50 protein-coding genes, 3 other RNA genes and 3 pseudogenes (2 of these 56 only partly in view) are annotated in these 56,716 nt (G+C 64.5%); 26 read left to right on the forward strand and 30 right to left on the reverse strand.

All coding sequences use genetic code 11. The features are described 5' to 3' along the window. Together NX05_RS11310 and NX05_RS11315 are read left to right on the forward strand one after the other, a co-directional pair. Positions 1-70: the 3' end of a SufE family protein gene (locus NX05_RS11310; protein ID WP_010382278.1), read on the forward strand. The gene continues 368 nt to the left of window position 1, outside the view; 70 of the gene's 438 nt are visible here — the last part of the coding sequence; its start codon lies beyond the left edge, outside the window; its stop codon occupies positions 68-70. After that, on the forward strand, positions 67-1,317 hold the full coding sequence (locus tag NX05_RS11315; RefSeq protein ID WP_039434687.1) for an MFS transporter: 1,251 nt from the start codon (positions 67-69) through the stop codon (positions 1,315-1,317). Before NX05_RS11310 ends, NX05_RS11315 begins: the two co-directional genes overlap by 4 nt. 337 nt (positions 1,318-1,654) lie before the next feature. Here NX05_RS11315 and dksA read toward each other — a convergent pair whose 3' ends face one another. Further along, the gene (gene dksA / locus NX05_RS25355) at positions 1,655-2,017 is read right to left on the reverse strand and encodes an RNA polymerase-binding protein DksA (RefSeq protein ID WP_223293187.1); all 363 of its coding nucleotides are present in this window, start codon (positions 2,015-2,017) and stop codon (positions 1,655-1,657) included. Positions 2,018-2,132: 115 nt separating this feature from the next. Between dksA and NX05_RS25360 the strand changes: the two genes are divergently transcribed. The 6 genes and pseudogenes from NX05_RS25360 to NX05_RS11350 form a co-directional block, all read left to right on the forward strand. Then, complete coding sequence (locus NX05_RS25360; RefSeq protein WP_230597736.1) at positions 2,133-2,762, forward strand: hypothetical protein; 630 nt, start codon at positions 2,133-2,135, stop codon at positions 2,760-2,762. Then, entirely contained in the window at positions 2,762-3,061 is a 300-nt protein-coding gene (gene yidD, locus NX05_RS11330) for a membrane protein insertion efficiency factor YidD (protein WP_010372813.1), read from the forward strand. The genes NX05_RS25360 and yidD overlap by 1 nt, the downstream gene beginning before the upstream one ends. Then, complete coding sequence (locus NX05_RS11335) at positions 3,058-4,407, forward strand: dihydroorotase (RefSeq protein ID WP_010382288.1); 1,350 nt, start codon at positions 3,058-3,060, stop codon at positions 4,405-4,407. Before yidD ends, NX05_RS11335 begins: the two co-directional genes overlap by 4 nt. Then, positions 4,407-5,246, forward strand: coding sequence for a M23 family metallopeptidase (locus NX05_RS11340; protein WP_017116203.1), 840 nt, complete (start codon positions 4,407-4,409; stop codon positions 5,244-5,246). The genes NX05_RS11335 and NX05_RS11340 overlap by 1 nt, the downstream gene beginning before the upstream one ends. A gap of 624 nt (positions 5,247-5,870) precedes the next feature. After that, a pseudogene (eat, locus tag NX05_RS11345) lies at positions 5,871-6,917 on the forward strand (ethanolamine permease); the annotation flags it as partial. After that, positions 6,914-7,181, forward strand: a pseudogene (locus NX05_RS11350) (ethanolamine ammonia-lyase light chain EutC); the annotation flags it as partial. The pseudogenes eat and NX05_RS11350, both read left to right, overlap by 4 nt. Positions 7,182-7,235: 54 nt before the next feature. On the opposite strand, the gene NX05_RS11355 reads toward NX05_RS11350, so the two are convergent. Next, the gene (locus NX05_RS11355) at positions 7,236-7,526 is read right to left on the reverse strand and encodes a hypothetical protein (RefSeq protein ID WP_039434673.1); all 291 of its coding nucleotides are present in this window, start codon (positions 7,524-7,526) and stop codon (positions 7,236-7,238) included. 352 nt (positions 7,527-7,878) lie between these two features. Next, positions 7,879-8,382: a pyridoxamine 5'-phosphate oxidase family protein gene (locus NX05_RS11360; protein ID WP_026112462.1), complete on the reverse strand. Its 504-nt coding sequence runs from the start codon at positions 8,380-8,382 to the stop codon at positions 7,879-7,881. 352 nt (positions 8,383-8,734) lie between these two features. Between NX05_RS11360 and NX05_RS11365 the strand changes: the two are divergent. Then, positions 8,735-9,694: pseudogene (locus tag NX05_RS11365) on the forward strand (pectinesterase family protein). A 344-nt stretch (positions 9,695-10,038) separates the two neighbouring features. Here the strand turns inward: NX05_RS11365 and NX05_RS11370 are convergent. From NX05_RS11370 to efp, 7 genes are all read right to left on the reverse strand, one after another. After that, on the reverse strand, positions 10,039-10,728 hold the full coding sequence (locus tag NX05_RS11370) for an isoprenoid biosynthesis enzyme family protein (RefSeq protein ID WP_039434671.1): 690 nt from the start codon (positions 10,726-10,728) through the stop codon (positions 10,039-10,041). A gap of 28 nt (positions 10,729-10,756) precedes the next feature. Continuing rightward, positions 10,757-11,449 carry a phosphoglycolate phosphatase gene (locus NX05_RS11375; protein WP_039434668.1) on the reverse strand — a complete coding sequence of 231 codons (693 nt, stop codon included), beginning with the start codon at positions 11,447-11,449 and terminating at the stop codon, positions 10,757-10,759. 85 nt (positions 11,450-11,534) lie between these two features. Next, the gene (ubiG, locus tag NX05_RS11380) at positions 11,535-12,254 is read right to left on the reverse strand and encodes a bifunctional 2-polyprenyl-6-hydroxyphenol methylase/3-demethylubiquinol 3-O-methyltransferase UbiG (protein WP_010372777.1); all 720 of its coding nucleotides are present in this window, start codon (positions 12,252-12,254) and stop codon (positions 11,535-11,537) included. Positions 12,255-12,284: 30 nt separating this feature from the next. Then, positions 12,285-13,622: a TRZ/ATZ family hydrolase gene (locus tag NX05_RS11385; RefSeq protein ID WP_039434982.1), complete on the reverse strand. Its 1,338-nt coding sequence runs from the start codon at positions 13,620-13,622 to the stop codon at positions 12,285-12,287. Further along, the gene (locus NX05_RS11390) at positions 13,619-14,422 is read right to left on the reverse strand and encodes a PA3715 family protein (protein WP_455722189.1); all 804 of its coding nucleotides are present in this window, start codon (positions 14,420-14,422) and stop codon (positions 13,619-13,621) included. The genes NX05_RS11385 and NX05_RS11390 overlap by 4 nt, the downstream gene beginning before the upstream one ends. A gap of 12 nt (positions 14,423-14,434) precedes the next feature. Then, a non-coding RNA gene (locus NX05_RS22420) (sX9 sRNA) lies at positions 14,435-14,510 on the reverse strand. A gap of 126 nt (positions 14,511-14,636) precedes the next feature. After that, positions 14,637-15,203 carry an elongation factor P gene (efp, locus tag NX05_RS11395; protein ID WP_010372769.1) on the reverse strand — a complete coding sequence of 189 codons (567 nt, stop codon included), beginning with the start codon at positions 15,201-15,203 and terminating at the stop codon, positions 14,637-14,639. 101 nt (positions 15,204-15,304) lie between these two features. Between efp and epmB the strand changes: the two genes are divergently transcribed. Beyond that, positions 15,305-16,333 carry an EF-P beta-lysylation protein EpmB gene (epmB, locus tag NX05_RS11400; RefSeq protein ID WP_039434664.1) on the forward strand — a complete coding sequence of 343 codons (1,029 nt, stop codon included), beginning with the start codon at positions 15,305-15,307 and terminating at the stop codon, positions 16,331-16,333. 228 nt (positions 16,334-16,561) lie between these two features. On the opposite strand, the gene NX05_RS11405 is transcribed toward epmB, so the two are convergent. From NX05_RS11405 to NX05_RS11415, 3 genes are read right to left on the reverse strand one after another with little or no spacing between them, the layout of a single operon-like run. Next, on the reverse strand, positions 16,562-18,679 hold the full coding sequence (locus NX05_RS11405) for a putative bifunctional diguanylate cyclase/phosphodiesterase (protein ID WP_039434661.1): 2,118 nt from the start codon (positions 18,677-18,679) through the stop codon (positions 16,562-16,564). After that, positions 18,676-19,605 (reverse strand): phosphate/phosphite/phosphonate ABC transporter substrate-binding protein, encoded by a 930-nt coding sequence (locus tag NX05_RS11410; RefSeq protein ID WP_039434659.1) that lies wholly within the window; start codon positions 19,603-19,605, stop codon positions 18,676-18,678. Before NX05_RS11410 ends, NX05_RS11405 begins: the two co-directional genes overlap by 4 nt. Positions 19,606-19,656: 51 nt before the next feature. Next, positions 19,657-20,421, reverse strand: a complete 765-nt coding sequence (locus tag NX05_RS11415) for an RNA methyltransferase (RefSeq protein ID WP_010372752.1) — start codon at positions 20,419-20,421, stop codon at positions 19,657-19,659. A 117-nt stretch (positions 20,422-20,538) separates the two neighbouring features. Between NX05_RS11415 and NX05_RS11420 the strand changes: the two genes are divergently transcribed. Then, a complete protein-coding gene (locus NX05_RS11420) occupies positions 20,539-21,372 on the forward strand; it encodes an inositol monophosphatase family protein (RefSeq protein WP_010372749.1) in 834 nt (277 codons plus the stop codon). Between the two features lie 156 nt (positions 21,373-21,528). On the opposite strand, the gene NX05_RS11425 is transcribed toward NX05_RS11420, so the two are convergent. Further along, positions 21,529-22,140, reverse strand: coding sequence for a superoxide dismutase (locus NX05_RS11425; protein WP_039434654.1), 612 nt, complete (start codon positions 22,138-22,140; stop codon positions 21,529-21,531). A 254-nt stretch (positions 22,141-22,394) separates the two neighbouring features. Between NX05_RS11425 and NX05_RS11430 the strand changes: the two genes are divergently transcribed. Next, positions 22,395-22,835, forward strand: coding sequence for a guanyl-specific ribonuclease (locus tag NX05_RS11430; RefSeq protein ID WP_039434652.1), 441 nt, complete (start codon positions 22,395-22,397; stop codon positions 22,833-22,835). Continuing rightward, a complete protein-coding gene (locus NX05_RS11435) occupies positions 22,832-23,257 on the forward strand; it encodes a barstar family protein (protein WP_039434649.1) in 426 nt (141 codons plus the stop codon). Before NX05_RS11430 ends, NX05_RS11435 begins: the two co-directional genes overlap by 4 nt. 446 nt (positions 23,258-23,703) lie before the next feature. Here NX05_RS11435 and NX05_RS11440 read toward each other — a convergent pair whose 3' ends face one another. Then, positions 23,704-25,596 carry an ATP-binding cassette domain-containing protein gene (locus tag NX05_RS11440; protein WP_039434647.1) on the reverse strand — a complete coding sequence of 631 codons (1,893 nt, stop codon included), beginning with the start codon at positions 25,594-25,596 and terminating at the stop codon, positions 23,704-23,706. Between the two features lie 116 nt (positions 25,597-25,712). On the opposite strand from NX05_RS11440, the gene dbpA reads away from it, so the two are divergent. Continuing rightward, positions 25,713-27,089: an ATP-dependent RNA helicase DbpA gene (gene dbpA / locus NX05_RS11445; RefSeq protein WP_039434645.1), complete on the forward strand. Its 1,377-nt coding sequence runs from the start codon at positions 25,713-25,715 to the stop codon at positions 27,087-27,089. Between the two features lie 102 nt (positions 27,090-27,191). Here dbpA and NX05_RS11450 read toward each other — a convergent pair whose 3' ends face one another. Together NX05_RS11450 and NX05_RS11455 are read right to left on the reverse strand one after the other, a co-directional pair. Next, positions 27,192-27,752, reverse strand: coding sequence for an adenine phosphoribosyltransferase (locus NX05_RS11450; protein ID WP_010372726.1), 561 nt, complete (start codon positions 27,750-27,752; stop codon positions 27,192-27,194). 94 nt (positions 27,753-27,846) lie between these two features. Then, the gene (locus NX05_RS11455; RefSeq protein WP_039434641.1) at positions 27,847-29,403 is read right to left on the reverse strand and encodes a protein adenylyltransferase SelO; all 1,557 of its coding nucleotides are present in this window, start codon (positions 29,401-29,403) and stop codon (positions 27,847-27,849) included. Between the two features lie 271 nt (positions 29,404-29,674). On the opposite strand from NX05_RS11455, the gene NX05_RS11460 reads away from it, so the two are divergent. Beyond that, positions 29,675-30,550 (forward strand): alpha/beta hydrolase, encoded by an 876-nt coding sequence (locus NX05_RS11460; RefSeq protein ID WP_039434638.1) that lies wholly within the window; start codon positions 29,675-29,677, stop codon positions 30,548-30,550. A gap of 210 nt (positions 30,551-30,760) precedes the next feature. Here NX05_RS11460 and NX05_RS11465 read toward each other — a convergent pair whose 3' ends face one another. Continuing rightward, positions 30,761-31,459 carry a glutathione S-transferase gene (locus tag NX05_RS11465; RefSeq protein WP_039434635.1) on the reverse strand — a complete coding sequence of 233 codons (699 nt, stop codon included), beginning with the start codon at positions 31,457-31,459 and terminating at the stop codon, positions 30,761-30,763. A 170-nt stretch (positions 31,460-31,629) separates the two neighbouring features. After that, on the reverse strand, positions 31,630-31,839 hold the full coding sequence (locus NX05_RS11470; RefSeq protein ID WP_009597534.1) for a cold-shock protein: 210 nt from the start codon (positions 31,837-31,839) through the stop codon (positions 31,630-31,632). 269 nt (positions 31,840-32,108) lie between these two features. Here NX05_RS11470 and NX05_RS11475 point away from each other — a divergent pair, with 269 nt between their 5' ends. From NX05_RS11475 to NX05_RS11490, 4 genes are all read left to right on the forward strand, one after another. Then, positions 32,109-32,351: a hypothetical protein gene (locus tag NX05_RS11475; RefSeq protein ID WP_039434630.1), complete on the forward strand. Its 243-nt coding sequence runs from the start codon at positions 32,109-32,111 to the stop codon at positions 32,349-32,351. A 70-nt stretch (positions 32,352-32,421) separates the two neighbouring features. Further along, the gene (locus NX05_RS11480; protein WP_039434627.1) at positions 32,422-32,970 is read left to right on the forward strand and encodes a YaeQ family protein; all 549 of its coding nucleotides are present in this window, start codon (positions 32,422-32,424) and stop codon (positions 32,968-32,970) included. Beyond that, a complete protein-coding gene (locus NX05_RS11485) occupies positions 32,967-34,148 on the forward strand; it encodes a BaiN/RdsA family NAD(P)/FAD-dependent oxidoreductase (RefSeq protein WP_039434625.1) in 1,182 nt (393 codons plus the stop codon). The genes NX05_RS11480 and NX05_RS11485 overlap by 4 nt, the downstream gene beginning before the upstream one ends. Before the next feature lie 224 nt (positions 34,149-34,372). Continuing rightward, the gene (locus tag NX05_RS11490) at positions 34,373-36,442 is read left to right on the forward strand and encodes an EAL domain-containing response regulator (protein WP_039434623.1); all 2,070 of its coding nucleotides are present in this window, start codon (positions 34,373-34,375) and stop codon (positions 36,440-36,442) included. A gap of 53 nt (positions 36,443-36,495) precedes the next feature. Here the strand turns inward: NX05_RS11490 and htpX are convergent, their stop codons facing one another. Further along, the gene (gene htpX / locus NX05_RS11495) at positions 36,496-37,374 is read right to left on the reverse strand and encodes a protease HtpX (protein WP_010372697.1); all 879 of its coding nucleotides are present in this window, start codon (positions 37,372-37,374) and stop codon (positions 36,496-36,498) included. A 97-nt stretch (positions 37,375-37,471) separates the two neighbouring features. Here htpX and gluQRS point away from each other — a divergent pair, with 97 nt between their 5' ends. The 4 genes from gluQRS to NX05_RS22430 all read left to right on the forward strand — a co-directional run bounded on the left by gluQRS (position 37,472) and on the right by NX05_RS22430 (position 40,074). Further along, positions 37,472-38,371 carry a tRNA glutamyl-Q(34) synthetase GluQRS gene (gene gluQRS, locus NX05_RS11500; RefSeq protein WP_039434620.1) on the forward strand — a complete coding sequence of 300 codons (900 nt, stop codon included), beginning with the start codon at positions 37,472-37,474 and terminating at the stop codon, positions 38,369-38,371. A gap of 90 nt (positions 38,372-38,461) precedes the next feature. Then, positions 38,462-39,202 (forward strand): beta-ketoacyl-ACP reductase, encoded by a 741-nt coding sequence (gene phbB, locus NX05_RS11505; RefSeq protein ID WP_010382354.1) that lies wholly within the window; start codon positions 38,462-38,464, stop codon positions 39,200-39,202. 159 nt (positions 39,203-39,361) lie between these two features. After that, positions 39,362-39,937 carry a polyhydroxyalkanoate synthesis repressor PhaR gene (phaR, locus tag NX05_RS11510; RefSeq protein WP_039434617.1) on the forward strand — a complete coding sequence of 192 codons (576 nt, stop codon included), beginning with the start codon at positions 39,362-39,364 and terminating at the stop codon, positions 39,935-39,937. A 61-nt stretch (positions 39,938-39,998) separates the two neighbouring features. Continuing rightward, a non-coding RNA gene (locus NX05_RS22430) (sX9 sRNA) lies at positions 39,999-40,074 on the forward strand. A gap of 51 nt (positions 40,075-40,125) precedes the next feature. Here NX05_RS22430 and NX05_RS11515 read toward each other — a convergent pair. The 6 genes from NX05_RS11515 to NX05_RS11540 form a co-directional block, all read right to left on the reverse strand. Beyond that, positions 40,126-41,100, reverse strand: coding sequence for a TraB/GumN family protein (locus NX05_RS11515; protein WP_039434614.1), 975 nt, complete (start codon positions 41,098-41,100; stop codon positions 40,126-40,128). Positions 41,101-41,133: 33 nt separating this feature from the next. Beyond that, positions 41,134-42,069 carry a DUF1684 domain-containing protein gene (locus NX05_RS11520; protein ID WP_039434611.1) on the reverse strand — a complete coding sequence of 312 codons (936 nt, stop codon included), beginning with the start codon at positions 42,067-42,069 and terminating at the stop codon, positions 41,134-41,136. After that, positions 42,069-43,946, reverse strand: coding sequence for a DNA mismatch repair endonuclease MutL (mutL, locus tag NX05_RS11525; protein ID WP_039434608.1), 1,878 nt, complete (start codon positions 43,944-43,946; stop codon positions 42,069-42,071). The genes NX05_RS11520 and mutL overlap by 1 nt, the downstream gene beginning before the upstream one ends. Positions 43,947-44,083: 137 nt before the next feature. Next, complete coding sequence (locus tag NX05_RS11530) at positions 44,084-45,799, reverse strand: N-acetylmuramoyl-L-alanine amidase (protein WP_172645718.1); 1,716 nt, start codon at positions 45,797-45,799, stop codon at positions 44,084-44,086. Between the two features lie 70 nt (positions 45,800-45,869). Next, positions 45,870-46,370, reverse strand: coding sequence for a tRNA (adenosine(37)-N6)-threonylcarbamoyltransferase complex ATPase subunit type 1 TsaE (gene tsaE / locus NX05_RS11535; RefSeq protein WP_039434603.1), 501 nt, complete (start codon positions 46,368-46,370; stop codon positions 45,870-45,872). Beyond that, positions 46,367-47,854 (reverse strand): bifunctional ADP-dependent NAD(P)H-hydrate dehydratase/NAD(P)H-hydrate epimerase, encoded by a 1,488-nt coding sequence (locus NX05_RS11540; protein WP_039434599.1) that lies wholly within the window; start codon positions 47,852-47,854, stop codon positions 46,367-46,369. The genes tsaE and NX05_RS11540 overlap by 4 nt, the downstream gene beginning before the upstream one ends. A gap of 24 nt (positions 47,855-47,878) precedes the next feature. Between NX05_RS11540 and queG the strand changes: the two genes are divergently transcribed. Together queG and xseA are read left to right on the forward strand one after the other, a co-directional pair. Beyond that, entirely contained in the window at positions 47,879-48,949 is a 1,071-nt protein-coding gene (gene queG / locus NX05_RS11545; protein ID WP_039434598.1) for a tRNA epoxyqueuosine(34) reductase QueG, read from the forward strand. 140 nt (positions 48,950-49,089) lie between these two features. Further along, on the forward strand, positions 49,090-50,427 hold the full coding sequence (gene xseA / locus NX05_RS11550; protein ID WP_010372660.1) for an exodeoxyribonuclease VII large subunit: 1,338 nt from the start codon (positions 49,090-49,092) through the stop codon (positions 50,425-50,427). 291 nt (positions 50,428-50,718) lie between these two features. Here the strand turns inward: xseA and NX05_RS11555 are convergent, their stop codons facing one another. The 3 genes from NX05_RS11555 to NX05_RS22435 form a co-directional block, all read right to left on the reverse strand. After that, a complete protein-coding gene (locus NX05_RS11555) occupies positions 50,719-51,981 on the reverse strand; it encodes a virulence factor (protein WP_010382379.1) in 1,263 nt (420 codons plus the stop codon). Positions 51,982-52,489: 508 nt separating this feature from the next. After that, positions 52,490-54,325, reverse strand: coding sequence for a formylglycine-generating enzyme family protein (locus NX05_RS11560; protein ID WP_052239593.1), 1,836 nt, complete (start codon positions 54,323-54,325; stop codon positions 52,490-52,492). After that, a non-coding RNA gene (locus tag NX05_RS22435) (sX9 sRNA) lies at positions 54,314-54,389 on the reverse strand. The genes NX05_RS11560 and NX05_RS22435 overlap by 12 nt, the downstream gene beginning before the upstream one ends. 207 nt (positions 54,390-54,596) lie before the next feature. On the opposite strand from NX05_RS22435, the gene rnd reads away from it, so the two are divergent. Further along, positions 54,597-55,688 carry a ribonuclease D gene (rnd, locus tag NX05_RS11565; RefSeq protein ID WP_039434591.1) on the forward strand — a complete coding sequence of 364 codons (1,092 nt, stop codon included), beginning with the start codon at positions 54,597-54,599 and terminating at the stop codon, positions 55,686-55,688. 77 nt (positions 55,689-55,765) lie between these two features. On the opposite strand, the gene ligD is transcribed toward rnd, so the two are convergent. Beyond that, a protein-coding gene (gene ligD / locus NX05_RS11570; RefSeq protein ID WP_039434588.1) for a DNA ligase D crosses the window boundary here: on the reverse strand, positions 55,766-56,716 show its final stretch. Its footprint extends 1,680 nt past the window's final position; 951 of the gene's 2,631 nt are visible here — the last part of the coding sequence; its start codon lies off the right edge, out of view; its stop codon occupies positions 55,766-55,768.

The following is a 56,716-nucleotide window of genomic DNA, read 5'->3' on the forward strand; positions in this document are numbered from 1 at the left end:
GCCAACCCGCAGCAACGGCGTGGCCGCAATGCTTGCCTTCATTGGCGACACCGCGCGCGCGCAGCAGTGAGTACGCCCACACCCTCGCCCGCCGATTCGCTGCGCACGCTGTTTGCCCATCCAGGCTTCGGCCTGGTGCTGCTGTACCGCGTGGCGGCGATGCTGTCGTACCAGATCGTGGCGGTGACGGTTGGTTGGCATATCTACGAAATCACCGGCAATCCGCTCTCGCTCGGGCTGATCGGCCTGGCCGAAATCCTGCCGTTCTTCTGCATCGCCCCGTTTGCCGGCTACCTGGTCGATCACCTGCCGCGCCGCCGGCTAGGCATGGTCTCAGCGCTCGGACTGACCGCCACCGCGCTGCTGCTGTTGGCGCTCACGCAAAGCTGGCTGCCGGTGAAAGGGGTGTGGCCGATCTATGCCGCCATTTCGCTGACCGGCGCGGCGCGCTCGTTCCTGTCGCCGGTCTACAACGCCTTGTTTGCACGTGCGCTACCGCGCGAAGCGTTCGCGCGCGGCGCCAGCATCGGCAGCGTCACCTTCCAGGCCGGCATGGTGATCGGCCCGGCGCTGGGCGGCGTGCTAGTCGGCTGGGGCGGCAAGGGGCTGGCCTATGGTGTAGCCGCCGGCGTGGGGATGCTGGCGATCCTGGCACTGGCGCTGCTACGGGTCAGCGAGCCAGTCAGCGAGGGCCCGCGCGCGCCAATTTTCCGCAGCATTGCCGAAGGCGCGCAGTTCGTGCTGTCCAACCAGATCATGCTGGGTGCGATGGCGTTGGACATGTTTTCGGTGCTGCTCGGCGGCGCGGTGTCGATGCTGCCGGCCTTCATCCACGACATCCTGCACTACGGCCCGGAAGGCCTGGGCATCCTGCGCGGCGCGCCGGCGCTGGGCTCGATCGTGGTCGGCATCTGGCTGGCGCGGCATCCGCTGCAACGCAACACCGGGCGCGTGCTGCTGCTCTCGGTCGCTGGCTTCGGGCTATGCACCATCGCCTTCGGGCTGTCGCGCCATTTCTGGCTTTCGGCGGCGATCCTGCTGGTGTACGGCATGTGCGACGGCGTCTCGGTGGTGGTGCGCCAGACCATCCTGCAACTGGCGACACCCGATGCCATGCGTGGGCGCGTCTCTTCGATCAATGGCATCTTCATCGGCTCGTCCAACGAGCTGGGCGCGTTCTACGACGGCGTGATGGCGCGCCTGGTCGGCCTGGTGCCGGCCGTGGTGATCGGCGGCTGCGTTACTCTAGGCGTGGTGGCCACCACCGCCTGGAAGGCGCCGCGCCTGCGTAAGCTGGATCTGCGCGATCTGCAGTGAGCTGGGGGCGGCGTGAGTGTCTGTGCTAGTTAGATGCAGTGCAGTGGCAAGACCTCGTGCCGCCGGTAGCACGCTTAACTGCAGCAGCAAGCGCCGTCGCCACGATGTAACTGCGCGCGACGGCGCCTGCGCTTCAAACGGGATTACCGCAAAGGCAGCGGACATAAGCGCTTGGCAGGCGGCTTCTGCAAGCCGCCAACAGCGGCAGCATGCACCGCGGCTACTTTCGCGCGGTCGATAAAAGCGCGCTATCCCGCGACCGCATTGGCAGATGCATAGATCAGGCAAGCATAAAAAACCCCGCACATGGCGGGGTCTTTCAGTGAGCCAGGGACGATCAGTCGCCCTGCTGCTTCTGCAGATGCTCCCAGCGCTCCTGGGCGTCGATGGTGCGCTCGGCGGTCAGACGCGCTTCCAGGCGGTCCAGGCCGATTTCTTCGCCGGTGTCCACGCAGTAGCCGTAGTCACCGTCTTCCAGACGCTTGAGCGTGCTGTCGATCTTGGAAATCAGTTTGCGGGCGCGATCACGGGCACGCAATTCCAGCGAGTTTTCGGTCTCGCGGGTGGCGCGCTCGGCTTCGTCGCCGATGTCGCGGACTTCTTCGCGCAGGTTTTCGATGGTCTGCTTGGATTCCTCCACCATCTCGTTACGCCAGCTCTGCAGACGCTGACGGAAGTATTCCTGCTGCAGCTTGTTCATGTACTCCTCGTCCGCAGCAGGCTTGTAGCCCTGCGGCAGGATCGGGCGACCGGTTGCTTCGTCGGTCTTGTACTCGACCACCTTGTACTTGGTCTTGGGTGCCGAGCTGGACGGCTTGGAGGTCACAGCCACAGCCACCTTGCCGACCGGACGGGTCGCAGCAGGCTTGGTGGGTGCTTCGGTTTTGGTTGGCGTTTTTGCGGAAGATTTCGAAACGGGCACGGGATTCTTAAATGACGGGGTCGCAGGCTTTGCCGGCTTCGCAGGGACGGCCTTGGGGGCCGGTGCGGGCGCGGGCTTTTCAGCCTTGACCGGGACTGACTTGGCCGGAGCCGGCTTGGTGGCCGGCTTCGGTACGGACTTGGGCGCCACCGGCTTGGCAGCCGGCTTGGCGGCAGCCGGAGCTGCCTTGTTCGCCGCCGGCTTGGCAGCACTCTTGGCGACGGGTTTCACTGGCTTGGGGGCTGCGGACGCGGTGGTCTTGGAAGCCGGCGCCGGCTTGGCAGCGGCCTTCGTCGCAGGTGCCTTCTTGGGAGCCGGCTGCTTGGTCGCCGGCTTGGCCGGTTTTGCAGCGGCAGGCGCCGCTGCCTTTTTCGCAACGGGGTTGGCGGACTTCTTGGCGGCCTCTACGGCCTTTTTTGCAGGTTTTTTAGCAGCCACGAAACGCTCATCCTTGGTTCCCCCGGGGCCCGGGAAAGCGGGCCTTTATAACGTACCCCGCGGACCCCCGGCAACCACCTATTAATGCAAGTGGCATATCATTGGCTAGTGATCGGTCGCCTGCTCATCGCGCTGCTGCGCTTCTACAAGCTGTTCATCAGCCCCCTGCTCGGGCCGCGCTGCCGTTTTGCGCCCAGTTGCTCGGAGTATGCGATGACCGCCATCGGCCGCTTCGGCCCGCTGCGCGGCAGTTGGCTTGCCGCGTGCAGGCTCGGCCGCTGCCACCCCTTCCATCCGGGCGGGTTCGATCCGGTGCCCGAGGCGCCCGCGTCCGCTTCCCCGTCGCCCTCTTCTTCCTGCAGCTGCAAAGGACCCCATCCATGAGCCGAACCGTCATCGTCAACGCCCGCCTGGTCAATGAAGGCAAGGAATTCGACGCCGATCTCCTGATCGAGGGCGGCCGCATCGCCAAGATCGACAGCAAGATCAACCCTGCCCCTGACGATACCGTGGTGGACGCTGCCGGACGCTGGGTGCTGCCAGGCATGATCGACGACCAGGTGCACTTCCGTGAGCCTGGCCTGACCCACAAGGGCGACATCGCGACTGAATCCGGGGCCGCTGTTGCCGGTGGCCTGACCAGCTTCATGGACATGCCCAACACCAACCCGCCGACCCTGAACGCGGCCGCGCTGCAGGCCAAGTACGATGCCGCCGCCGGGCGCGCGTGGGCCAACTATGGCTTCTACATGGGTGCCAGCAACGACAACCTGGCCCACATCCAGTCGCTGGACCCCAAGACCGCACCGGGCATCAAAGTGTTCATGGGCGCGTCCACCGGCAACATGCTGGTCGATAACCCGGAAACGCTGGACGCCATCTTTCGCGACGCGCCCACGCCGATCATCACTCACTGCGAAGACACCCCGACCATCGATGCGACGATGGCGCAGTACAAAGAAAAATACGGCGATGCACTGACCCCGGAGATGCATCCGGACATCCGTTCGCGCGAAGCCTGTCTGAAGTCGTCGAAGTTGGCGGTCTCGCTGGCGCGCAAGCACAACACCCGCCTGCATGTGCTGCACATCTCTACCGCCGACGAGCTGTCGCTGTTCGAAGCCGGCCCGCTGGTCGACGCCAACGGCAAGTTGCGCAAGCGCATCACCGCCGAGACCTGCATCCACTTCTTGCGCTTCGATCGCAGCGATTACGCGCGGCTGGGCAACCTGATCAAGTGCAACCCTGCGATCAAGGACGCCGAAGATCGTCTGGCACTGATCGATGCACTGGCCGAAGACGTCATTGACGTGCTTGCCACCGACCACGCCCCGCACACCTGGGAAGAAAAGCACAAGCCTTATGCGCAGGCGCCCTCGGGCCTGCCGCTGGTGCAGTACGCGCTGGTCGCGGCACTGGAGCTGGTGCACGAAGGCAAGCTGCCGATTACCCGCATCGTGCAGAAGTTCGCACATGCACCAGCGCAGTTGTTCGATGTGGAAGAACGCGGCTTCCTGCGCGAAGGCTATTTCGCCGATCTGGTGATGATCGACAACACCCCATTCACTGTGAAGCGCGAGCAGGTGCTGTCCAAGTGTGGTTGGTCGCCGTTCGAAGGCACCACCTTCCGCTCGCGCATTGCGGCAACCTGGGTCAATGGCCAGCAGGTATGGGACGGCGAGCAATTGGTGGGCAGCGCTGCCGGCCAGCGCCTGACCTTCGACCGCTGATGCGCGCAGCCCTGTTGGGTGCCTGGTTGATCCTGGCACCCGTGTCGCTGGTTGCTGGCCACGCGCAGGCGCAAACCGCCGCCGCAGCCGACATGGTATTTCCGCAAAGCGCATCGCAAGGTGCGCTGGTGATCGGCAAGGTGCCGGCCGGCAGCAAGGTGCAGTACGCCGGCCGCACACTGCGTGTGAGCGGTTATGGAAGCGTGGTGTTCGGTATTGGCCGCGATGCCACCGGGCCATTGCAGGTACAGATCACCCAGCCCGATGGCAGCACACAGACCGTCAGCATCGCAGTGACCCCGCGCGATTGGCCGGTGGAGCGCGTCAATGGCGTGCCGCCCAAGACGGTCAACCCGCCGGCCGACATTGCCGCGCGCATCAAACGCGAACAAGCGCAGGTCACGGCGGCGCGCGATCGCGACGATGCACGTACCGATTTCGCCCAGCCGTTCATCTGGCCGGTGCAGGGCCGCATTAGCGGCCGCTTCGGCAATGCGCGCGTGTACAACGGCCAACCCGGTGCCGGCCATTCGGGCATGGACATCGCCGTGCCAACAGGCACGCCGGTGAAAGCACCGGCCGCCGGTGTGGTGACGTTCGCAGCACCGGATCTGTACCTGACAGGTGGCACAGTGCTGCTGGATCACGGCTTTGGTGTGAGCTCGAATTTTTTGCACTTGTCGCGGATCGACGTGAAGGTGGGTGATCGGGTCGAGCAAGGCCAGGTCATCGCTGCCGTCGGCGCCACAGGTCGCGCAACTGGGCCGCATCTGCATTGGGGAATGAATTGGTTCGATGTGCGAATCGACCCGTTGTTGGTGCTTGAGCGGCCGAAGTAGAGCGTTGCGGGACTGCCCTTTCTGCCTTGCAATGGCACAGCGCAGATGCTTTGGCTGCGCGTCTGTGCTGCACGGTTGGATAGCAGGTCGAGTCGGTATTGATACTTGAGTGCGGCAAGTGAATGCGCTTGGCGGCTGGGGGGTAGAGCAGCCCTATTCGCTGAGTAATTGGCTAGCGAAACGTGCGTGCCCCGCGACTTACCCGGTATGCCGTTGTTTTCTGCTTGCTGGCATTAGTTGGCTGGGTCACCAAAGCAATCGACGATGTGGGGATGCGCTTGCGTTGCTTGTGTCGGTACACGCTGGCATTGGTGCGTTGCATGATTGTGTGCACATGCACGCTTGCTCGCTGCGCGCTTGATGAGGGGCCGTACCTCACCCCAACCCCTCTCCCGCAGGAAGGGGCTTACGCTCGATGGTCTGATCCCTCAGCCGGCCGTTGCGCCGTTGCGCTGCACGACCCGGTCAGCGGCGACCTATCCGTTGGGCTTGGGTTCGCCAATGGGCTTGGGGGTACAACTGGAAGGACCGTCGAGCGTCGCTGCACGTGGCCGCTCGGCTACTGACGGTCGGTCCGTCGCTCCGGCGCCGGCGTGCTTCATCTCCCTCCCCCGACTGCAGGAGATGTGCGACATGAGTAACGAGCAACTCAAACCGACCCCGGGCACCTGGCAACGGTGGGGCACCGCTGTGGGTCTGGTGATTTCCGGCGAGTATTTCCGCTGGAGGTACGGCTGGGGCACCGCAGGCACGCTCGGCTTTCTGGTGACCACGCTGCTGGTCGCGGTCATGCACACCTGCTTCGTCTTCAGCTTTACCGAACTGACCACCGCCATTCCCAATGCCGGCGGGCCGTGCCTATAGCCTGCGTGCGTTAGGCTCCTATGGCGGGATGCTGGCGGGCCTGGCTACGTTGATCGAATTCGTCTTTGCGCCCCCCGGCCATTGCGATGGCGATCGCCGCCTATCTGAATGTGCAATACCCCACGCTGGATCCGCGCATCGCAGCGATCGGCGCGTACCTTGTTTTTATGAGCTTGAACATCGTTGGCGTGGCGATTGCGGCCACCTTCGAACTGATCGTGACCTTGGCAGTGCTCGAACTGTTGGTGTTTATGGTGTGGGGGCACCGGGCTTCAGCGTGGTGCGCTCCGCGGCCAATGGCTGGGCCGGCAGCGACGTGTCCGGGCCGGCGGCCATTTCCGGCATCTTCGCCGCGATTCCGTTTGCGATCTGGTTCTTTCTGGCGATCAAAGGCGCAGCGATGGCGGCCGAAGAAGACAAGGACCCCAGGCGCACGATTCCGCGCGCCTGCATCGCCGGCATTCTCACCCTGGTGATCTTGGCGCTTGGGGTGATGGTGTTCGCCGGCGGCGTCGGCGACTGGCGCCAGCTCTCCAACATCAACGATCCACTGCCGCAGGCGATGAAGGCGGTGGTCGGCAACATTCCACCTGGCTGCACATGCTGGTGTGGATCGGCTTGTTCGCGCTGGTGACGAGCTTCCACGGCATCATCCTGAGTTATTCGCGCCAATTCTTTGCGTTGGCGCGTGCCGGCTTCTTGCCGCATGGGCTGGCCAAGCTGTCGCGTTTTCGCACGCCGCATCGCGCGATTCTGGCCGGCGGCGTCATCGGCATTGCCGCGATCTGCAGCGACAGCGTGGTCCAGGCTTGAGCTCACCCGACAGCCTGGGCCTGTATCTCACCTACACGCCCCGGGTCGGGTTCACCGATGCCGCGCGCAACTGCATTCCAATATTTGCGGCGAAGGATTGAGCTACGCGGAGACAACCAACAAATTGGGTATCTGCTGCGCGAAGCATTTCGCCGCAAACGCTCAGGCGTAAAACTGAAAAACGAAGCCGAACAGCCTGCGTTGCTATCGGCAGGGCCTGCCGATGTTGCGCTGCGCACCTTTCTGCTGCCGGACTGAACTGCGCGGCAGCTGTCGATTAGGAATCGACCACACTCAGCCCGCAGTCAGCCATTACTTCAGTGCGCCATCCTGTGGATTGCTCGCAGCATAGGTGCTGGTCTGCAACTCGCTGTCGTGTAGATGGCGCAAGGCATTACGCACCTCATCAGGAAGCTGGTCGACATCCAGCATCACCTTGCCCGAGTGCACATCGCGCACCACTGAGGCAGGCAGCACGAAGTCGCCACCGTTTTCGATATTGATGACCAGTTCGCCACCCTCATTGCGGATATCGCGGATGGCACCCACGCCGACCGCGCCATCGCATAGGAACACCATCTGTCCGATTTCAAGCTGTTGCATGTTGCATCTCCTGAAGTAGCATTACCGCGCAGCGCGTCGTGCCGGTGACAGATCATCGTCTCCCGGCGTGTTGGAACGTGGTGAAGCGCAGATCAGCGCTGCGTAAGCATGGACACGCGCCCATCAGCCTGTAGACCAGCTGCCAAATAGCGCACTCGAACTTTGCGTGTTAGAGCAAGCGAACGCATCCAGCCAATCGGGGCAGCATAGCCACCATGTGCGCAGGCGTTTTTAGTGAGTAATTTGTGCGGCTCGACCATCGTCCAATATCGATTTGGCAAACCACAGTGCGGTCAGAGGCAACACGCACACGCACACGCAACCTTGAGGCTGCGTGTGCGTGTGGAGCACCTCAGCGCAGCGGGACGTCCGCCACTTTGTCCTGATAGTCCTTTTTCGGGTCTACGCCCAGCAACACCTTGATCCCCGCCAGCAGGCTCGACTCATTGAGCCAAATCTGCGCGTGATCGGCGTCCAGGCGCAGCAGCGCCAGTTTTGGATCGGTCTTGCCGCCTTCGTACCAGGCGGCGACATACGGGTTCCACAACCGCTCGACCATCGCCGGGTCGGTGTCTTCGCGCAGCGAGCCGCTGATGCTGGCGAACAGATCGTGGCCCTTGCTGCTGAAGGCGCCGATGACGCGACGGCCCTGCCCCAGCATCGCGATCAGTGCGTTGTCCTTTGACGTGAAGAACCAGATTGGACCACCGCTATCGCCTTCGATCTGCGCGGTCATCGGACGCGCGTGACCGTCTTCAACACCGTCCAGGCCCAGCATCACGGTGCGATCGGATTTGAGTGCCTTCCAGAATTTTTCCTGCAACTCTTTGGTGTCTGCCATCTCGATTCCTGACATGCGCGTCGTACGCGGGTAAGTCAGTCTGAGAGGCTGCGCGCCCACGGCATGTGAGGACATGCATACCTGCCGAACGCCGTTGCCATTTGTGCAACCACAATATCTTTTGCTCATGCGCGCAGCCGGCTGCGACATTATCGGGTTCAAAGCGTGACCAACTCGCAGATCCAGCACATTGCCTCATCCCTCACCGGCCGAAAAACGAACACGGCAGTAGCATCAGCCGGCCGCTCATGCGGCACGAACGATCACCGCGCATGGCAACAATCTTCGTTGCAGTTGCGCTGCTTTGCTTGGCAACCTGAAGCGGCCGGACACTGTTGCGATTGCCTGTCAGGCGAGCGCGCAACAGCTGATTGGTCGCTCCTGGCTCGCCTGGCATCCTGCCGCGTGTTGCGTGCAATCTGCCATCGATGCCGCGGTCGCTGCAGGCGGGAACACGCGTCGCTACAGCAGCATCAAGGCGGGCACCTACACCGAGTTGATCTGCGTGCCGAGCAATGCGCCACCGTTGACGCTGTCCGGGCTGGGCACAAACACCGGCGACACCATCATTCGCTTCAACAACGCCAACCCCACTCCCAAGCCGGCCGGCACCGCAAGCCACCCATGTGCCAGCAATGCATCAGCCAGCACGGTGTGCACCTCCAACAGCGCGACAGTCACAGTGCGCGCGGCAAATTTCGAGGCGCGCCACTTACGCGTGGACAACAACTATGTGGAAGGCACCTACACCGATAACAATCAATCGGCGGTGGCGCTGGCAGTGCGTGGCGACAAGGCCAATTTCCAAGATGTCTTGGTGAGCGGCAACCAGGACACTTTGTTGATCAGTGCGAGCAGTGCGTCGGATGTGATCCGTGCCTATTTCAAGAGCAGCACCATGGAGGGCGATGTCGATTTCATCTTCGGCTCCGGTGCGTTTTCGATGGTGCCACCATCCGCTCCACCGGAGCACGCCTGGGCAGCAGCCGCGGCGGCTATATTTTTGCGGCCAGCACGCGCCCCGGCAGCAGCTACGGGTTTCTGGCGATCAACGGCAGCTTCAGCGGTGTCTCCGGCTCTCCAGACAACAATACCTATCTTGGACGTGCCTGGGATGAAAGCGTCGGTAGCCTGAGCTCCTACGTCAACGGCACATCGCCCAACGGCCAGGTGACGGTGCGCGATTCAACACTGTGCAGCCATATCCGCAAGACCGCGCCATGGAATGCATCAACGGTCAGCCGCCCGTATTGCAGCAGCAACTGCACCAATTCGGCGAACCGTTTTTTATGAATACAAAAATAGCGGTGCCGGCGCAGCGAATTGATCCAGCACGTCACGTGGACTGTGCAGCAAGCCGGGCATTGCCCGTGCTTGCTGAGTGGCATGAACTACCTTGAATTACTATCGCGATGCCGTCGCGTCATTCGTGTCACCCACGACAGTCATACATATTGGCCGCGACTACAGCAGCTCGCGAAGCGTCATTCAGCGCGTGTGCCAACGGCACGACTGCGGCGTCTTGATCTACGACCTATGCGCGGTCGGCGTTGTCACTGCCCGCTAGGCGGTGCTGCCGTATTCGCCGATCTCAGCACAACCGACTGAGCCACCGCGCTCGCCGCACACAACCAGCGCGCACGCGGAGCGCAGCTGGAGAATGGGCTACGCTTAATCGGTGCCGCTGGCCGCACGCCAGCTATGCCATAGCTGTTGCACCGGTGGCGGATACGCCGGTTTACCCGCCAGCTCGCGCTGCAGACGCAACCGCGCCAGTCGCGACCACACTCGATGCGGACGCGCCAACGCGACTTTGCGTGGCCAGGCCTGCAACAACTGTGTGCGCCACGCAGCCGTAGCTACGCCGCCCGGGGCTGCGCTGTCGCCAGCCACGCGCTGGCGTGCGTCCAGCCATTGCACTGCCACCGCGGTGGCATCGCCAGGCCGCGTGCGTGCGAACAACACCGCTTCCACCGTAACCGCGGCCTCGGCGAAGGTGCGCAATGTCCCCAGCGCATGCGGCAGCGACTGCGGCTGCACACGTGCGGCCTGCATCGCCGGCAGGGCGTCGGCCAGCTGTGCCCACGGCGCACGCACGGGCTCCAGCACGCGCCCCAGCGGATGCCGCGAGCGTTGATTCGACCAGTCGCGCAGTTCCTGTTGCCACCATGCCAGCTTGGCATCGGCCGGCAACGGGTCGCCGGCGACGTTCATGATGTCTTCCCATTCCTGCAGCAACGCGAACCATGCGGAAGCCACACGCCGCTGGGGTTCGGGAATGAAGGGCTCGGCAACCGACCATTCCGGCCAGCGGGTTGCCCACTTGTCCAGAAAACTGTCGAGAGCGCTGGATTGGCTCATGGCGGGTCCAGAAAAAAACGAAGAGAGATCAGATCTGCGGCCACGTTGCCGCATTCCAAAGCGCCTGCGGCTGGTCGACCAGCACGTCGGCCTGCCAGCGCGACGGGTCGTCGTCATCCAACCGATAGCCCCACAACACCGCGACCGACGGCATCGCTGCCGCGCGCGCAGCCAGAATGTCGCGCTCATCGTCGCCGACATACACGCATTGCGCAGGCGCAACGCCAATACGTTCGGCAGCCGCCAGCAGTGGCAACGGATGCGGCTTGCGCTCGGCCAGCGTATCGCCGCCGATCAGTACCGCGCAGCGCTGCTCCCAGCCTGACTGCGGCAGGATCAGGCGCGCCAGATATTCGGGCTTGTTGGTGACGATGCCCCAGACGCAACCGGCAGTCTCCAGCCGCACCAGCATCTCCTCGACACCATCAAACAGCTGCGATTGCGTGCCGATTACGCCTTCGTAGCGCTGCAAGAATTCCGGTACCAGTGCAACGCACGCTTTGGGATCAAGCTCGGCAAACGCCACACCGAGCATCGCACGCGCACCTTTCGAGACCACCGGGCGCAACGCGGCCAACGCAATCGGCGCACGGCCACGCGCATCCAGCATCGCGTTGACCGTCGCCAGCATATCCGGCGCACTGTCGAGCAAGGTGCCATCCAGATCGAACAGCACCGCCCGCGGAAAACTCGCAGCAGCAACACCTGCACTCAATTGCATATCGCCCGGCACGCAACCGAGATTATCAGGATCGCAGCCACCTGCCGTTGCGAATCCCGAAGCTCCACTGCCCAATCCCCGCCCATCACGGCCTCACCGCATAGGCCAAATAATTCACCTCAGTACGCGAGGACAACCGCGCGCGATTACGCCACGGCTCGTAGAGCATGCCGCTGACGTCTTCAAGCCGCAGTTCTGCATTGCGCAACCACGCCGCAAGCTCGGCCGGCTTGATGAAATCCTTGTAGTGGTGTGTGCCCTTGGGCAACAGGCGCGCGATGTATTCGGCGCCGACCACGGCCAGCGCGAACGCGGCCGGGGTGCGATTGAGCGTGGACAGGAACAGCTTGCCGCCCGGCTTGAGCAGGCTGGCGCAGGCACGGATGATCGCGGTCGGATCCGGTACGTGCTCGAGCATCTCCATGCAGGTCACTGCATCGAAACTGCCCGGCTGTTCGGCGGCCAGGTCTTCCACCGATTGCACGCGATAGTCCACCTGCACGCCGGATTCCAGGCTGTGCAGACGTGCCACCTTGACCAGCTCCGGCGCAAGATCGATCGCAGTCACCTGCGCGCCCAGACGTGCCATCGATTCGCTGAGCAACCCACCACCGCAGCCGACATCGAGTACGCGCGCACCGGCAAGGTCCAGCCGCGCGGACACATACTCCAGACGCACCGGATTGAGCGCATGCAGCGGCTTCTGCGGGCCGTCGGCATCCCACCAGCGGTTGGCCAGCGCGGCGAATTTATCCAGCTCGCTCTGGCGGAAATTGCCGGACGTGGATTGCGTATTCGAATTCATGCGGAAGCTCCGTGATGCGGTGACGCGCTCTTAGGCGCGGACGGTGCGGATGCGTTCGCGCCACTGCCGCGCGTTCGCGACCAGGGCGGCGGTATCCATGTCGATGAGCTCGCGCTGCACCAGTTTGGGCTTGCCGGCGATCCACACATCGGTGACCTGATGGCGGCCGGCCGAGTAGATCAGCTGCGACAACACATGGTGCAGCGGCTGGGTTTCCAGTGCGGCCAGATCCACGCAGATCAGGTCGGCCTGCTTGCCGATTTCGATCGAGCCGATGGTGTCGCCGAAGCCCAGTGCGCGCGCGCCGCCCAGAGTGGCCGCGCGCAAGGTGGTGGCCGCGTCCAGCGCGGTCGCATCGTTGGCCACGGCCTTGGCCAGGATCGCGGCAGTGCGGTTCTCGCTGAACATATCCAGGTCGTTATTGCTGGCGCAGCCATCGGTGCCGATCGCCAGATTCACCCCGGCACGCTGCAGCGCACACGCCGGGCAAAAACCCGAGGCAAGCTTGAGATTAGATTCTGGGCAATGCACTACGCTGACGCCGCGCTCGGCGCACAGATGGATTTCCGCATCGGTAAGCTGGGTCATGTGCACCGCAATCAAGCGGTCGTTGACCAGGCCCAGGCGGTCCAGCCGCGCCAGTGGACGCTGGCCATACTGCTTGATCGAATCGGCCACCTCCTGCGCGGTTTCGTGCGTATGCAGATGCACCGGGATGTCGAGCTGGTCGGCCAGCATGCGCACGCGTTCGAAGTTGGCATCGTTCACGGTGTACGGCGCATGCGGCGCGAACGCGGTGCTGATCAACGGATCGTCGCGCCACTGGTCGTGCAACTCGCCGGCACGCGCGAAGTATTCGTCGTCCGAAGAGGCCCAGGCAGTCGGGAAATCGATGATGACCGCGCCTACCAGCGCACGGAAGCCGTGCTGCTTGTACACCGCGGCCTGCACATCGGCGAAGAAGTAGTTTTCGTTGACGCAGGTGGTGCCACCACGCAGCATTTCGGCGATTGCCAGCGTGGTGCCATCGGCCACGAACTCCGGCCCGATCACCGCCGCTTCCACCGGCCAGATGTGCTGCTGCAACCACACCATCAGCGGCAGGTCGTCGGCAATGCCGCGCAGTAGCGTCATCGGATTATGCGTATGCGCATTGACCAGGCCCGGCATCAACGCAGCGTCCGGGCGCGACACGGTCTGCTTCGGCGCAAAGCGCATGCGTGCTTCAGCGGTCGGCAGCACGGCAACGATCACGCCGTTGCTGACCGCAACCGCGTGGTCTTCCAGCACCACCGCATGCGGTTCGATCGGGACGACATAGCCGGCCTCGATCAGCATGTCGCAGGGTTCGGGCGGGGCATTGGTCATGAGCGGATCCATTGAAGTGAGTTGCCGAACGGCCAGGAGTCGTCGGAGCGTGACACAGACACATACCGCGTGCCGTCGTAGCGCAGCACCTGGCGTTGGCGGCGCATGCGTTCGGCGTCGTCTGCATCCTTGACGGTGGTGGAGGTCACCAAGTTGGCAGTCGGTGCGATGTCGGCGTAGCCAGCGTGGACTGGTGTGTCCATCGCCAGTGTGAGCGTGCCGCGCTCGGTCACCACGCCTGTCGCGCCCCAGTCGCATGGCCCGCCTTTCACCCGCCGCCAGACACTCAGATCCCGCTGCAGCACCGGGCGCAAACGGCGCCCTTCGCGCACCAGCAAGGTCAGTGCGTCGTTGCTGTCGAAGTCCGGGCAACTGGCGCCGCGCGCAACGCTATGCGCCACAACGCCCACCGCGCGGACGCCCTTGGCCAGGTCATAGCGTGCGGTATCCAGGCGCAGACTGTCGGCGGCAAGCTCGAAGCCGGCGTCCTCGCCCATTTCCTGCGCGTACAACGCTACGACCTGGTTAGTGCCGGCATTGAGCATCGCAACGCGCAATTCAAGGTTGCGCTCGCAAGCCTCGGTTGTGGCATCGTCAGCAACCGCAACCGCCGCGAGCCGTATCGATGAGTCATATGGCCACGGCTTGCAGGTCTGCGCCACGACACGCTCGACCGGCACCGCCTTGGCGGCACCACCAGCTCCGCCGGAAGTCGTACCCGCTGCAACCGCCGCCACACTCTGCGTGTCACAGACAGGAGTGGCAACGGTTTGCGCAAACACCCGGGACGGCGCAAGCATGCCACTCACAGCGGCTAGCAACACGTAGCGCGCCGTCGTGAGGTGAGTGCTGCCGGCGCGCAGGAACCGCAGTGTACGAGCGGTACATGCCGATTCCGAACACAGGCCGCGCCCGCCGGGCGGCTGCGCAGTAGTGTTGTTAGCTGCTCCTAGCGCCATCAGGACACTGGCATTGCGTACTGTTCGGCCGCACCGGCGTCCCAGGCGCATTGGCTTACTTGACGCGCGCCGAGTATTCGCCCGAGCGGGTGTCGACCTTGATGATTTCGTCCTGGTTGACGAACAACGGCACGCGCACCACCGCGCCGGTTTCCAGCGTGGCCGGCTTGCCGCCACCGCCGGAGGTATCGCCGCGCACGCCCGGATCGGTCTCGGTGATCTTCAGTTCGACGAAATTCGGCGGCTGCACCCAGATCGGCGTGCCGTTCCACAACGTCACGATGCAGTCTTCTTCGCCCTTCAGCCACTTTTCGGCGCCGCCCATGCCGGCCTTGTCGGTCTGCACCTGCTCGAAGGTTTCCGGGTCCATGAAGTGCCAGTACTCGCCATCGCTGTAGAGGTAGCGCATGTCGGTATCGACCACGTCGGCCACTTCCACATCGTCGGTCGCCTTCATGGTCATTTCGACCACGCGCCCGGACTTGATGAAGCGGTACTTCATGCGGGTGAAGGCCTGGCCCTTGCCCGGCTTGACGTATTCGGTCTCGGTGATGACCGCCGGCTCGTTGTTGACCAGGATCTTCATGCCGTTCTTGACGTCGTTCATGCCAACAGTGGCCATGGTGCAGCTCCTCGATAAGACCACGACCCGCCACGCGGTGGCAGGTCGGATTAGAATGGGGCGCCCGCCACAACTGGCGGGCATTGGTTTTGTGACCGCACATGATAACCGCAGCCCCCCTCGCCTTACAGCCATCCCCGGCCCCTGCCCTGCAGCCCTCGCGCTGGCAGCAGCAGTGGCGCGACGCCGTGCGCGACCCGCGCGTGCTGCTGGAGCAGCTGGGCCTGGATGCGCAAGCCGCGGCGATCAGCGATGCCGCCGCCGCGCAGTTTCCGCTACGGGTGCCACGCGCGTTCGTGGCACGGATGCGCTATGGCGACCTGCACGACCCATTGCTGCGCCAGGTGCTGCCGCTGGATGCGGAAATGCAGCCGGTGCCGGGCTTCGGCCTGGACGCGGTGGGCGATGCCGCCGCCAAGACCGCCGCCGGGGTGATCCAGAAATACCGCGGCCGCGCCCTGTTGATCGCCACCGGTAGCTGCGCCGTGCATTGCCGCTACTGCTTCCGCCGCCACTTCCCGTATGCCGAAGAGACCGCTGCGCGTGATGGTTGGCGTGAGGCGGTGGCCGCAATCGCCGCCGACCCCGGCATCGATGAAGTGCTGCTCTCCGGCGGCGACCCGCTCTCGCTGGCGACGCCCAAGCTGGCCGAACTTACCGACGCCCTGGCGGCCATTCCGCATCTTAAACGCCTGCGCATCCACAGCCGACTGCCGATCGTGTTGCCCGAGCGCGTGGATGCGCCACTACTGGCCTGGCTGCGCCAGCTGCCATGGCCGGTGGCGTTCGTGCTACACGCCAACCACGCCAATGAATTCGATCCTTCAGTGGACGCGGCCATGCACGCGTTGCGCGACGCCGGCGCGCACTTGCTCAACCAGGCCGTGCTGTTGCGCGGGGTCAACGACAGCGTGGACGCGCTGGCGGCACTGAGCGAGCGCAGCTTCGCTGCCGGCGTGCTGCCCTATTACCTGCATCAGCTCGACCGGGTCGCCGGTGTGGCGCATTTCGAAGTGGACGATGCCCGCGCACGTGCCATGCATACCGAGCTGGCCACGCGCCTGTCGGGATATTTGGTGCCGCGACTGGTGCGCGAAATTCCCGGCGATACCGGCAAGCGGCCGCTGTAACCATCCTTACCTCAGCCAATCCGTTGTAGCAGCGCACCCGGGCGAGACGGGCGCTACCGGCAACGCCCGATCGCGCCCAGGTGCGCTCCTACGCTGCTATCGGGCACTGCGCGAAGTCCCTGTTGATGATCGATGCAACAACCCAAACACGCTCTCGTAGGAGCGCACCCGGGCGCGATGAAGCCTTACCAATAAAGCCCGTTGCGCTCAGGTGCGCTCCGACCGAACTCACCCCGCCGCAATCAGCTTGACCATATCGGCAGAACTCAACGGTCGGCTGAACCAGTAACCCTGACCCAGATCGCAACCGCGCTCGCGCAGCAGATTGAATTGCGCCTCCTGCTCGATGCCTTCGGCAACGACGGTAATTCCCAACGAATGCGCCATGTTGATGATCGCGGTGGTCAGCGCCAGATCATCCGGGTCGCGCTGCAGGTCGGCGATGAAACTCTTGTCGATCTTGACCCCATCCACCGGCACCTGGCGCAGATGGCTCAGGCCGGAGAAGCCGGTACCGAAGTCGTCCAGCCATACCTTCACGCCGGTGCGGTGCAGTTGATCAAGCAAGCTGGCCGCCATCATTTCGTCGCCGATCACCGCGGTCTCGGTCAGTTCCAGGTGCAGGCGGGCGGCCGGAAGCCCGGACTCGGCCAGGCACTCGGCCACGGTATCGATCAGGTCGCCGCTGCGCAGTTGCCGCGGCGAGACGTTGACCGCAATAAACAGGCCCTCGCCCACCAGCGGCCACTGTGCCGCCTCCAGGCAGGCCGCACGCAGCACCTTCGGGCCGATCACTTCGATCAGCCCGCTCTGCTCGGCAATATCGATAAACGTAGACGGCGCAATCGTTCCAAGTGCCGGGTGCTGCCAGCGCAACAACACTTCCACGCCCACCAGCACGCGGTCGCGGGTGCGATAGATCGGCTGATAGACCAGGCGCAGTTCGTCGCGTTCCCAGGCACCGCGCAACTCGTGCTCCATGTGCACGCGGCGCTCGACGGCATGGTCGGCAGCGCGGCTGTAGAAACGGTGGCAATTCTTGCCGGCCACCTTGGCCTGGTACATCGCGATGTCGCCGTTCTTCAGCAGCGCGGAGGCATCGCGGGCATCGTCGGGGAACAGCGTGATGCCGATCGAGGTGCCCAGAAACACTTCGCGGCCTTGCACGTTCAACGGCCGGCTCAGCTCATTTACCAGACGCTCGGCCAACTGCGCGGCCAGCAGGCTAACGTCGCCGCTCTGCAACAAGATCACGAACTCATCGCCACCGAAGCGCGCCAGAATCGCATCGTCGCCACCCAGCGCGGCAACCGCACGGCCGATGCGGCTGGCGAACTGCAGCAAGGCTTCGTCACCGGCTTCGTGGCCAAGCGTGTCGTTGACGCGCTTGAAGTCGTCGATATCGGCGAACAGCAAGGCCAGCTTGCTGCCGGTGCTGCGCGCGGTGTTGAGCAGGTGATCCAGCCCCTCGCGGAAGCCTAGCCGGTTGGTCAGCCCGGTCAGCGCGTCGGTGTAGGCCATGTGCCGCACTTCGCGGTCATGCCGCGCGATACTTTCGCTCATGCGCCCGAACGCGGAAATCAGCTCGCCGATCTCGTCGTTGCGCGGGTGCGGCGGCAGCTGCACTGCGTAATCACCACGTTCGATCTGCTTGGCCGCGGCCGCCAGCAGCCGCACCGGCGCCACCAGCGTGCGCTGCACGTAAATGGCAAGCAACACCCCCAGCCCGACCAATGAAGCCAGCAGCACCAGCAGCCAACCCAGATCACGCTTGCCGATGGCGTTGAGGTTCTGCACCAAGGTCAAATTGGCGCCGGACTCAATCTTGCGCACCCGCTCACGCGACATGCCCACCCGCACGCCACCGATGCGCTGGTCGCCGATCTTGATCGGCACCATCACATCCAACACCTCTGGCGAGTACTGCAACACCATCGCCTGCGCCGCCAACGCCTTGGCCGCGAGCGGGTCGGTCATGGCCTGGCCGTAACGCTGCAAGGTCGGGGTGCCGTCGTGCACCAGCCGGCCATGGCGGTCGAACACCAGCACATAGCTCACCACATGCTGGCGCGAGGCATTGCGCACCAGCGCGCCCACCGCGCCCAGGTCCGAGTAATACAAGGGGTCGGCCAGCCCGGAGGCCAGCTCGGTCGCTAGCGTTTCGCCGCGCGTGCGCAGGCTACGGTCGAATAGCTCATGCAGGATCTGCGCGCTCAAGCCGCGCACCTCGCGCTGCATGGCGCTTTGCCGCTGCAACAGCGAGGCCAGGATCGCACCGACCAGCAGCAGCGTCAGCGCCATCACCACTAAGAAGCGTGCCTGCAAGCCGAAGCGCACCTGAGTCATTCCACGTGTTCCCTGACACGTTGCACACCCGCGCTCAACTCTTGCAGACGTCGGCGGCTGGTGGGATCCAGCGGACGGAACCCGGTGGTGTCGAAGAAACGTTTCAATGCAGGCGCAGCATTGGGATCGGAGGCGGCCTGCAGCAACACCATCCGCAAACGCTGTTCCACTGCCGGGTCCATCCCTGCGCGCACCATTTCAACCGCGCGCGGCACCGGCGCCGTGCGGTGCACGATGCGGAAGTCGCGCTTGAACACCGGCGGCATATGGCGTTCGTCACCCCAATCCACGTTGCTGAGCGCGCCCACGTCTATCAGCCGGTTGTGCACGAACGCGGCAACATTGAATTGGGAACCGACCATCAGATAGCCGGCCGATCCGCGCGCCGGGGCGTCGTCCGCCGACAGCAGCACATCACACGCAATGCCGTTGCGCAGCAGTTCAAGCATCGGCAGCAGATAGCCACTGGTGGACGAAGTGTTCTGCAATGCCAAGGTATGGCCACGCAACTGCGCAAGCGTCTGGATCGGACTGTCGCGGCGCACGAAGAACAGCGTGTGGAAGTCGCGCAGACCGCCACGTTCGGTCATCAACAAGGGATGCGCGCTGCCGCGCTGCTCCAGCAGCATCGCCGCACCGGGGGTTTCGCTGACCCAATCGACCCGGCCGCGCCGCAGGTAGCTGGACATCTGGCGCGCATCCGGCGCCATCAGGATCTCGCCCCGGCGGATGCCGACCTCGCGCATGCGCGGCACCACGTAATCGAGCAGGGGCTTGAGCTGTTCGTAATGGGTGGCAGGATCATCGCTGATCCGTCCAAGCACCAGGACCGAGGAAGGCGCTGCCGAAACCGTCGCGGCCAAGCCTGCCCCGGCGATTAGCCAGCAGGCAATCAGACACCATCGTAGACCGCGCAAAACGGACACTCCCCTAGGGCCGCCGACAGCCTAGCCGAATCTTCGAAGATGTGACAGACGTCAGCTTCCTGCCTGCTTGGCAAGCATGGCCATGCGCTGCGCATCAGACAGGATGCCGCGGATCAGCCGCACCTCCTGTTCGGTCATCTCCGCGCGCAGCAGGAGCCGCCGCAACTTGCGCATCGCCGACTCCGGCGCACGCCCCTTGTGGAAGTCGATCTCGTCCAGCGTGTCGCCCAGCTGGCCGAACATACCTTCCAACTGCGCGTGGCTGGCCGGGCCATCGCGCAAGCCGCTGGCCGCTGCCGGTGCTGGTTCTGCCTCGCCTGCTGCCAACTGCGCCAGGCGCACTTCATACGCCAGCACTTGCACTGCAGCGGCGAGATTGAGCGAACTGAACTGCGGGTCCGACGGTATGTGTACCGCGGCGTGGCAAAGCTGCAGCTCGTCGTTGGTCAGCCCGGTGCGTTCGCGGCCGAACACGAAGGCCACCTCGGCCGGCTCGCCCGCCTTGGCCAAGGCGCGTTGCGCACCTTCGTCGGGGAGAAGTTCTTCCAGCGCCACCCGGCGCGCGCGTGCGGTGCAGCCGATCACCAGCGTGCAGTCGGCCACCGCTTCGCCCAGCGTCGCAAAGATCGGCGCTTCGCCCAGAACGTCTTCGGCACCCGCCGAACGCCGGTAGGCGTCTTCATCGAGTGCACGCTCAGGTGCCACCAGCACTAGGCGCGAGACACCCATGGTCTTCATCGCACGCGCGGCGGCGCCGATGTTGCCTGGATGCTGGGTACCGACAAGAACAAAACGGATGCGCTGACTGACGGACATGAACGGAGATTGGAGAGCTGTTCGGCCGTAGATGGTAAACTGCGCGACCGGCCTTCGCGCCGGACCGCTCTTTTAACTTCGCCATTGTCCGATTCTGCCTTCACGGGAGCTTTAACCATGCAGAAACCCGCCGTCACCGTCATGGTCAAAGCCGCCCGCCTCGCCGGCAATGTGCTGTTGCGCGGTATCAACAAGCTCGATGCGCTCAACGTGGTGCAGAAAGGCCGCATGGACTACGCCAGCGAAGTCGATGCCGATGCCGAGAAGGTCATCATCAAGGAACTCAAGCGCGGCTACCCCGAATACGCCGTGTTCGGCGAAGAAGGCGGCATGCAGGGTGGCAAGAGTGGCCGCTACACCTGGGTGATCGATCCGCTCGACGGCACCAGCAACTATCTGCGCGGCTTTCCGCATTACTGCGTGTCCATCGCGCTGGTGGAAAACGGCGAACCCACCGATGCGGTGATCTTCGACCCACTGCGCAATGAGCTATTCACCGCCAGCCGCGGTGCCGGCGCGGTGCTCAACGACCGCCGCATCCGCATTGCCGAGCGCAAGGATCTGGAAGGCGCGATGGTCCACACCGGCTTTCCGCCGCGCGAACGTGCGCGCGCCAGTGCGCAGCTCAAGTGCGTAGATGCGTTGTTGGTGCAGGCCGAAGACGTGCGCCGTACCGGCTCGGCGGCGCTGGATTTGGCCTATGTGGCCTGCGGCCGTGCCGATGCCTATTTCGAAGCCGGCGTCAAAGCCTGGGACATCGCCGCTGGCGTGTTGCTGGTGCGCGAAGCCGGTGGCCGGGTCTGCGACTACAAGGGCGCCACCCCGCCGCGCATGGACAACATGGGCCCGGAGACGCAGCAGATCGTGGCCGGCAACATCAAGATCAGCGACGCGCTGCAGAAGGTCATCGTCAACACCGGCTATGCGCGCGAGTTCGACGCCAAGTTCTGATCGGTGTCCGGCAATCGTAGGAGCGCGCTGGCGCGCGCTGGAGCTTTCCTATCGAATGCCTCATTGCAACCAAGGTCGCTCCTACATGCTGGATCGCAGACGCAAGAAGGCCGGGATCTCTCCCGGCCTTCTTGCGTTACTGCATTAGCTCAGAACTCAGGCGATCGCGGCGTGGTAGCGGCGCTCGACTTCTTCCCAGTTGACGGCGTTGTAGAACGCGCCGATGTATTCCGGGCGACGGTTCTGATACTTCAGGTAGTACGCGTGTTCCCACACGTCCAGGCCCAGGATTGGGGTGTTGCCTTCGAACAGCGGGCTGTCCTGGTTGGCAGTGCTTTCCACTACCAGCTTCTTGTCCGGGGTCACGCTCAACCATGCCCAGCCCGAGCCGAAACGGCTCACGGCGGCCTTGGTGAAAGCTTCCTTGAACTTCTCGAAACCGCCGATGTCCTTGTCGATCGCCTTGGCGACCTCGCCCTTGGGCTCGCCGCCGCCGTTGGGCGACAGCACGGTCCAGAACAGCGAATGGTTGGCGTGGCCACCACCGTTGTTGCGCACAGGGCCCTGCAGGTTTTCCGGCAGGCTCTTCAGCTTGGAGACAAGCTCGTCGATCGGCAGATCGGCGTACTCAGTCCCTTCCAGCGCCGCGTTGACGTTGTTGATGTAGGTCTGATGATGCTTGGTGTGATGGATTTCCATCGTCTGCGCATCGATGTTCGGTTCCAGCGCGTCGTAGGCGTAGGGCAACTGCGGAAGGGTGTAAGCCATGCGTATCTCCTGGACTTGCCGCCCGGCGAAGACCGGGCGTTGCGGGGTAGATGGTAAGGACGGCGGCAGCGCTTACCAAGGGTGTTGGCAGGGAAACTTCATCCCATCGCATGCCGCGCGTCGTTCGCTGCACACCTTGCACCATGCCCCGGTTACTTGGGCGTGAACCGCACCGGCGCTTGGCCGCGTTCAAAGTCGACACAGTCGCGCATCGGCATACTTGCTCTGCCGCACCCAGTTTTCGGACCGTCTTCATGCGTAAGCCCGCTTTGCTGATCGTTGCCATCGTGCTGCTCGTTGCCGGTTTATGGGGCACGCGCGCGATGCAGACGCCCAAGCCGCAGTTCGCACCACAACTCAATGCACCGATCGCCGCGACCGCACCGACGCGCGAGGTGCCGCGTCTGCCCGCCTTTCTGCCGACCGAGGCGATGGCCACGATCGTGCTGATCCAGCGCGGCGGACCGTTTCCGCATCCACAGGACGGCAGTGTGTTCGGCAACCGCGAGCATCGCCTGCCCGAGCGCCCGCGCGGTTATTACCGCGAATACACAGTGGATACGCCCGGCAGCCCGGACCGCGGCGCGCGGCGCATCGTCACCGGCGGTAACCCACCCGAAGCGTGGTACTACAGCGACGATCACTACCAGAGCTTCAAAGCCTTCGACGGCCCGACTTCGGACCAGGCACCATGAGCGCGGGCGACTTCGCACTGGATCTGTCCGATCCGCAGCAATCCGGCGTGTATCAGGCCGAAACCGACGATCTGGACACCATGGCGGCGCTGGCACGCGACGCCTGCTTGCGCATCCTGCGCGTAGATCTGGCCACCTGCAGCGACAAACGCATGTTACTGATGCGTCTGGCCACACAACTGGATTTCCCGGCGAGCTTCGGCCGCAATTGGGACGCGCTCAGCGATGCCTTGCGCGACCTGGCGTGGCTACCTTCGCAGCATGGCTATGCACTGCTCATCGACGGCGCCCAGGCGCTGGCCAGCACGGCACCCAACGACCGCGACACCTTGCTGGATATCCTCGACGAAGTCGCTAACGCCTGGGCAGCACGAGGGCTGACTTTTGCGGCGTTTATTGCTCCAGCCAGCGCCTGCGATTAAGAGCAGCTAATCAGGCCGCGCAGCCGCCGGGCAGGTGCTGCCAGCGCTCGGAATCGGGATATTCCACGCGTCCGCTGCGGTCTTCCGCGGCGTCTACACCCAGCTGACGAAAAGCTCGCGACGTTCTATTAGCTGTTCCGAGGCCGCTGACGACACAACTGCCCAGCAGTCTGCAAGACGTGCCCGGTAACGGGGCAACATGCCATGCCGACACGATGGGTTAGGCACGCCTTGCGCACCGACCTGATAAGCGCGGACAAGATTTCGTAGGCACTGTGCGCTTGCATTGCGATCGGCGATGGAATCGACGAAAACGGACCGTGCCGACGGATCGCTGCGCACGCGCGCCCCCGCATGCATCTATCTATCTGCCACGGTTCGCAACCGTCAACTTGATTACAGCGAACAACGCGAGACCAGCACGCATCACGCGTGCCGGCCAATGCTCAGCTATCCAGCTCGCTCCAGCGCGCGTACGCCGCATCCAATTGCTTCTGCGCATCACCCAGCGCTGCGGTATGGGCCGCCATCGCCGCACTGTCGCGCTGATAGAAGGCCGGCTCATTCATCGCTGCGGTGAGCGCGGCAACCTGCTGCTCCAGTGTCTCGATCAAGGCCGGCAGCTGTTCCAGCTCGCGCGCATCCTTATAGCTGAGCTTGCGCTTGGGCGCGGTGTCCGCTGGCGCTGCAGCGGCAACGGGTGCGGTCGACACTGCAGTGGCCGAGGCCTTGGCGACTGCCATCGCATTGCCCACCGGCGTGCGGCGCTGACGCAACGAATCGCTGTAACCGCCGATGTAATCGCCGATCAGCCCGTCCCCTTCCATCACCAGCGTGGAGGTCACCACATTGTCGAGGAAGTCGCGGTCATGGCTGACCAGCAGCAAGGTGCCGGAGTATTCGCCCAGCAATTCTTCCAGCAGCTCCAGCGTTTCCACATCCAGGTCGTTGGTCGGTTCGTCCATCACCAGCAGGTTGGACGGCTGTGCAAACAGGCGTGCCAGCAACAGGCGATTGCGCTCGCCGCCGGACAGACGCGTGATCGGCGCGCGCGCGCGCTCGGGCGTAAACAGGAAATCCTGCAGATAGGCATGCACATGCTTGCGCTTGCCGTTGATCTCCAGGAAATCGCGGCCCTCGGCCACGTTTTCGATCGCACTCCAATCTTCGCGCAGGGTGGAACGGTACTGGTCGAAATACGCAATCTGCAGATTGGTGCCGATACGGATTTCGCCCTGCTGCGCCTGTAGATCGCCCAGCAACAACTTGAGCAAGGTGGTCTTGCCGCTGCCGTTGGGGCCGATCAAACCGATACGGTCACCACGCTGGATGATGGTGGAAAAATCCTTGACCATCGTGCGCGCACCGAAGGCGAAGCCGACTTCCTTGGCTTCGATCACTTTCTTGCCGGACGACTCGCCCTGCGAGACTTCCATGCGCACGTTGCCGGTGAGATCGCGGCGCTGCACGCGTTCGTTGCGCATTGATTCCAGACGCCGCACGCGGCCTTCGTCGCGGGTCCGCCGCGCCTTGATGCCCTGCCGGATCCAGATTTCTTCCTGCGCCAGCATCTTGTCGAAGCGCGCATTTTCCTGCGCCTGTGCATTGAGCCGCTCTTCGCGGCGACGCTCATAATTAGCCCAGTCGCCCGGCCAGCTGGTGACCTGGCCACGATCGATTTCAACAATGCGGGTGGCCAACGCGCGCAGGAAGCGCCGGTCGTGGGTCACGAACAGCACGCTGCCGCTCCAGCCTTTCAGGAAGGTTTCCAGCCAATCGATGGCTTCGATATCCAGATGGTTGGTCGGTTCGTCCAGCAGCAGTACATCCGGCGAGGACACCAGTGAACGCGCCAACAGCACGCGGCGTTTCATACCGCCAGACAGCCGCGCAAACTCCGCATCGCCGTCCAGTTCCAGCTTGGTCAGCGTCTCGGTGACGCGCTGATCCAGCGCCCAACCGTCGGCCGCATCGATCTTGGCCTGCACCTTGCCGAACGCATCGCCGTCGAACACCTCGGCATGGCTGAGCTGATGGAATTCGGCCAGCCAATGGCCCAACTCGCCCAGACCATCGGCCACCACGTCGAACACGCTGCCGCTGGTGCCCTGCGGCACCTCCTGCTCCAGCCGCGCGATGCGCACGCCCTGTTGCACGCGCACTTCGCCATCGTCGGGCTTGAGCTCGCCGGCGATCAGTTTCATCAAGGTCGATTTGCCGGCGCCGTTGCGGCCGATCAGGGCGATACGCTCGCCCGGCTCGATCGTGAGGTCGGTTTTTTCTAGCAACAAGGGGCCGCCGACGCTGTAGTCGACGCTTTGCAGAGTGATTAAAGGCATAGGCCAATTGTACGGGATTGGTGGTTGGGGATTCGGGATTGGCAACAGCGCGCGCTCTGCAGTGACGAATCTCGAATCCCCAATTCCCAATTCCCAATCCGGAGCTAAAATGCGCCATGAACGAATTTTCCGCGCTGCCGCTGTCGCCGGCCCTGGCCCCCGGCATCGACGCCCTTGGCTACACCGTCCTTACTCCCATCCAGGCGCAGAGCCTGCCGCCGATCCTGCAGGGGCTTGATGTCATCGCGCAGGCGCCGACCGGCAGCGGCAAGACCGCCGCATTCGGCCTGGGCCTGTTGCAGAAGCTCGACCCGGCGCTGACCCGCGCGCAGGCGCTGGTGCTCTGCCCCACCCGCGAGCTGGCCGATCAGGTCGGCAAGCAGTTGCGCAAACTCGCCACCGGCATCCCCAACATGAAATTGGTGGTGCTCACCGGCGGCATGCCGCTGGGCCCGCAGCTGGCTTCGCTGGAAGCGCACGACCCGCAAGTAGTGGTCGGCACGCCCGGACGCATCCAGGAACTGGCCCGCAAGCGCGCCCTGCACCTGGGCGGCGTACGCACGCTGGTGCTCGACGAAGCCGACCGCATGCTCGACATGGGCTTCGAAGAACCCATCCGCGAGATTGCCAGCCGCTGCGACAAACACCGCCAGAGCCTGCTGTTTTCGGCCACGTTTCCCGACATCATCCGCACGCTGGCACGCGAAATTTTGAAGGACCCGGTGGAAATCACCGTCGAAGGTGCCGATAACGCTCCGGAAATCGATCAGCAATTCTTCGAAGTCGACCCGACCTATCGGCAGAAGGCCGTCGCCGGGCTATTGCTGCGCTTCAATCCCGAATCGAGCGTGGTGTTTTGCAATACCCGCAAGGAAGTGGATGAAGTGGCCGGCTCGCTGCAGGAGTTCGGCTTCTCCGCACTCGCGCTGCATGGCGACATGGAACAGCGCGACCGCGACGAAGTGCTGGTGCGCTTCGTCAACCGCAGCTGCAACGTGCTGGTGGCCAGCGACGTGGCAGCACGCGGACTGGACGTGGAAGACCTCTCGGCAGTGGTCAATTACGAGCTGCCCACCGATACCGAAACCTACCGTCATCGCATCGGCCGGACCGCGCGTGCCGGCAAGCACGGACTGGCACTCAGCCTGGTCGCCCCACGCGAAACCGCACGCGTGCAAACGCTGGAAGCCGCACAAGGCCAGCCGTTGAAATGGTCGCGTGCGCCGCTGGCAACCGCGCGTCCGGCGCAGTTGCCGCAAGCGGCAATGACCACCTTGCGCATCGACGGCGGCAAGACCGACAAGCTGCGTGCCGGCGACATCCTCGGCGCCTTGACCGGCGAAGCCGGATTGTCGGGCGCGGCGATCGGCAAGATCGCCATCTACCCCACCCGCTCCTACGTCGCCATCGCGCGCGCGCAGGTCGCCAAGGCGCTGGCACATTTGCACGCAGGCAAGATCAAGGGACGCCGGTTCCGGGTCAGCAAACTCTGAATACGACGCTGCCGGCGTGATGCCGGCCGCGTGTTTTCTCAGTAGAAGCACTCGTGGATGCGCGCACTTCCACGCATCCAGGGGCGCCGCAGAACGCGCGAATCAGTAAGAAAGCGTCGCCAGCAGCGGCACGTCATCAGCCCATTTCTGGCGCCCCTGCAGCGCCTGCAACTCGACCAGCACGGCCGCGCCGACGATCTCCAGTTCAAGCTGCGCCGCCAATCCCAGCGCGGCACGCAGGGTGCCGCCGGTGGCCAGCACGTCATCGACAATCAGCACACGCGCGCCGCGCGGCAACGCGTCTTCGTGCATTTCGATGCGATCAGTGCCGTATTCCAGCGCATATTCCTGGATCAGCGTACGCCCCGGCAGCTTGCCGGGCTTACGTACCGGCACGAAGCCAGTGCGCAGTTCGCGCGCCAGCGCCGCGCCCAGAATGAAACCACGCGCTTCGATGCCGAGCACGGCGTCCAGCGGCGTGGTCCGCCACGGTTGCGCCATTTCGTCCAGCGCCGAGGCGAAATCCGGGCCATCCGACAGCAACGGTGTAATGTCCTTGAAGACGATGCCCGGCTTGGGGAAATCGACGATGTCGCGGATCCGCTCCGACCAGTGGTTGGGTCCGGAAGCGTTGGTGCCGGCGCAGCGGCTGCAGTCAGTCATGGTGGTAGTGGCGTCGTGGCCGGTGGGGTCGGCCCTATTCTAGGCTGCGCACGCCGTTGACGCCGCCGTTACGGCATACCTGCATCTGAGCGCGTCAGGAACTGCACGACAGCATCGAGCAGCCGGCGCGGTCGCGCGCCCATTCTGGCCGCCGCGCAGCGAATGCATCACGCCCGGGCTGATCGTCATACGGACGACGCATGACCTCCAGCAACTCCTGCACCCCGGACGGGTCGCCCTGCTCGGCCTGATCGATCGCCTGCTGCGCCAGATAGTTGCGCAGTACGTAGCGCGGATTGGCCAAGCGCATCCGTGCGCGGCGCTCGTGCGGCGACAACGCGTCCTGCTGCAGGCGTGCGGCGTAGCGCTGCAACCATTCCTGCAACTGCGGCGCACCCGCCACGCGCTTGTCTTCGGCGTAGAAAGCATCGCGCAGTTGTGCGGGATCCGGATGCGCGGGCGACAGGTCGATCAGGCCGCGGAAGGTCAACGTCATGTCCATCTCGGCGTCGCGCATCAGTGCGCGCAGCGCATCGATCAGCTCAAGATCCTCGTCACGGCATTCGGCCAACCCCAGCTTGGCCGCAGTGTCGCGCCGGTCGCACGCCAGGTAGGTCTCGCGGAAGCGGTCAAGGCCCTGTTGCAGCGGCGTTTGGTCGGTAAACAACGGTGAGATCGCCTGGGCAAGTCGGCCCAGGTTCCAGTACGCCACTTGCGGCTGGGTGCCGAAGCGATAACGTCGGCCCTGCGCGTCGGTGGTGTTGGGCGTCCAGTCCGGGTCGTAATCGTCGACCCAGCCATACGGACCGTAATCGATGGTCAACCCCAGGATCGACATGTTGTCGGTATTCATCACTCCGTGCACGAATCCGACCCGCATCCAGTGCGCCACCATCACCGCGGTGCGTTCGCACACCTGCGCAAACCAGTCGGCGTAACGTGCCTCGCCGCCGCCGGCCAGTTCGGGAAAATCGCGTGCAATGGTGAAATCCACCCATTGCCGAAGCAATGCGCTATCGCCGCGTGCGCTGGGCAACTCAAAGTTACCGAAGCGAATGAACGAAGGCGCCACCCGGCACACGATCGCGCCCGGCTCGCGTTGCGGGCGACCGTCGTAGAACATATCGCGCACCACCGCATCGCCGGTGCCAACCAGACTCAGCGCGCGCGTAGTTGGCACGCCCAGATGATGCATGGCCTCGCTGCACAAAAATTCGCGAATCGATGAGCGCAACACCGCACGCCCATCAGCGCCGCGCGAATAAGGCGTGGGGCCAGCGCCCTTGAGCTGCAATTCGTAGCGCCTGCCATCGATGCCGATCGCCTCGCCTAGCGAGATCGCCCGTCCGTCGCCCAGCTGACCGGCCCAATACCCGAACTGATGTCCTCCGTAATTGACCGCCCAGGGCTGCATGCCTGGGTACAGCGCGTTGCCGCCGAATACCTGCACGAACTGCGCACTGGCTATTTCGGACGTATCCAGGCCCAGCACATGCGCCATCTCCGCCGAATGCGCAATCAGATACGGGGCGGCGACCGGTGTCGGCAGTACCGACGACCAGGCGGCACGCACCTCGCGCCGGCGTGAACCCTCTTCCGAATCGCCAGGCAGCTGCTGGCGCAAGCAGTTGTCGAAATGCAGTTGTGTCATGCGGGCAAGCCTAGGCCACCGGCGGTGAACCTGGCATGGGTCACGCCGCATCCGGTGCAGCCTGCGCACCGTATCTTCACCCGGCTCACGTGCACCGAGCGGACTCGTCCTGCACATGCTTGCGACGTGCGATAGCCGCTAATAGCGGCCGGCTGCGGATCAGATACAGGCGATGTTGCCGGGCCGGCGCCGTCTCGGTCCGCGCTTACCTGGCCTGTTGCGTTCGTGCCTGCTACCAAACGCCTTTCCCGCTCACCTGTCGATATTGCCCATGCCCTCGCGCGCCTCCCGCTGGTTCCGTCCTGCCCTCCTGCTGCTCGGTTCGTTGACCATGACGGCGTGCAGCAGCGTCTTCTTTGGCGGCATCAATGCAGCCTCCAGCCGGACGGGCATCGTCGAGCATCGCGACCAGGTGTTCGATCCCGCACACGGCCTGGCACTGGATGTGTACCAGCCGCGCGGCGCAGTCGATGCGCCGGTGGTGGTGTTCTTCTACGGCGGCACCTGGAAGCACGGCTCGCGCGCCAACTATCGCTGGGTCGGCCGCGCGCTGGCGCGCCAGGGCGTGGTGGCAATGGTGGCCGACTACCGAAAGTATCCGCAGGTAAGACTGCACGGCTTTATGTCCGACGCCGCGGGCGCTACCGCGTGGAGCTACCGGCATGCACACGAGTACGGCGGCAACCCCAAACAGCTGGCAGTGATGGGCCACTCGGCCGGCGCGCACATGGCCGCCCTACTCGGCACCGACGCACGCTGGCTGCAGGCGCAGGGCCTCAAACCCAACCAGCTGTGCGGCGTAGTGGGCCTGGCCGGACCTTACGACTTCATGCCGATGACCGACCCGGAATTGGTCGAGATCTTTGGCGACGCCCCGGCCGCGCAACGGCAATCGCAACCGGTGCGCTACGTCGGCGGCGACGAACCACCCATGCTGTTGCTGCATGGCGATGCAGACCGCGTGGTCGATCTACAAAACAGCATCTCGCTGCAGCAGGCGCTGAAACGCGAGGGCGGCAGCGCCGAAATGAAGGTGTACCCCGGCATGGGCCATCTCGGCATCCTCCTGGCGCTGCGTAAACCGCCCGAGCGCTCGCAGGTGCTCAGTGACACGCTGCAATTCGTGCGCCAGTGTCGGGCCCGTTGAATCGCACCCCACCCTGACGTAGCTCTCGGTATTGAAGTGACTGCAGCGAACGACTGGTGGGCAGCGATGCCGACGTTGGTGTCGCTGAGTAGCAATTCGGGATTCGGGACTAGCGAATGCATCGCCATTGGAGATGGTAGGTCGTCGCGGTGGGCGGCGGGTGGAAATACATTCCGCCCGTCTTGACCACACCCAAATCCCCTAAGCCGATCACGTTGCTGGCTTGCTTCCCATCAACTCGAACGGGCCACCTTTCTTCAGCGCAGCCTGATAGGCAGGACGTGCTTCGATGCGTTCCAAAAACCCGCGCAGACGCGGATATTTCTCCAGTCCGCCGACACGCGCGGCCGCCGCCTGCACGGGGAAGCTCATCTGAATGTCGGCGGCAGTAAAGCGTTCACCAGCGAACCAGTTGCCGGACTGCAACGACTGCTCCATCCAGTCCAGATGCAATGAAAGCTGCGGCCCAACGAAGCCAGACATCGCCTTGTCCACGATCGCACGCGCGATAGGCCTGGCGAAGAACGGCATCGGCGCACTGAGGATGCGACCGAGGATCAACGTCATCAGCAACGGCGGCATCGCCGAGCCTTCGGCGTAATGCATCCAATAGCGGAACTGCAGACGCTCGGGCGAATCCAGCGGCCGTGGCGACGGCGACAGCGCGCACTCGGTGTCGTAGCGCTCGGTTAAGTACTCCAGGATCGCACCGGATTCGGCCACCACCAGATCGCCATCGACCAGCAAAGGCGATTTACCCAGCGGATGGATCGCACGCAAAGCCGGGGGTGCCAGCATGGTCTTAGGGTCGCGCTCGTGGCGCACGATCTGATACGGCAGCGCCAGTTCTTCCAGCAGCCACAGCACGCGCTGGGAACGGGAGTTGTTGAGATGGTGAACAGTGATCATGTGAGGGCTGCGCGCGGAAAGCGCACATCCTACCGATCCACGCGTCATCGCTGTGCGTAAGTAGCGCCTGGCGGAGGCTTGACCGTCAACGCGCTCATTCTTTCAGGCAATAAAAAACGCCGATCGCTTGCGCGACCAGCGTTTTCGGCAACCTTACGGTTGCAGACGGATTAGACCGCCTGCACCTGGTCAGCCTGCATGCCCTTCTGGCCCTGCACGGCGACGAAGGTGACCTTCTGGCCTTCCTGCAGCGACTTGAAGCCGGTGCCCTGGATGGCACGGAAGTGCACGAACAGGTCCGGGCCGCTTTCCGGGGTGATGAAGCCGAAGCCCTTGGCATCGTTGAACCACTTCACGATACCGCTCTGACGATCTGACATTTTACTAACTCCTGAAACTATAGATGGATAAATCGCAGCATCCGAAAAGCCGGAGCTGAGACTGAGTTGCAGGCGTTGGTAAAGCGGAACGATGAAGCGAGATCTGTAACGATCCGGCTGCACCAGGCCACGATTCACGGTGACCCTTGCAAACACAGTGCGTGCACAGTACTCGTGTTTTCGACAAAAAGCGACACCTCGCGTCAAATCTTTTGCAGTCAGGCCGAACCCGACTGTCTGTCAGGGGCCTCCCCATCCACAATTGCCCGATGAAAACGCCTCACACCCCCAAAACTGCGCAGATCTGGGTCGATGCTGACGCCTGCCCGTACGTGATCCGCGACATCCTGTTCCGCGCCGCCGCGCGCACCTGCACCGCCGTGACCCTGGAAGAGTTGCGCGGCGCAGGCATCGCCATCGGCGGACCGCCGGCCCTGCATGCGCGCGATCGCCAGGCGTTCTCTGCACAGCTGGCTCGCTGGCTCGCCGCGCAACCACGCCCACCGCTATGACACGGACGGCATGACGCACGACAAATGAACCGGGCGCGTATCATAGGCGCCCTTTGCAATCGGCATCCTGATGGCCCTTACCGCCACCGTCCGCAGGGCGGAACTTCAGATCAGCGACATGGACCGCGGCTATTACGCCAACCATTCACTGACCCTGGCCCAGCATCCTTCCGAAACCGACGAGCGCCTGATGGTGCGGCTGCTGGCGTTCGCGCTGTTCGCCGACGACCGGCTGGAATTCGGCCGTGGCCTCAGCAACGAGGACGAGCCCGACCTGTGGCGCCGCGATTACACCGGCGACCCCGACCTGTGGATCGACCTCGGCCAGCCCGACGAAAGCCGCGTGCGCAAGGCCTGCAATCGGTCGCGCGAGGCGGTGGTGATCGGCTACGGCGGCCAGGCCACCGAAACCTGGTGGAAGAAGCATGCCAACGCCATGGGTCGGCACCGCAATCTGCGCGTGATCGAGCTCGACTCGCAAGCCACCGAAGCGCTCGGCGCACTGATCCAGCGCGGCATGCGCTTTGACGTGATCATTCAGGACGGCGAAGTGCAGATGCTGGCCGACCACGGCAGCGTTACCCTGACCCCGACGGTGCGGCAAGCCCCTGCCGAATGAGCATGCGTTGCGACGTGCTGGTGATCGGTGCCGGCGCCGCCGGACTGATGAGCGCCTTCACTGCCGGCCGGCGCGGCCGCCAGGTGCTGGTGATCGACCATGCCAACAAGGTCGGCAAGAAGATCCTGATGTCCGGCGGCGGGCGCTGCAATTTCACCAACACCGGCACCACTCCCGGCAATTTCGTTTCGGCCAATCGGCACTTCTGCAAATCAGCGCTGGCACGCTACAGCCCGGCAGATTTCGTGGAGATGGTCGAACGGCATGCCATTGCCTATCACGAGAAAGAGCTGGGCCAGTTGTTCTGCGATATCTCGTCCAAGCAGATCGTACGCATGCTGCTGGACGAATGCGACGCGGCCAGTGTGCAGATCCGCACCCAGTGCGAGGTGCTGTCGGTGCAGCGCAGCAGCGATGGATTTGACGTACAGACCAGCCAGGGCCGCGTGCAGGCGCAATCGTTGATTGTGGCAACCGGCGGGCTGTCGATCCCGAGCATGGGCGCCAGCGGTTTTGGCTACAGCCTCGCCAAGCAATTTGGCCATGCGCTGCTGCCCACCCGAGCCGGGCTGGTGCCGCTCACGCTGAGCGGCAAGCACCAGGAACGTCTGCAGGAGCTTTCCGGGCTGGCCTTGCCAGTCGAAGCGCAGTGCAACGGGGTCAGCTTCCGCAACTTCATGCTACTCACCCACCGCGGCGTCAGCGGCCCGGCGATCCTGCAGATCTCCTCGTATTGGCAGCCGGGCGACGACCTGCGGCTGGATTTACTCCCCGGTCACGATGCAGCGGCATGGCTGCGCGAGCAAAAGCAGCAACGCGGCGCTACCGAACTGCGCAATGTGCTGGCAGATGTGCTGCCGAAGCGATTTGCACAACGCTTGTGCGAGCTGTGGCTGCCCGACAAGCCGGTGCGTCAGCTGGATCCGCCGCAGTTGCAGGCGGCTGCCGAGTTGCTCGGCAACTTCCCGCTGGTCGCCAGCGGTACCGAGGGCTACCGGACGGCTGAAGTCACCCTGGGTGGGGTCGATACCAATCAGGTCTCCAGTGCGAGCATGGAATCACGCTTGATGGCAGGCCTGTACTTCGTCGGCGAGGTGCTGGACGTCACCGGCTGGCTGGGCGGTTACAACTTCCAATGGGCATGGGCGTCCGGCCACGCGGCGGGGAGCGTGGCGTAACGCCGATGGCTGGGCGTTGCTGATCGCTCACCGGTGAAGTTGCGGCAATATGCAGACGCGATAGCGGCCTGAACAGCAAGCATTCGAGCACGCTCGACCTTCTCAGCAAGGCATCTTCCACCCGTAAATCTTGCTCTACGTCTCACACTTGATGCGGCATGCTCCACACACGTGGACGCGCAAAACCCCTTCGTGTATTAAAGCCCCTCTCTAGGGAGCAGCGCATGCAAAAAGGCAAAGATCTCACCCTCCGCCTGATGATCGTCGACGACAGTGTAGAGAGTGCCGAGACCATCGTCACCGCGCTGCGTAACGGCGGCATTGCAGTGCGCCCTTGGCGGCCGCAAAACCAGGAGGAACTGGCCAGCATGCTGTCGGGCCAGATCGATCTAGCCATCCTGGGGCAGGCGCAGCAAATCCCTATGAGCGCCCTGCAGACGCAGATCGCCGGCAGCGGCAAGGACATTCCGATCATCTTGCTGGCCGAGCAGATCGAAGAGAACGCACTGGTCGAGGCCGCTTCGCACGGCGTGCGTGCCATCGCCTTGCGCCACCGCCCCGCACACCTGCTTGCACTGGTGCGTTCGGAGTGGGACGACCTGCAGGCCCGTCGTGGGCTGCGCCGTATCGAAGCGCAGATGCGCGAGACCGAGCGCCGCTGCGACGCACTCATCGCGTCCTCGCGCGACCCGATTGCCTACGTGCATGAAGGCATGCATATCCGCGCCAATGACGCCTATCTGGAAATGTTCGGCTTCGAATCGTTTGACGATGTCGAAGGTATTTCATTGCTGGACATGATCGCGGCGCAATACGTCGACGAATTCAAGCAGCTGCTCAAGGCGATGTCCAAGGGCGAGCCGCCGCCGGCGCAGTACAAGCTCGACGCGCGCCGCGTGGAAGGCGACACCTTTCCGGCCACGATGGAATTTGCCACCGCCACCTACGAAGGCGAGCCGTGCATCCAGGTGGTGTTCCGGCGCCGCGAGGAATTCGACCCGGAATTGGCACGCGAAGTCGAAGGCCTGCGTCAACGCGACCAGGTCACCGGACTGCTCAATCGCCCTACTTTCATGGTGGCGCTGGAACAGGCCGTGGCGCAGGCTGGCCGCAGCGAAGGCCAGTCCGGCTTCCTGTTGATCGAGCCGGATCACTACGCCCGCATCCTGCCGGAATTCGGCCTGGATTCGGCCGATGCGCTGATTGCCGCGCTCGCCGCGCACGTAGCCAGCGTGCTGGACGACAGCGTGGTGGCCGCGCGCTTCGGCGAGCATATTTTTGCCCTGTTGATGGACGGCAATTACGCGCGCACGCATGCATTGGCAGAAATCGTGCGCAACGCCTTCGCGCAGCATGTCTTCAGTGTCGGCTCGCGCTCGGCCACGGTGACGGTCAGCATCGGCGGGGTGCAGATCGGCGAAAAGATCGCCAGCATCGCTCAGGTACTCAATCGTGGCACCGAAGCGGTGCGCACTACCGCCGAGCTCGGTGGCAATGCGATCAGCATCTACGACCCGGCCGCGTCCGATCGTGCGGAAGAAGAACGGATCGAACGCTGGGTCGAGCAACTGCGCGAGGCGCTGGTCGGCGACGGCTTCCTGCTGCATTACCAGCCGGTGCTCAATCTTCAGGGCGAGCCGCTGGAGCTGTACCAGGCCTTCCTACGTCTGGAGCGCAATGGCGAAATGATGTCGCCCAACGCCTTCCTGGCGATTGCCGAAGAGCACGACCTGATCACCGAGATCGACCGCTGGGTGGTGGCGCGCGCAATCCGGCAACTGGGCGAGCGACAACGTGCCGGGCACAAAACGCACCTGCTGGTACGCGTCGGGCCGAACTCGTTTTCCGACCCGCAGATGATCGACACCATCCGCGAGCAACTGGCGGTCTACGGCGTGCCCGGTGAGCGGCTGTGGCTGCAGACGCCGGAGTCGAAGGTGTTTACGCATTTGCGTAATGCACAGCAGTTCCTGGCCGCGGTGTCGGCGATGGGCTGCAAGGTTGGGCTGGAGCAATTTGGGTCGGGCCTGGATTCGTTCCAGCTGCTGGCGCATTTCCAGCCTGCCTTTCTCAAGCTGGATCGCGGCATCACCGGCGACATCGCCTCGGCCCGGGAAAGCCAGGAGAAGATCCGTGAGATCACCTCGCGCGCGCAGCCGGCCGGCATTTTGACAGTGGCTGAATTCGTCGCCGATGCGCAGTCGATGAGCAGCTTCTTCAGCGCCGGCGTGGACTACGTACAGGGCGACTTCGTGGCACCGACCGGGCCGTTGATGAATTACGAGTTCAGCTGACCGCCGGCACCGCTCCGCTAACTCCAACATCGCGCGACGACCAACTCGACAACTTACATCGCAGTGCCGTTGGAAGCACGCAGCGCAGCGATGCGCTCGGTCAGCGGCGGATGGCTCAGGAACAGGCGGCGCAAGCCTTCACCAACCCCGCCGGCGATACCGAACGCCTGCACCTGCGCTGGCAAGGTGTTCTGACCATGGTTGAGCGACAGCCGCTCCAGCGCAGCGATCATCTTTCTGCGGCCTGCCAGGTGCGCGCCGCCAGCGTCGGCGCGGAATTCGCGGCGGCGCGAGAACCACATCGCAATCATGGTCGCGAACATGCCGAACACCATCTCCAGCGCGAAAACGATGATGTAGTACGCAAAGCCGCGGCCGCTATCGCGATTGCCCGACAAAGCGCTGTCGATGATGCCGCCGACCACGCGTGCCAGCACGATGACGAAGGTATTGAGCACGCCCTGTAACAGCGCCATGGTCACCATATCGCCATTGGCAACATGGGCAATTTCGTGGCCGAGCACCGCCTCGGCTTCATCCTGGTCCATGTTCTGCAACAGGCCGGTGGACACTGCCACCAGGGCATTGTTGCGGTTGGCGCCGGTGGCGAATGCATTGATCTCCGGGCCGTCGTACACCGCCACTTCCGGCATGCCGATGCCGGCAGCCTGGGCTTGACGGCGCACGGTCTCCAGCAACCAGCGCTCGGTCGGCGTACGCGGTTCGGTGATGACCTGCGCGCCGGTGCTGCGCTTGGCCATGAACTTGGATAGCAGCAGGGAAATAAATGAACCGCCGAAACCGAAGATGGCGGCCATCACCAACAGACCACTCATTTGCGCGGGATTGACGCCCAGCACCGACATGATGATGCCGACGAGCATCAGCACCGCGAAGTTAGTCAGCAGGAACAGGAAAATGCGGTTAAACATGGCGCGATGGCTCCACGGATGCGGGGTGAACTGTCGCGGATCTGCGGGTGTGGCAGCTTGAAATCAAGCAAGCACCTGACCGACGATTCAGCTGCCCATGCCATCGCCTTTCTATCTCGGTCGTTTCGCGCCCTCGCCTACCGGCCCCCTGCACTTCGGCTCCCTGCTCGCTGCGTTCGGCAGCTGGTTGCTGGCTCGGCATGCCGGTGGGCAGTGGTGCGTGCGCATCGAAGACATCGACCCACCGCGCGCCGAACCCGGCGCCTCCGAACGACAGCTGCGCACGCTGGCCGCGTTCGGGCTGCACTCGGATCTTCCCGTGATCCGGCAGTCCGAGCGTGACGCCGCCTACACCGCCGCCATCCACCAACTACTGGAGAGCGGCCAGGCATTCGAGTGCAGTTGCAGCCGCGCGGACCTGGCCGGCATGAGCGGTATCCACCACGCCTGCGTCGCGCCGCTGGGCGAGCGCCGTGCGGTGCGCCTGCGGGTGCCGCCGCAATCGTTGGTCGGCTTCGACGACGCGCTACAAGGCCCGGTGCTGCAGGATGTCTATGCCGATGTGGGCGATGTGGTGCTGCGCCGCGCCGATGGCTACTGGGCTTACCAACTGGCGGTCGTAGTAGACGATGCGGCGCAGGGCATCAGCGATGTCGTGCGCGGCGCCGACCTGCTCGACTCCACTCCGCGCCAGATGGTGCTGCAGCGCGCACTGGGCTTGCCGCAGCCACGCTACCTGCACCTGCCGCTGATGCTGGATGGCGAAGGCCGCAAGCTGTCCAAGTCGCACGACGCACCCGCGCTGGACGATACTGACCCACTCCCGGCCCTGCATGCCGCCTGGGCCGCGCTGGGCCAGCGGCCGGACGCACTGCCGCGGCATGCGGCAGTCGAGACTATGCTGCAGCGGGCCGTGCAGCATTTTTCGCCACAACTGCTGCCGCGCCGACGCCAGCTGGACCGCGATATCTGCGCATCCGAGCGCCAGCGTGACTAGAATTGCGCCCCACCAGCACCGGCATCCAGGCGCGGCCGCGTCGGCACGCTCCTGGATCGCCCTCAGCCTTACTTGTTGATTGGAGTCGTCATGACATCTCGCGTCGCATTGGTCACCGGCGGCACCGGCGGTATCGGTACTGCCATCTGCAAGCGCCTGGCCGACCAGGGCCACCGGGTCGCCAGCAACTTCCGCAATGAAGAGAAGGCGCGCGACTGGCAGCAGCGCATGCAGGCGCAGGGCTATGCGTTTGCGTTGTTTCGCGGCGATGTAGCCTCTTCCGAGCATGCGCGCGCCTTGGTGGAAGAAGTCGAAGCCTCGCTAGGGCCGATCGAGGTGCTGGTCAACAACGCCGGCATCACCCGTGACACCACCTTCCACCGCATGACGGCCGAACAGTGGCACGAGGTCATCAACACCAACCTCAATTCCGTCTTCAACGTGACCCGCCCGGTGATCGAGGGCATGCGCAAGCGTGGTTGGGGACGGGTGATCCAGATCAGCTCGATTAACGGGCTCAAGGGTCAGTACGGCCAAGCCAACTACGCGGCAGCCAAGGCCGGCATGCACGGCTTCACCATTTCGCTGGCGCGCGAAAATGCGGCATTCGGGGTCACCGTCAACACGGTCTCGCCCGGTTATGTGGCCACCGACATGGTGATGGCGGTGCCGGAGGAAGTGCGCGCCAAAATCGTGGCCGATATCCCCACCGGGCGTCTGGGTCGCCCGGAAGAGATCGCCTACGCAGTGGCTTTCCTGGTTGCCGAAGAGGCTGCCTGGATCACCGGCTCCAATCTGGACATCAACGGCGGCCACCACATGGGCTGGTAACGTTTGCTGCAACTTTGCGGTGCAGCATGGATTTACAACAAAATCCATGCTGCGCAACATTTTTAATGTGTCCGCTTAAGCAAATAAGGCGTTTGGGCTGTTGCAAGCGCTGTTGCGGTGCGCCATCCTGCGCGCACTATCAGTGTGGGTGAACGTTCCATGGCCGGACTTCGCATCATCAAGAAGTATCCCAATCGTCGTCTCTACGACACGGAAATCTCCAGCTACATCACCATCGAAGATGTGCGCCAATTGATCATCGATGGCGAAGAATTCGAAGTACGCGACGCCAAGAGTGGCGAAGATCTGAGCCGTGCAGTGCTGCTGCAAATCATTGCCGACCGCGAGCAGGACGGCGAGCCGATGCTCTCCACCCAGCTACTGAGCCAGATCATCCGGTTCTATGGCGACTCGCTGCAGGGCTTCATGGGCAACTACCTGGAGCGCAGCATGCAGGTGTTCCTGGACCAGCAGCAGCAGTTCCGCCAGCAGATGGGCAACCTGCTTGGGCAGACCCCTTGGGCGATGATGAACCAGCTGACCGAGCGCAACCTGGAGTTCTGGCAAGAGTTCCAGCGCAACTTCGGCGCCGGTTTCGGTCGCCCGGGTGGTCCTGGCACGCCGCCGAACCCGCCCGGCGCAAACGGCCTGGGCAGCGGCCCGATGGGGACAGGCACGCACGGCACGCCCGGCAACAATCACGGCACCACCGGCAAGGCCCGCAATCGCGGCTAGGCGCAACTCACAAAACGACTGCGCCCACCGCCAGGCGGGCGTGGCCGGTGCTCGAATCGGCATGTACCGCTCCGTACACTGCGGTTCCTCCGCGCTGTCCGTGCCCGCCTGACGACTGCTCGCTACGTTTTGTAGCCGCTCTAAGTCTGAAGCTGCGCCAGGAGCGTCACGCTCCCGGGTGCAGTCGATCAGCGGCCGGCCTGCTTTGCGCAGACCGCGCAGATCCGCTCCACGTTGTAGCCGCGTGCACGCAGACGCTCCACTACGCCATCATTGCCCAGCAAATGCAGCGCACCGACCACCACCAGCGTGGTTCCGCTGCCTTTGCCGAGCCGCTGTTCCAGACGCGGCACCCAGCGCGCATTGCGCTCGACATTGATGTCCTGATACAGCGCCGGGTACTGGCAACGCATGTCCTCGGCCATTTGCATGGATAGCGTATGCACGTCGCCATTACGCCAGGCTGCATGCAGCTGGCGCAGTTGGTCGCTGGCATCGGCCTCGTCCAGCGATTCTTCCAGCAACTGATGCTGCTCGGTCGGCGACATGCCATCGAGCAACGCGATCTGTTCGGCGGCGCGCTCCAGGCCATCGGCCGGTTTGCCGCGTGCCTGCGCCTTTTGCATCAGGTAATGGTCCAGCCCCGCGTTCGGGTCCATGCCTTGCCGGGTCATCTCGGCCAGGCTGATCGTCAGCGCCACGAACCAGGGCTTGAGCCGCTGCAAGCTCTCCAGCGGCATCCCATACTTACGCGCGTAGGCACTCAGCGACTGCCAGGTCTTCGCATCCAGTGTGTCCTGCAGCGTGCGCCCATCGGTGCGCCGCGCGGCCTGCAACATGCGACTGGCCAGTTCGGGCGATTGCGCATCGTCAGGGGGCAACTCGAATAGCAGCCGGTCGGCCTTGCCGAAAGCCTGCATCACATCCGGGGACAGCGGGTAGTCGCTGGGCTTGAGCACGTGGAACGAGCCCAGCAGATACACGGTGCCGCCCTTGCCTTCAACCTTCCACAGCAGCGGCACCGGCGGGCCGACTGGTGTGTCGCTTGCGCCGCGCGCCCACCCCGGCACGAGCGCCCCGCTCCACAAGGTCAGACCGAGCAGCGCGCCGCTGCACCAGGCGGCAACACGTTGGCGCGTCGACGTTGTCGGTTGCGCTGTCATCGTGTTCCTCCGCACATATCAGCGTCGCGCATGTCAGTGCGGCACCTTGTAGGCCTTCTCGCCTGCAGACACCGCCAGATCGATGCGGTTTTCCGGCGGCGGCAACGGGCAGGTGGCGAACGGGGTAAATGCGCATGGCGGGCTGTAGGCGCGATTGAAGTCGACCACAACCTTGCCGGAGGCATCGGGCACGTCCAGATCCAGAAAACGTCCGGCCGGATAGCTGCCGTGCCCGCTGGTGCGATCGGCGAAAACCACAAACATTGGCCGCCCCGGCTCGCCAATGGTTTCCAATCGATACGTCTTGCCGTCGCGCTTGAACTCGATCGCACCCGCATTTGGCTGCTCACTGCTGATGCCGACGATATCTACGATAGGGATGGTCTTGCCGACAGCATTGGGCACGTAGCGCGCGCTGATGCGCCAGGACGAATCCAGCGGCCAGTAGTCCAGACCAGCGAAGTGCGTGCGCGACGCTGCGTCGGCATGCTTGACCCGCAGCGCATAGCGGTCGCCACGACGGATCAGGCTCAACAAACCTTTGCCATCATCGAAATGGATGAGTGTGGGCTGCGGATCACGGTCGGACTGGAAGTGGATCCGGCCGGTCAGTGGCTTGCCGTCGACGGTCAGTGCGGCGCCTCGCTCGGGCACGAACCAGACCGCGTTGTTCTCGGTGGACACCATGCCCATCTTCGGCGGGCCCACCGCCAGTTTGATGCCGCTATCGGTGCTGCTGCCGATGTAATGCGCCTTCAGCGACAGCCAGTGCAGGCCGACCAGGCTGGTCCAGCCATCGGGCGCGCGTAGCTCTTTGAGACGCTCTTCGCGCCAGGCGGCGGTGTCGGCCAGAAATATCTTGTCGAGTGCGACCGGCGCGGCCGGCGGTGGCGCATCGCGCCCGCACCCTACCAACACTGCCGTCACCAGCATGCCGAGCAGCCAGCCTTTCCCCCTGTGCACTGCCATCAACGCCCCCTGAGAAACCAACGATCAATATCGCTCAGCGTAAACCGCGCCCAGGTCGGTCGGCCATGGTTGCATTGGCCCGAGCGTTCGGTGGCTTCCATATCGCGCAGCAGCGCGTTCATTTCCGGCACGGTGAGGCGGCGGTTGGCGCGCACTGCGCCGTGGCAGGCCATGGTGGAGAGCAGTTCGTCGCGTGCGCTGGCGATGCGCCGGCTTTGACCATGCTCGCGCAGATCGCCCAACACATCGCGCAGCAGCGCCTCCGGTTCCGCACTCGCCAGTAACGCGGGAATGCTGCGCACGTGCAGCGACTGCGGGCCGGCGCGGGTGATCTCGAACCCGAGCGTGGCAAGCGTGTCGGCTTCGCGCTCGGCGGTGTCGGCTTCGCGCTCGCCCACCGCCAGCGTCATCGGCACCAGCAGCGGCTGCGCGTGCAGACCAATGCTGTCGTGGGCATTTTTAAGCCGCTCATAGCCGATGCGCTCGTGCGCCGCATGCATGTCGACCACGATCAGGCCCTCGGCGTTTTCGGCAAGGATGTAGATGCCATGCAACTGCGCGATGGCATATCCGAGCGGCGGCACTCCGCTGTCTTCTGCGGTTGCCGGCAAGCCGGTGCCGACCATGCTCGGCATGCCTGCCGATTGCTGGGCGCTGCTCGGCGGCGGCGCGTACAACGCGCTGTAGGCGGCGCGCGCCTCGTCCACACGCAAGCCCAGCGGCGTCTGCGAAGGCGTCCAGTTCGTGTAGTTGTAGCCGCTACCGCTACTACCGGGTGCGGTCCCATGGCTTGGAAGACCGCCGCTCGCGATATTGCCCGTTCCGCCGGCGGTAGCACCCGTGTAGCCGGCACCATCACTGCCGATGCTGTTCGGCGTCGCGCCGGCGCGGGTGTGCGCCAGCGCATCCTGCAAAGTGCGATAGACGAAATCGTGGATCAGCCGCGCTTCGCGAAACCGCACTTCGTGCTTGGCCGGATGCACGTTGACGTCCACGCGCGCCGGGTCCAGTTCCAGAAACAGCACATAGGCCGGCTGACGTCCGTGGAACAGCACGTCGCCGTAAGCCATCTTCACCGCATGCGCCACGCTGCGGTCGCGCACCGAACGGCCGTTGACGTAGAGGTATTGCTGGTCGGTACTGGCGCGCGAGTAATGTGGTTGCGCGACCCAACCATGCAGGCGCAGACCGCTGCCACTGTGGTCCACACGCAAGGCCTGGCGCGCAAAATCTTCGCCCAGCGTCTCGCCCAGCCGCGCATCCGAATACAGATCGCCCGGCTTGTAACGACGCGACGGCTTGCCATTGTGCGAGACGCGCAATTCCACATCCGGTCGCGCCAGCGCCAACGAGCGCAGCCACTCTTCGATGTGCCCGAGTTCGGTGCGTTCGGCACGCAGGAACTTGCGCCGTGCCGGCACGTTGAAGAACAACTCGCGGACTTCGACCGTGGTGCCCGGCGCATGTGCACGTGGCACTACTTCGCCCAGGCGGCCGCCGTCGATTTCCAGCGCGAATCCGTGTTCGGCATCGTGCCGGCGCGAGGTCAAAGTGAAGCGGCTGACCGAGGCGATCGACGGCAAGGCTTCGCCGCGGAAGCCGAGCGTGGCAACGGTTTCCAGATCGTCCAGCGAGGCGATCTTGCTGGTGGCATGCCGCGACACCGCTAGCGGCAGTTCGTCCGGGGTGATGCCGCCGCCGTTGTCGCGGATACGGATCAGCCGCACGCCGCCTTCTTCGAGCTCGATATCCACGCGCGTGGCGCCGGCGTCGAGTGCATTTTCGACCAGTTCCTTGACCACCGAGGCGGGCCGCTCGACGACTTCGCCGGCGGCAATCTGGTTGACCAGAATCTCGGGCAACTGACGAATCGCCATCAACGCGCGCTCCCCTGCTGGAAGCGCAAAACGCAGTGCATCGCGGGTGTAACAGAAAAGGCAGACGTCGGCACGGCAATCCTGCGGCGCGCGGGCGCCGTCATCAGGGAATCAGTGCGTAATGATAGCCGAGCGGGTCAGCGGCTGCCGCCGGCCACGGTGCCGACGGCATCGGCTTCGGCCTGCGCACGCGCGGCGAACAAGGTACCCGGCGGTGGCTGGCGGGTGAAGAAGGTGTCGATGCCATCCAGCACGGCTGCGGCGATCTTGCGCTGGTAAGCCGGGTCGATCAGGCGACGCTCTTCATCCGGATTGGAGATGAAGGCGGTTTCCACCAGCATCGCCGGCATGTCGGAGGTGCGCAGCACCGCAAAATTGGCGCGTTCCAACTGCGGCTTGTGATTGTTGCCGATGCGCTTGAGCCCACCCAGCACATGGCCGGCGGCGTCTTCGGAGGCTTTCATGTGACCGCTCTGAGCCAGGTCGAGCAGTACGTTGGCCAGCGTGCTTTCGGTCTGCTGCAAGCGCACGCCACCGACCAGATCGGCGGCGTTTTCCTTATCCGCCAGCCAGCGCGCGCGTTGCGACGAGGCACCCTTGGTCGACAATACATACACCGAGGAGCCGGTGGCGCTACGGTTTTCAGCAGCGTCGGCATGGATGGAGATAAAGATGTCGGCCTTGGCGGCGCGGGCTTTCTGCGCGCGCATCGGCAACGGGATGAAGACATCGGTATCGCGGGTCAGGTATGCCTTCATGCCGGGCGTGGCGTTGATCTGGCGCGCCAGTTCACGACCCACCGCCAGAGTGACGTCTTTTTCGCGCTTGCCGGTGGGACCCATGGCACCCGGATCCTGGCCGCCGTGGCCGGGATCGATCGCGACGATCAGCGGACGCATGCCCGGTACCATCTTGATCCGCGAGGCTTCGCTGGGCAGCACTGGACGTGGCGGAAGATCGTTGTCGTCATTCGCAGCGGCCACTGCGCTTGTTGACCCGCCGCTGGGGGTGCCTGCTGCGCTGCCGCCACCTGACATCGCACCCATCGGTGCGCTGCCGCCGTTCAAGATGGCAGCTGCAGATGCGCTACTGCCGGCCGCCACTGCGCCAGCCGGTGCATTGGCAGTGGTCACGGTGGCACGGTTAGGCGTGCTGCCGGCGACGCCAGTCGGCGCTGCGTTATTGGTAGTGGTGCCGGGCCGCGGCGTCGGCACACCAGTGGCAACGGTGGTCGGCACCGGCGCCTGGGTAACGGTCGGCATCGCCGATGCCGGCACGTACGGTGCAGGCGGCGGAGGTTGTGGTTGGGGCGGCGGCACTGAGGAAGCGCGCTGCGCAGAAGCAGCCAGCGCAGCGGTTGCGCGCGCGGCCTCGGTTTGTGCATTGAGCGAACGTGGCGCCGGGGCGGTAGTTGGCGGTGCCGCAGCAGCGACCACGGAAGCTGCAGGCGGAGTTGGATCGCCCGGCCACTCGATCACCAATGTCGAGCCGCCACCCATGGTCTGCATCTGCGGCTTCAGCGGCGTCACCGGCGTTGCCAGCTCGAAGACCACCCGGAATGTCCCCGGTACCGGCTGGCCAGTACGTACCGAGGTCACCAGCCCGGCGGCAGCCGGCAGCTTGAGGCCACGCGCGCCGGAGGAATCGGGAAAATCGACCACCAAGCGATTCGGGTTCGCCAGCGACAAGGTCTTGAAGCCACCGCTGCCGGCGAGCTGAATTTCGGCGCGGGTTCCGGTGGCGCCGGTACTCACGCCCACACCTTTAATTTCGCCGGCCCACGCAGCAAAAAACGCCAGGCTCAGGCTGGCGGTCAGGGCGGAAACACAGAACTGGCGGATCCCCGGTGTCATGGCGCTGGATTCAATCATCCAACTGTGCGAATTGCAAGGTGATTTCCCTTAATAATCCACAACCTGGCGTTCATTCTTCTCGTGCGGTGGCAAAAAGGGCCTGCAACTGGGGTTGCTGCGACAGACGCTCCAGCCAGCCGTGCCCGACCGGACTGCGACCCAGCAACCGAGCGCTGCGGCCTTCGCCGTCAACGGCCAGTTCCACGTCCAGATCGACCGGCGGCAGCACGCCAGTGCCGCGCTCCGGCCATTCGACCAGCCACAGGCTCGCACTGCCCTCGTCGAGCCCGAGAAAATCCAGTTCTCCGGCATGGCCGATGCGATACAGATCCAGATGCCAGGCTTCATCGCCGGCACTTAGCGGGTAGCGTTCGACCAGGGTGTACGTTGGGCTGCGAATCGGCCCAGTGACGCCGAGTGCGCGCAGCAGCGCGCGTGCGAGGGTGGATTTGCCGGCGCCCAGGTCACCATGCAACTGCACCATGGCGCTGGCGGGCCGCACCGCGGCCAGAGCCTGGCCCAGGGTTTCGGTGGCCTGCGCGTCGTGCAGGTGTCCGTTGAGGTCGATCATGCGATGGCTCCAGCGTTGGCGAGGCGGCGCAGCTCGGGAAGCAGGTCGGTGGGCAATAAGCCGCGCTCGCCGGCGCGTGCCGCTGCATCGCCGGCGCAGGCATGCAGCAAGGCGCCAAGGCTGGCGGCGTCGAATGGCGACCAGCCCTGCCCCAACAATGCCGCGATCACGCCGGTCAACAGATCACCCATGCCTCCGACCGCCATGCCCGGATTGCCTGCGTCGATGATGCGCGGCACTGCGTCTGGGGCGGCGACCACCGTGCCGGCGCCTTTGAGCACCACCACCGCGTGATAGCGCTTTGCCAATGCAGCCGCAGCGGCCGGACGATCGCGCTGAATCTGCGCGGTCGAGAGACCCAGCAAACGACCGGCTTCGCCCGGGTGCGGGGTCAGGATGCGCGGGCCGCGCGCCGGCACCGCGTTGCTAGGCAGTAGATTCAAGCCATCGGCGTCGATCACCACAGCCGTGTCGGCACCCAGCCCGGCATGCCACAACGCCTGCGCCCAGGCGTCCTGCCCTAGCCCGGGTCCGAGTGCGACCGCATCGGCGGCCTGAGCGAGCGCGGCGATGTCGTCATCGGCCTGCACTGCGCGCACCATCGCTTCGGGACAGCGCGCCAGCAGCGGGGTCACATGCTCGGCGCGCGTTGCGACCTGCACCAAGCCGGCGCCGCTGCGCAGCGTCGCCTCGGCGGTCAGCATGATGGCGCCACCGCTGCCGAGATTGCCGCCCACGCACAGCACCCGCCCGGATTCGCCCTTGTGCGTGTTGCGACGACGCGGGCGCAACTGCGCGGCCAGTGCATCGCTATTCCAACTGTGCGCGGCTGGCGTCAGTCCATCGAATGCAGACGGCGGCACCTCTAGCGACGCGACTGCGCGCTCGCCAGCGTGTTCCAGCGCGTCACCGGTGTAGAGCCCGAGATGCGGCACGATGAACTGCAAGGTCAGCGCGGCATTTACTGCGGCGCCGAAAGCCACCCCATGATCGGCATTGATGCCGCTGGGCACATCCAGCGCGAATACCGGCATGCCGGCCGCGTTGATGGCGTCGATCAACGCAGTGGTCGCGTCGTCCGGTGCGCGATTCAGGCCGATACCAAACAGCGCATCGACGATCACATCGGCCTGCGCCAGCGGATACGGAAACAATTCGATCGCGCCACCGACCGCCAGGTAGTCAGTGCAGGCACGCTGGGCCAGCTCCGAGCCGGGGCCGTGCTCGGGCAGATGCACCACACGCACCTGACGCCCTGCGCGGTGCGCTAGGCGCGCCAGCACATAGCCATCGCCACCGTTGTTGCCGGTGCCGCACACCACCACGATGCGGCGCGCCTGCGGCCAGCGTTCAAACAACCACTGCCAGGCCGCCTGCCCGGCGCGCTGCATCAAGATGTAGCCGTCGCCACCGAGCAGCGTAGTGGCCTGCGCATCGAGAATGCGCGCGGCGGCGGTGTCGTAAAGATCGAGGGGTGCGTACATGCCGGGAATTCTATACTTGTCGTCATGTCTGCCGTCCTCGCCCGCCCCGACCCTGCCGATGCCGCTGCGCGCATTCGCGTGCTTGCGCGCGAAGCCGGCTTTCAACGTTGCGGCATTACCGGCATTGAGCTGGGCGAAGATGAAGTGCATCTGCGTAGTTGGCTGGAAGAAGGCCTGTACGGGACCATGCATTGGATGGCCCAGCACGGCGACAAGCGCTCGCGCCCGCAGGAGCTGGTACCCGGCACTTTGCGCGTGTTGTCGGTGGGCATGGATTACGGCCGCAAGGACGACACCGAGGCCTGGAACACCTTGCACGACGGCAACCGCGCCTATGTGGCGCGCTATGCGCTGGGGCGCGATTACCACAAGCTGATGCGCAACCGGCTGCAGAAACTGGCCGAGCGCATCCAGGGCGAGATCGGCGCATTCGGCTTCCGCGTGTTCGTCGATTCCGCGCCGGTGCTGGAGCGCGCACTGGCACGCAATGCCGGTTTGGGCTGGATCGGCAAACACACCTGCCTGATCGATCGCAACGGTGGCTCGTGGTTTTTTCTAGGTGAGATCTACCTCGACCTGCCGCTGCCGATCGACACTCCCGCAACCGCGCATTGCGGCACCTGCACGCGTTGCATCGACATCTGCCCCACCCAAGCCATCATCGCGCCGTACCGGCTGGATGCGCGCCGCTGCATTGCGTACCTCACCATCGAACACGATGGCGCAATTCCTGAAGACATGCGTAAGCCCATCGGCAACCGCATCTTCGGCTGCGACGATTGCCAGCTGATCTGCCCCTGGAACAAGTTCGCCAAGCGCACTGACGAGGCCGACTTTCGCGCCCGCAATGACCTGGACGTTGCCACGCTGCCACAGTTAGTAGCCTGGGACGCAGACGAATTCCTGCGCCGCACCGAAGGCAGCCCGATCCGCCGCAGCGGACACGAACGCTGGCTGCGCAATATCGCCGTCGGCCTGGGCAATGCGCCCGGCACGCCGGAGGTACTGGCCGCACTGGAAGCGCGCCGGCACGACGACTCGGCGTTGGTGCGCGAACATGTTGGCTGGGCGTTGGCGCAACACGGTCTGAGCTAATGGGCATTCGCTAGCATGTCGCGCTTCTAAGGCACCTGCGGCCCCTACATGCACGCGCTGGTCATCGATGCAGTCACCGATTGCATTGGCTTGCGTCAGCCAATCTCCCACGATCTCCGCCACTACGGGATAATGTGGCGATGGCCGACCGCAACGAACAGATCCTCACTCCCAGCCAGCTCAACTCGCTGGCGCGCGACCTGCTGGAAGGCAGCTTCCCGCTGGTCTGGGTAGAAGCCGAACTGAGCAGCGTCACCCGGCCCTCGTCGGGGCATCTGTATTTCACGCTCAAGGATGCGCGGGCACAGATCCGTTGTGCGATGTTCAAGCCCAAGAGCACCTGGCTGAAATTCCAGCCGCGCGAAGGCCTACGCGTGGTCGCGCGCGGGCGCCTCACCCTGTACGAAGCACGCGGCGACTACCAACTGGTGCTCGACCATATGGAAGAAGCCGGCGAAGGCGCCTTGCGGCGCGCCTTCGACGAACTGCGTGCACGCCTTGCGGCCGAAGGCTTGCTCGATGCCGAGCGCAAGCAGGCACTACCGGCGCATGTGCAGCGTCTTGCGGTGATCACCTCGCCCAGCGGCGCCGCGGTGCGCGATGTGCTCAGCGTGCTGGCGCGGCGCTTTCCGCTGCTGGAAGTGGACCTACTGCCCTCGCTGGTGCAAGGCGACAGCGCCGCCGCACAGATCACCTCGCTGCTGCAACGCGCCGATGCGTCCGGGCGCTATGACGTGATCCTGATCACCCGGGGCGGCGGCTCGCTGGAAGATTTGTGGGCCTTCAATGACGAACGCCTGGCACGCGCGATTGCCGCTGCGCAGACGCCGGTGGTGTCTGCAGTCGGCCACGAGACCGACTTTAGCCTCAGCGATTTCGTGGCAGATGTGCGTGCCCCCACACCTTCGGTAGCGGCCGAATTGCTGGTGCCCGATCAACGCGAGCTGGTGGCGCGTGTGCGACGTGCGCAGGCGCGCATAGCCCAACTTCAGCAGCACGCTCTGGGTAGTGCCATGCAACGCGCCGACCGGCTTGCGCTGCGCTTGCGTGCGCATAGCCCGCAGGCGCGCCTGCAACTGCTTCATCGCCGCCAGGAAGAAGCTGGTCGCCAGCTGCGTGCGCGCATGACGCAAGTGCTTGAGCGCTTGCAGGCGCGTGTGCAGCGCGGGCAAGCGCAGCTGCAATCACACAACCCGCAACGTCATCTGGCGGGCTTGCAGCAACGCCTGCGGGCGTTGCATCCCCAGGCGGCCATGCAACGGCGCCTGCAGCACGATCAAGTGCAGCTGCGCAGCATTACGCGCTCGCTGGAAGCGGTCAGCCCGCTGGCAACGGTTGCGCGCGGCTACGCCATCATGACCCGCCCTGCCGATGGCAGCGTGGTGCGCAGCGCCGCCGAGGTGGTGGCAGGCGAGCGCCTGCGTGCGCAGCTGGCCGATGGAAGTATTGAAGTGCGGGTGGAGCGTGGCGAGCGCTGACAGCAAGCCACGCGCGACATCATGGCTACTGTAGCAATGCCCGCGCTCAGCGCTGCCATGAACTTTTCGAAGGCGCCTTTCCAGTGAGTGCCGCGCGGGTCGGCGCGGTGCCAGAGAGCACGTTGGAACACGCTACGGGTCGGGTGAATCCGGGATTTCGCTGACGTAAGACCGCTAGCCGTGCCTAAAGTCGAGCACCTTTGCATGGTGGAAGGTGCTCGGCGCCGATTGTCGTTTTCGATCAACCGCTCCAGAGAACGTGATGCAACGCTTTGCCGGTTCCACGCGGCGTTAGGAGCGACTTGCTGTTTCCGCGCTCGGCGTCTGCGCTGCATGCTGCCAGCCCTCCATCAGCAGATTGGCCAGCACCACCGGATCGTGGTCGAAGTGATGCCCACCCGGGCGTGCCAGCACCTGCACGCCGCGTGCGCGAAGTTCCGGGCACAGCGTGTCTTTTTCTTCGTCGCCGTAGATGCATTGCAGGCGGTGCGCGTCCAGCGACTGAATGGCCGGCTCCACATCGCGCTCGGCATCGTTATGCCAGCCCAGCCAGCCACCAACGCGCACCTTGAAGTCAGCCTCGTGGCCGAGGCCAAGCAGGCTGACGAATTGCACCGAGGCGCGTTGCTGCGGCGAAAGTTCCGGATACGCGAACGGCAACACATCGGCGCCGAACGAATAGCCAACCAAGGCGACGTGCTGGATGTGCCAACGCTCGCGATAGCTGGCGATCACCCGGTCCAGATCTGCGCCCACTTGCTGCGGCGTGCGGCTGCCCCAGAAGTAGCGCAGGCTGTTCCAGCCCACCACCGACACGCCCTGCTGCTGCAGCTGCGCGGCAATGCCTTTATCCAGTTCGCGCCAGCCGCCATCGCCGGAGAGCATCACCACCAGACGGTCGCTGCCGGGCGCGTGCAGTTCTACGAGCGGCAAATCGCCCAGGCCTTGCGACTGCGCAGCCAGGAAGTGGCCGCGTGTGGCCGCGGCGATCTGCATCGGGCTGGAGTCGTCGGCCAGATCGTCCAGGAAACCCTCACTGGCATTGGGCATATCACGCGAGCACGCCAGGCCTGGATCCTTGGTACCAGCATCAGCGACCACCGCGCCGCCCAGCACGTCGGGCGCGGCCGAGGCCACTGCCTGGCGCGCCAGGACTGCGCCGTCGCCTTGCCCCACCAACACCGGCGGCATGAACGCATCGACATGCTCGGCGCGCAACAATTTCTTGCCCAGTCGCTCCGCATCGTCGGCCAGCGAACTACAGGCGACCTGGTGCGAGCGCGCGCGTTCGCGGTACTTGGCGGTATCGACCACCGCGACCAGCGCGCCATCGTTGCTCAGCGTATCGGCCAGCCGCTGACTTTCCTCGGGATGGCCGCTGTCGGGCAGCAAGATCACCATTGCCTTGGGCGTGCCTTCCGGGCGAATAACTTCGACCGAACCGTAATGCCCGGCGGTATTACTGTCCTGCAAATGCCGCGCCACGGCGTAGCCGCTGCCGCCAATCAGCAAAATCGCTATGACCCAACGAAACATCTTGATCCCCATGCCCATCACGGCGTCCCCTCATGCGGTGGCAATTTGACCACAGCAGACACGGCCGGCTTCGTCGTGATGCGCCCGCTGTTCGTCCCCGTTAAGCCAGCTGAACAAAGTATATCGGGCGTAACGGCGTTGCTAGCGATCCATAGTCTGCAAGTGTGCTCTACAACGCGCATGAAACGGCAGGACTACCGCATCACAAACTCCTCGGTCTTGGTCGGTCTTTCAGCACCGTCGTCGATTGGCTGTACAGAGAATCCAACCGCCGTCCGCAAGCGCCCCCAAAAATCCTTGTAAAAACGCAGCGTGCTTCCAGCAGTGTTCGCTCGTGATGCGGCACAGAGGCCTGGCTCGCTTAGCCTGCGTCTACCCGTCCCTCTGTCGGAGCGAAGACGCTCTCGTATTGCTTTACCTGGATCGCGCTGTCGATCCGAGAAGCGCACTTAGCGGCTAAACAGCAAGCCGAGTGCAGCGGTCACACAAGGCACGATCGCCGCGCCGCACGCCATGTCAGATTCAGTCAAATTCCACGCGCCACCCTGAAGCCAATACGCGCACTGGTGGTGTCCGAATCCTGCGACTGCCGCCACGCCGCACGTGTCTGTTGCGGCGAATTGGCCCAGCTGCCGCCGCGGATCATGCGCTGGCGGCAGCCCGGGTTGAACCAGGCAGCGCCATCGGCCGGCGCACGGCGATAGCTGGCGTGCCAGCAATCGGCCACCCATTCGCTCAGGTTGCCGCCCATGTCGTGCAGACCCCAGGCGTTGGCGCGAAAGCTGCCCACCGGCGCCGGGCCCCAGAAGCCGTCGCCGTAGCCGACAAACCCATTGTTCCAGCGCCGGCCGCTGCGCGAGACGTCGTTGCCGCCGGTGAAATTGCCGGCATCGGCCGGGGGCGAGCCCGCATTGCCCCACGGATAGCGTCCGGTAGTACCGGCGCGCACGGCATATTCGAACTCGGCCTCGCTGGGCACGTGGTAATGGCGGCCGGTCTGTTCCGAAAGCCAGGATGCATACGCTTCGGCATCGCGAATGCTCACGTGCATCACCGGGCTATTGGGTGCGGCCTGCGCGCCGTTGTAATCGGATTGCCAATCCACGCCGCTGCGGCGGATGAAGTTACCGCTGCGCTCGTCGTACACCACCGAATGCCCGCGCCGGGTGGCACGTGGGCGCGCACCGGTGGCCTCGACGAACTGACGGAACTCGGCGACCGTGACCTCGGTGATCGACAACGCAAAGCCGCGCGCGAAGCGCACGTAATGGGCAGGGCGCTCGTTGTCGGATGCGCCCGGTTCAGCATCGCCGGCGCCCATCTGAAACGCGCCATGCGGCACCACAATCATCTGGGGGCCACGCCCACCGACCTTGAGCCCGTCCGTGAACACCTGTCCGGGACGGAAGCTGCCGTAGTGCGTGGCCAGCTCCAGGCGGCGGCGCAGATCGCCGGCCACCGGATCGCCGGGGTCGGCGATGCGCAGCACTTCGGCAAGTTTTTCGCCGGCCGCCTTGAGCCCGCGCGGCGAATTCAGATCGTGCAGACCGGCATCGTGCAATGCGGCGATCTGCGCGCGGCGCAGACGCTCCACCCGCGCGCGCGCATCGGCAATAGTGGGCGCATGCTCGCGCACCTGCCCTCCCATCTGCAGCCAGTAACGTGCACCAATGAAGTCGCTTGCCTGTGCCGCCTGTTCGGCGCGCTCCAGCAGGCCGCTTTCCACGGCGGCCAGGCCTTGGCGGGTGCGCGGGTTGTCGGGGGCCAGTTGCGCGGCATCACGGAAATTCACCAGTGCGCCGTTGCCGTCTTCCCCGAGCCGTCCACCGCGCAGGTCTTCTTCGCCGGCGCGGTTGAACGCCAGCACGCGCTGCGCGGTTTCCACCTCGCGTTGCAGGGCACGCACCTTTGGGTCTTGCGGTGCGAGGGCGAGCGCGACAAAGGCCACCTCCCGCGCTTGCTCCAGCGCATCGTCCTGTTGTTCGGTCTGTTCGATCAACGCCGCGCCGCGTTCGAGCAACCGGCGGCGTGCCTGCTCCAGGCCGCGGCGGCTGGTCGCGTCCTTGCCGCCGGCACGCTGCTGAATCGCCAGGTACAACGGGATCGCATCGTCAGCGTCGCGATACAGGCGGCCTTCCTGCAATGCCTGGTCGGCGCGCTTGCGCACTTGCGCCAACGGCTCATCGCCCAACTCCACCGCAGGCGGCTGCCATTGCGCCACGGTCTCGGCGGACTCTTCGCCCCCGATGGAAACGTTCGGCTTGCTCGGCGCGGCGACCGCAGGTGCCGGTTGTGGCGCAACCGCGGGCACTGGTGTCGGTGTGCGCGAACAAGCGCACGTGCTGAGAGCGGCTAACAACACGTAGCAAGCAGTCGGCAGGCGGGCGTTGCTGCCGCCCAGGACCCGGAGTGTCCGAGTGGTAGCTGCCAATTCCGGGCACCGGCCGCGCCCGCCTGGTAGCTGCGCAGTCGTTTTGCCAGCCGCTCTCAGCACGACCATTGCCCACGCTGCAATCCGGTCACCGCACTCACCCACCACCTGCTCCTTCCAGTGCTCTGCCGCACGACAGGCGATCGCGACGTTAGGCTATTCTGCGCGTTCTGCGCAAACCCTTGCTGTCGACGGAAATCACGTGCCCCATTGGATTACCCACCCCTCCGAGCTGACCGACCGCCTGCAGGCAGCGCGCCCGTCGCGCATCGGCCTGGATACCGAATTCATTCGCGAACGCACCTACTGGCCGCAACTGGCGCTGGTGCAGATGGCCATCGGCGAGGAGATCCTGCTGATCGACCCGCTGATTCCCGGCATGAACGAGGCGCTCAAGGAGTGGCTGACCGCCACCGACATCGTCAAGGTGATGCATAGCGCCAGCGAAGACCTGGTCACCTTCAAATGTGCGTGTGGTGTGTTGCCGCGACCGTTGTTCGACACCCAGATCGCCGCGGCGCTGGCCGGTGTCGGCGGCGGCATGGGCTACCAGAAACTGGTGCAGGAAGTGACCGGCACCTTGCTGACCAAGGGCGAGACGCGCTCAGACTGGATGCGCCGCCCGCTGTCGCCGTCGCAGCTGGAATACGCCGCCGACGACGTGCGCTTTCTGTTCGCGATCCACGACGAACTCACCCGCCGCCTCACCGAGCAGGACCGCCTGGGCTGGCTGGCCGAAGATGCCGAACGCCTGCTGGCCACGGTGGAGCACGACGATGGCGAACGTTGGCCGCATGTGAGCCTGCGCACTGCGCAATTCCTGGAGCCGGCGGCGCAACGGCGGCTGTTACGCCTGCTGCGTTGGCGCGACCTGCAGGCGCGTCAGAGTGATCGCCCGCGCAGCTGGATTCTGGACAACGAACTGGCCAGCCAATTGGCGCGGTTTCCACCCACCGATCCGGATGCCTTGCTGCGCCAGTTCGATAAATTTCCCAAGGCACCGCACAAGCTCGCCAATGCGGTGTGGGACGCGCTCAACACGCCACTGCCCGACGAAGAGCATGCGCCACTTGCCCAAGCCGCCACCGATGGCAACAAGGCCGTGCTCAAGCGTTTGCAGGACACCGTGGCGCAGCGCAGCCGCGAACTCGGCCTGCCGGATGGTCTATTGGCCTCACGCAGGCACCTGGAAACCTTGATCGAACAGCGCAGCTGGCCCGCGGCGCTAGGCCAGTGGCGGCGTGCGGTGCTGGAAGCGCAGGTGATGCCGCTGCTGGAAGAATCCGCGGCGTAGGCTTGCTAGCGGTTTGACACGTAAGCCCGCAGCCAAGCGGGCTTTTTTGTTGGCTTGCGCGGCAGCGGCGTCAGGCTTCAATCCTCATCTTGCTCCGCCCAACGCGCCAGGTTCTGCTGGATGCGGTCCATGTCTGCCCACGGGTCCTTGCGACGGCGGCGCAGCTTCTCCGGCACATCGCGCAAGGTAAACGCGTCGGCGCGTTGTAGCTTGGACAAGTCCGACCACGGCAGCGGCAGCGCGACTGGCGCACCCGGGCGGCCACGCAACGAGTAGGACGCCACCGCGGTGGCACCACGGCCGTTGCGCAGATAGTCGACGAAGATGCGCTTGTTGCGCAGGCTTTTGGTAGCAGTGGCGATAAACCGCTGCGGCTCCGCCTGCGCCAAGGCATCAGCAAACCCTTTGGCGAATCGCTTGGTCACTTCCCAATCACAACCGGGGTTCAAGGGCACCACCACGTGCAGGCCCTTGCCGCCGGAGACGCGCAAGAACGATTCCAGCTCAAGCTGCGCCAGCAGCTTGCGAATATCGTTTGCTGCACGTTTGACCTCGGAAAACGGCACATCCGGGCCGGGATCGAGATCGAACACCACACGGTCGGCAACATCCGGTCGGTCGGCGTGCGAGCCCCAGGGATGGAATTCCAGCGCATTGAATTGCACCAGTTCCAGCAAGCCGGGCGCATCTTCGACAACAAGGTAGTACGCGTTGGTGCCGGTCTCTTCGGTCAGCTTGACCGAGCTCACGCGCTCGAGGCCGGCCGTGTGGTGTTTCTGGAAAAAACACGGTTTTTCCGCGCCGCTCGGGCAGCGGATGATCGACAGCGGCCGGCCTACGATCTGCGGCAACAGGTGATCCATCACCGCCTGGTAGTAGTCCCACACGTCGCGCTTTGTCGCGCGGATATCGGGATAGATCAGCTTGGTCGGGCTGGACAGCGTCGGCATCGCGTCCGCAGCGGGTGCGGCAACTGCCGATTTGCGCGTGGCAGCCGCTGCGGCGCGCGTTGCTGCACGCTTTGGTGC

The sequence above is a fragment of the Xanthomonas vasicola genome, assembly GCF_000772705.2.
Taxonomy (GTDB): Bacteria; Pseudomonadota; Gammaproteobacteria; order Xanthomonadales; family Xanthomonadaceae; genus Xanthomonas; species Xanthomonas vasicola.

Bases quoted from the DNA above. Each gene is read 5' to 3' on its own strand.
- dksA (WP_223293187.1), bottom strand. From the start codon at position 2,017: ATGAACAAGCTGCAGCAGGAATACTTCCGTCAGCGTCTGCAGAGCTGG.
- yidD (WP_010372813.1), top strand. From the start codon at position 2,762: ATGCAAGTGGCATATCATTGGCTAGTGATCGGTCGCCTGCTCATCGCG.
- NX05_RS11335 (WP_010382288.1), top strand. From the start codon at position 3,058: ATGAGCCGAACCGTCATCGTCAACGCCCGCCTGGTCAATGAAGGCAAG.
- NX05_RS11340 (WP_017116203.1), top strand. From the start codon at position 4,407: ATGCGCGCAGCCCTGTTGGGTGCCTGGTTGATCCTGGCACCCGTGTCG.
- NX05_RS11355 (WP_039434673.1), bottom strand. From the start codon at position 7,526: ATGCAACAGCTTGAAATCGGACAGATGGTGTTCCTATGCGATGGCGCG.
- NX05_RS11360 (WP_026112462.1), bottom strand. From the start codon at position 8,382: ATGTCAGGAATCGAGATGGCAGACACCAAAGAGTTGCAGGAAAAATTC.
- NX05_RS11370 (WP_039434671.1), bottom strand. From the start codon at position 10,728: ATGAGCCAATCCAGCGCTCTCGACAGTTTTCTGGACAAGTGGGCAACC.
- NX05_RS11375 (WP_039434668.1), bottom strand. From the start codon at position 11,449: ATGCAATTGAGTGCAGGTGTTGCTGCTGCGAGTTTTCCGCGGGCGGTG.
- ubiG (WP_010372777.1), bottom strand. From the start codon at position 12,254: ATGAATTCGAATACGCAATCCACGTCCGGCAATTTCCGCCAGAGCGAG.
- NX05_RS11385 (WP_039434982.1), bottom strand. From the start codon at position 13,622: ATGACCAATGCCCCGCCCGAACCCTGCGACATGCTGATCGAGGCCGGC.
- NX05_RS11390 (WP_455722189.1), bottom strand. From the start codon at position 14,422: ATGCTTGCGCCGTCCCGGGTGTTTGCGCAAACCGTTGCCACTCCTGTC.
- efp (WP_010372769.1), bottom strand. From the start codon at position 15,203: ATGGCCACTGTTGGCATGAACGACGTCAAGAACGGCATGAAGATCCTG.
- epmB (WP_039434664.1), top strand. From the start codon at position 15,305: ATGATAACCGCAGCCCCCCTCGCCTTACAGCCATCCCCGGCCCCTGCC.
- NX05_RS11405 (WP_039434661.1), bottom strand. From the start codon at position 18,679: ATGACTCAGGTGCGCTTCGGCTTGCAGGCACGCTTCTTAGTGGTGATG.
- NX05_RS11415 (WP_010372752.1), bottom strand. From the start codon at position 20,421: ATGTCCGTCAGTCAGCGCATCCGTTTTGTTCTTGTCGGTACCCAGCAT.
- NX05_RS11420 (WP_010372749.1), top strand. From the start codon at position 20,539: ATGCAGAAACCCGCCGTCACCGTCATGGTCAAAGCCGCCCGCCTCGCC.
- NX05_RS11425 (WP_039434654.1), bottom strand. From the start codon at position 22,140: ATGGCTTACACCCTTCCGCAGTTGCCCTACGCCTACGACGCGCTGGAA.
- NX05_RS11430 (WP_039434652.1), top strand. From the start codon at position 22,395: ATGCGTAAGCCCGCTTTGCTGATCGTTGCCATCGTGCTGCTCGTTGCC.
- NX05_RS11435 (WP_039434649.1), top strand. From the start codon at position 22,832: ATGAGCGCGGGCGACTTCGCACTGGATCTGTCCGATCCGCAGCAATCC.
- NX05_RS11440 (WP_039434647.1), bottom strand. From the start codon at position 25,596: ATGCCTTTAATCACTCTGCAAAGCGTCGACTACAGCGTCGGCGGCCCC.
- dbpA (WP_039434645.1), top strand. From the start codon at position 25,713: ATGAACGAATTTTCCGCGCTGCCGCTGTCGCCGGCCCTGGCCCCCGGC.
- NX05_RS11450 (WP_010372726.1), bottom strand. From the start codon at position 27,752: ATGACTGACTGCAGCCGCTGCGCCGGCACCAACGCTTCCGGACCCAAC.
- NX05_RS11455 (WP_039434641.1), bottom strand. From the start codon at position 29,403: ATGACACAACTGCATTTCGACAACTGCTTGCGCCAGCAGCTGCCTGGC.
- NX05_RS11460 (WP_039434638.1), top strand. From the start codon at position 29,675: ATGCCCTCGCGCGCCTCCCGCTGGTTCCGTCCTGCCCTCCTGCTGCTC.
- NX05_RS11465 (WP_039434635.1), bottom strand. From the start codon at position 31,459: ATGATCACTGTTCACCATCTCAACAACTCCCGTTCCCAGCGCGTGCTG.
- NX05_RS11470 (WP_009597534.1), bottom strand. From the start codon at position 31,839: ATGTCAGATCGTCAGAGCGGTATCGTGAAGTGGTTCAACGATGCCAAG.
- NX05_RS11475 (WP_039434630.1), top strand. From the start codon at position 32,109: ATGAAAACGCCTCACACCCCCAAAACTGCGCAGATCTGGGTCGATGCT.
- NX05_RS11480 (WP_039434627.1), top strand. From the start codon at position 32,422: ATGGCCCTTACCGCCACCGTCCGCAGGGCGGAACTTCAGATCAGCGAC.
- NX05_RS11485 (WP_039434625.1), top strand. From the start codon at position 32,967: ATGAGCATGCGTTGCGACGTGCTGGTGATCGGTGCCGGCGCCGCCGGA.
- NX05_RS11490 (WP_039434623.1), top strand. From the start codon at position 34,373: ATGCAAAAAGGCAAAGATCTCACCCTCCGCCTGATGATCGTCGACGAC.
- htpX (WP_010372697.1), bottom strand. From the start codon at position 37,374: ATGTTTAACCGCATTTTCCTGTTCCTGCTGACTAACTTCGCGGTGCTG.
- gluQRS (WP_039434620.1), top strand. From the start codon at position 37,472: ATGCCATCGCCTTTCTATCTCGGTCGTTTCGCGCCCTCGCCTACCGGC.
- phbB (WP_010382354.1), top strand. From the start codon at position 38,462: ATGACATCTCGCGTCGCATTGGTCACCGGCGGCACCGGCGGTATCGGT.
- phaR (WP_039434617.1), top strand. From the start codon at position 39,362: ATGGCCGGACTTCGCATCATCAAGAAGTATCCCAATCGTCGTCTCTAC.
- NX05_RS11515 (WP_039434614.1), bottom strand. From the start codon at position 41,100: ATGACAGCGCAACCGACAACGTCGACGCGCCAACGTGTTGCCGCCTGG.
- NX05_RS11520 (WP_039434611.1), bottom strand. From the start codon at position 42,069: ATGGCAGTGCACAGGGGGAAAGGCTGGCTGCTCGGCATGCTGGTGACG.
- mutL (WP_039434608.1), bottom strand. From the start codon at position 43,946: ATGGCGATTCGTCAGTTGCCCGAGATTCTGGTCAACCAGATTGCCGCC.
- NX05_RS11530 (WP_172645718.1), bottom strand. From the start codon at position 45,799: ATGACACCGGGGATCCGCCAGTTCTGTGTTTCCGCCCTGACCGCCAGC.
- tsaE (WP_039434603.1), bottom strand. From the start codon at position 46,370: ATGATCGACCTCAACGGACACCTGCACGACGCGCAGGCCACCGAAACC.
- NX05_RS11540 (WP_039434599.1), bottom strand. From the start codon at position 47,854: ATGTACGCACCCCTCGATCTTTACGACACCGCCGCCGCGCGCATTCTC.
- queG (WP_039434598.1), top strand. From the start codon at position 47,879: ATGTCTGCCGTCCTCGCCCGCCCCGACCCTGCCGATGCCGCTGCGCGC.
- xseA (WP_010372660.1), top strand. From the start codon at position 49,090: ATGGCCGACCGCAACGAACAGATCCTCACTCCCAGCCAGCTCAACTCG.
- NX05_RS11555 (WP_010382379.1), bottom strand. From the start codon at position 51,981: ATGGGCATGGGGATCAAGATGTTTCGTTGGGTCATAGCGATTTTGCTG.